Raw genomic sequence first — 57,671 nt, forward strand, 5'->3', positions numbered from 1 at the left:
AAAATACCCCAGCTGCCTAGCCGCTACGCCCACCCCTCAAAAGAAAGGGGGGTGCTATTATGACACAGTCTGGAAAGCGGGAATCCAGGAGAGGGATTAGCGGGTGTAAGTTTCTAATGCAATCGCCCTGGGCCCAGGACCAGGGGACAGGTGGAAATAAGTAGACATAAAACTAAGCAATATGTTAGGTTTATATAAGAACGCAGTGATTAGTCCGGTTCACCTATGAACTGAAAACTTTTACCAACAATTTAAAGGAGGCTCTATGAAATGTGGTAAGTTATTATTTGTATTATTTGTGACCACGATTATTTATGCTGGAATCTCTCAAACAACTGTATACGCAGCAAGCGAGGGAGCTACACTCTATGCACAGTACTGTGCTTCATGTCACGGTGCAACCCCATCAGGGGCGCAAGTCAACGCCTCTGCCGAAAAAATAACCAACGCTATAGCAACCAATTCTGACATGAAAAATAATGCCTCGCTTAAAACCCTGACCTCCGCTCAGATTCAGGCAATCGCCAGCTTTCTGAGTACTTCAAGCGCCACTGGCAGCTCACTCTTTTTGTCGAACTGCATATCATGCCACAACACTATCCCCGCAACCGACCCGCGGCTTGTAGGAGCTACTGCTACGAAAATAACCAACGCTATAGCATCAGTTTCACAGATGAAGGGCAATACAGCGCTTCAAGGTCTGACCTCGACACAGATTCAATCTATCTCCGACTACATAGTCGGCACAGGTCAGTCGTCTAACTGGATAATCGCCGGAGTTGGAGATTTCAACGGCGACGGCAGCGTAGATATATTTTGGCGGGATACGATAAACGGTTATAACTACGTATGGCTGATGAGTGGTACAGGCATAAGCAGCGGGTTATGGCTTCCAACATTTACTGGTAACACATGGCTTGTCGAAGGCGTGGGGGATTTCAACCAGGACGGCTACGCAGACATCTTATTGAGAAACATCTCAACCGGCGAAAATGTAATATGGCTGATGAAGAGCGGGGCAATACAAAGTTCAATCACCCTGCCGACACTAAGCGACAAGAACTGGGTAGCGGCCGCCATAGGGGATCTTAACGGCGACAAGTACCCTGATATCGTCTGGAGACACCTCGTATATGGTTACAATGGCATATGGTACTTTAACGGCACCACAGTCAGCGGCGTTGGGTCTCTGCCACAGTTAGCAGATGCGAGCTGGGTATTATGCGGTGCTGCCGACATGGAAAAAGACGGAAATACTGACCTTGTATGGAGAAATAAGACATCCGGATATAACTATGTATGGAACCTCAGCGGAACAACCGTTGTCAATGCGTATGCAATGCCTCAGATATCGGACACAAGCTGGACAATAGCCGCACTGGGAAAGCCAGATACTAACGGGTATGTCAATGTATTTTGGAGAAATCAAAATGCAGGCAGCACTGTAATCCTGACAATGCACGGTGGAACGATGGTTATGGATACCGTTGTGCTCCCTACATTCGGGCCGTAGCACAGATTAAGAAGAAGGTCTGTCCTCGTTTAAGGGGGCAGACCTTTTTTTTCGGGGTTTTATTTTTCAGGGTTATTGCGGGCGTTCGACACATACCACTTCGGCAGGTTATAGCCTATGCCGATTGTGGTGGGTTCAATCCCCATGAATTTCTTATTCACAACGACAAGGGCATCGGGGACATAGAGAAACAGATACGGGAGTTCATCGGCAAGTATTGCCTGAATCTTATAGTATGCTGCCTTACGCTTATCAATATCGAATGTGCGCCTGCCTGTCTCAAGCAGTGCATCGACTTCAGAGTTTGAGTAGCTTACGAAATTGAATTCCTTATCTTTTGTCTTACTTGAGTGCCAGATGTCGTACTGGTCGCCGTCCATCCCTATACCCCAGCCGAGGATTACGGCGTCGAAGCGCTTTTTATCGATAAATTCATTTAGAAACGTACTCCACTCAAGGGCGCGAATGTTTACCTTTATGCCGACTTGCTTTAATTTCCACTGTATGATGGCGGCGGTTTTCATTCTGAGGGGATTGCCCATATTGGTAAGAATTGTAAACTCAAACGGGACACCGTTCTTTGATAAAATACCACCGGTGTCTATCCAGCCAGCCTCGGCAAGCAGGGCCTTTGCCTTAGCGGGGTTGAAGTCATATTTTTTCACGTTTGGGTTATATGGCCATGTGTTTGGCACATATGGGCCGGTTGACGGTGTAGCAAGACCGTAGAGTACAATGTCTATTATCTCCTGTTTGTCAATAGCGTGGGCGATTGCCTGCCTGACCCTTTTGTCCCCAAAAAATGGATGCCTTAAATTAAAGCCAAGATATGTATAGGAAAAGACTGGATAGCGGTATTTATTAAAATTGGCATTAAAATACTCGGAGTCTGTCTGTCTCTTGAACTGGATAGGAGTAACCCCCATAAGGTCAACCTCCCCTGCCTTCAGCGCCATAAACATTGTGGATTGGTCGGGGATAATCCTGTAAACATATTTATCAATATAGGGGCGGCCTTCAAAATAATCCTGATTCGACGAAAGGGTAAGTTCCTGCCCGCTGACCCATGTATCCAGTTTATATGGCCCCATACCTACTGGTTTTCTGATTAACGGGGTCTTGGTTATGTCAACCCCCTGAAGGAGGTGTTTGGGCAGCACGACAAGGCTTCCCCATGTGTTTAGGGCCGGGGCAAAGGGTTTTCCATATGTCACCCTGAATGTATGGTTGTCCGGGGTCTCTGCGGTCTTTACCTGTAGAAAATCCTCTTTGTATGGTGTGGGGGTCTTGTCGCTGATTATAGTCTGAAAGCCAAACAGGACATCCTCGGCAGTAAAGTCAGCGCCGTCAGTCCAGCGCACCCCCTTTTTAAGATGAAATGTTATGGTGAGACCGTCGGGAGAGATTTCCCAACTCTCTGCAAGGTCACCAACAGTGCTGAGGTCCGGGGCATATTTTACAAGCCCGTTGAATATATTACCTGAGACAGAGTGTGAGGCGCTGTCACCGGCAAGCACAGGGATAAGAACACTTGGTTCAGCAGTCATACCTTCGATCAGCGTACCGCCATAGACGGGTGTGGCATTGGCCTGAGACGGGGTGACGGCCTGATTTCGCCCTGCCCCGCGCGAATCACACGCACTCAGGGCAATGGTCAATACAAATATTTTAACGATTAGCAGGGTCTTCATTTTGCGTTATTTTAAAGATAGCCATTTTATTTTATAAATTATATATAATATCATCAATCTCTTCCTGGAAATGAATGTCTGGTTCGCCAATCATTAATGGCGGGTTGCCAATTTTACTATTAAGATTAATTAGACCACGGTCAAATTTGAGCCAAGCTAAAAAACAACATGAATCCCAATACCTGCGCTCCAAAAGTTACTCTCCCAAGATGCCGCATATTTGTTCAGCAGATGGAATGTCTTCTTTATTCCTAAACAATCTTAACTGACTGACCTGAATACTTATAGGAGTCCCACATTGATCATAGCTAATCATGCCAAATACATATATACGTTCTCCAAACGCCTTAGTCACTACTTCCATTGCCTCCAAACGGAGGTCATCTGGAATATTACATCTGACAGGATCATCGTTTAAACAATCGTAAATTACAAATTTTAGGCCGCCTCTTTCGGAGAATACTTGAAGTTTCCCCTCAACAGAACCTAAACTCTTGTAACGAATACCTAAAACTGTATCGATGTTAGCAGCCATATGAGTTGTCAGGGTATGGAATTCTCCATTTACAGCTAACTTTATCTCAGATAGCTCATCGATTCCTGCACTTGAGACAAACATAAGATTTTGTAGAAGAATTAATGCCTTATCAGAAAAATATTCCGGTCTTTCGGCCTTAATTACTAAACAGCTAATACCACAGCGTATTGCGTCAACTGTCTTTTCAATTATATCGATATTTATTTCATTAACTATAGGGTTCTTAAGAAATATGTGGCTGCCATGTCTTACAGTAACAATCCATTTCCCAGGCCATTTCCCAGGCCATTTCCCAGGCCATTTCCCAGGTTCCCTTGTGCCGGATATCTGTGCCGAGACCTCAGTGACAAAGTCATAAAAGGCGCTGACGCTGTCTCTCAACATTCCTGATGTAACATTTTCACCCTTTAAGTCAAGCGCAATTGTATTGTCCATCAAGGCGGAGGATTTTTCCAGCTTGCTGCCATTTGCCACTGTCACAGTATCCCCTTCATGAGTTTTCACGCTGTTTGCTGCCATGATTATAGAGTAACAATTATGCCGGGGGTTGTCAAGTGCGCAAGTATCTAAAGATAACATATTCCAACGCCGGGGCGATAAAATAAAGCAAGACCGCCGGAATTATTTTCTTATAGAGACCCCAGACATCTGCCTTAAAATAATCCCTCGTCAGAATCAGACACACATGTACCGGTGACAACAACACCCCTGCATAGCCTGCCGCAAAGGCAAAAGAAAATGAATGCGCATCCAGCCCCGGCAGACTCATAAACAGCGGAAAGGCACTCCCCACAAAGGCCAGCGTAAATCCCGTAAGAATCCCTGTCACAAACGGCAGCAAAAACAATATAGGTAACAGCGGTATGTGACTGGCAATAAAATAATTGCTGATATTCGCCACCGCCCCCGAACTGCCAAGCGTGGACTTAAACAACATCACACCAAATATTAACAGCACCACCTCCTTGTTAAACCCATAAATAATTACGCTCCACACTTCCTTTAGGCTGTACCTGAAATAAATCATCAGCCCAAAGACCATCGCAACAAGCGCATAGTGCAGCTTTACACTAAACACAATAACAAGCACAAGCAGTATAATAAAGGGCATAAAACTCCACATCGCCCTGTGAGACCTGCGTTCCACCTTCGGAAATGCCCCGCTGACACCCTTCATGCAAAATAACAGGCCAATTGCCAACATACAAAGCGCATAGGCCAGGTTTAATAACATCATATCCCTCATCCCAATACCGGTAATCAGTGTAGCCAGTATCAGTCCCGGGTAAAGCGGCAGGATTATTTCCCACGGGTGCCTGTACCAGTAATTAGTAAAGGCCTTGTCCTCCTGAGTCAAGTCAAGTTCTTTTGCTGAGGCATCCACCATCGGACACGAAAAATATGCCCCCCCAATTGACGGCAGCATTCCTATCAACAGGGGCATCGAGACAAGCACAAATTTCTTGTTTCTTAATACACCCTTTACCGCGTCTGTCATCATGCTCAGTATGTTTCTCTCCCTGAGAACCATCTCAAGCATCCTGATAAACGTCAGGGCAATCGTAAGTTCAAGCGCTGACTGTGACACTATAGCAGAGTAAACCGTCGAGGCAATCGCCGCTGGTCTCATCATATATATGGCGAAAAGCATCACCGAGGCGGCGCTCAGCACATACCCAACATGCCACTTCATACGAAGAAGCACTATCATCACAGTAAACACAACTGTTATCCCGAGAATGTCGAACATCAGCCCCCCCCCCTCGCGTGCAGAAACTCATCGACAAGGGCAGCGGCCTTTGCCTTTGAGTCTATCTGCCCCTCAAGAGTCTGAAGCTCGATTGCCCCAAGTATCTCACTAAACAACGGCGACGGCGTGAGCTTAAATGTCTCAATTAAATCCCTGCCCGTTATAAAGCGCGGCGCGGTCTTTCGCGGCAGATATTTATTCTCGTAAAAATCCAGAATACCACTGCATATACCGATTGTCTCATCTGTCCCTTCAAGTTTCGCTGCTGAATCAGCAATCCATACGACAACAAGGGCGTAGATTGCATCACCCACAGTGTTAAGAAGCCTGATAAGCGGTCTTTTCATTGTAGAAAGACCAGCGCCCCCTACCCTCTTAAATGCCAAAATCCTCAGGTGATTCTTTACCAGCATGGTTACAAATTCGGTCTCTTTTGTGGATGCCTTAAATCTGGTCATTATGTCGGCAGCAATCGCCGTGCCCTCCTGTTCGTGGCGATAAAACGTGATATGACCGTCCTTTGACTGCCCATAAGTGCGATATTTCCCAACATCATGAAGCAGTATGGCAAGCTTTATCAGTGCGCTTTTGTGTGGGTACATTTCAAACCATGCCCTAAGATTTTCGTGAAACGGCAAAGCCGGTGTAACAGATTCGGCTGCCTCATACGCGGCCATCGTATGGTCAAAGACATCGAGATGGTGCCAGCGGTTTTGCCTTAGACCTCTCAGAGGCTCAAGCTCAGGCAGCAGCTCAAAAAGAAGCCCGGTCTCACACGCTGATTTTATAATTTCTGCGGAGTTATCAGCTTGCAGGAGCATCTTAAACTCTGCCCACACGCGCTCAACGGCAGCCACGGAGATACCCCCCTTAAGGTCGGCGATGGCGGCAAGCGTATCAGTGTCAATAGTAGTAAAACCCAGCTCCGCCGCAACCCTGAATGCCCTTAACAACCTGACAGGGTCTTCGGCCAGATTATCCTTTGATACCATCCTGATTATCCTGTTATTTATGTCACCCAAGCCGCCTGTTACATCTATTATCCCATCAACAGGATTATTAATAGAAACGGCAAGGGCATTGACCGTAAAATCACGGCTCAGAAGGTCGCTTTCTATAGAGCCTCCCCGCAGCGCCGTAAAATCATATACGCAGTCCCCTTTTACAACCCTTGCAGTTGGAAACCTCTCATGCAGCATGACATAGGCGCCGTTTATAGCGTCGGCAAACCACCTTGCAACAGTAAACGGGCTTTCACTTAGGGCAATGTCATAGTCCCGCACCTGCCGGTTTAATATAGAATCCCTGAGCGTACCGCCTACCAAAAAGACCTCGCGGCATGAGCCGGTGAGCTCTCTCAGGATGCCGATATAGGGTATGTTTTCAATCACCGCCGGTGTGTGCCGTTGTCTCTATATGAACGCCCTTGACTGAATTTCTAGTATGCGGGCAGTGGCTGCATCTGATATAGCGGCAGAGTTTGCCTCATCGGTATCAAGGTGCAGCTCAAGCGTATAGTTAGGGTTTACCCTGACAAAGACATCGCTAAAGACTACATCCTTTCTGCCTAAAACTGCTACACTTACGATATCATGGTCTCTGATACCGTAAGAAAGTGCATCAGCCGGGGTCATGTGTATATGTCTTCGGGCGCAGATGACACCGCTTTCAAGTTTTACGCTCCCTGCAGGTCCTTCAAGTGTAATAGAGGCAGAGCCTTCGAGATCACCGGAGACCCTTACAGGGGCATCGATGCCAAGTTTAAACTCCTCAGTGCGGCTTATCTCAACCTGTGTTTCAGTCTTGAGCGGGGCAACGACCCTGACGTTTTCTATTTTTCCAAGCGGGCCGGACAGTGTCAGCGTCTCCTCAGCGACAAATGACAGCTGCTGCCTGAGCTGGTGTTTCTTTGTAAGCGTCTTTCCCTCGCCAAAGAGGGTGGCGAAGTCTTTTTCGCACAAGTGAACATGGTGGCCTGTAATGTAAACAGGAATCTGCCTTTTCGCTTTAACTTCTGGTGCAGCGGCCTCTCTCACCTTCGCGATGTTCAGGGCGTGGAGTGTCTCCCTGGCAATCATTCGCTCTTCGTCTGCGGCAACTACGAGGATTTTGATTTGCGAACCAGCGGCGGATATCTCCTCGATATGTCCCCTTTTTACCTTTGCCTTTTCGTTGGCCTCTTTCGAGATGACAAGGCCAATATTCTCAAGTCCATGGCATACGCGCCCGCGTATAGCGGCAGAGTTTTCACCAATTCCTGCCGTAAAAACCAATGCGTCAATACCACCCAACACAGCGGCATATGCGGCAATATATTTCTTCAGCCTGTAACAAAACAGCGACACCGCTGTTTTTGCCCTGTCGTTACCGCTGTCGGCGGCGTCAAGGATTTCCCTCATATCGTTGCTCAGTCCTGTGAGACCTTTCAGGCCGCTTTCTTTGTTAAGTAAATTATCAACCTCTTTGACACTGAGGCCGGAGTTTAACAAATAAATCAGCGCCCCGGGGTCAATATCACCACAGCGTGTACCCATAGCCAGGCCCTCCAGAGGGGTCATGCCCATACTAGTGTCAACGCTTGTGCCGTGGTCTATGGCGCAGATAGATGCCCCATTGCCAAGATGGCATGAGATGATTCTCAATTCTCTGACACTGCGTTTGAGGTATGTCGCCGCTGTCAATGAGACATAGTTGTGGTTTGTGCCGTGAAACCCGTAGCGGCGAATGTTTTCGCTAACATGGTATATCTGCCCAAGGTCGCGGGATATGGCATATAAATATGCACTTTCAGGCATGTTCTGATGAAAGGCCGTGTCAAAAACCGCAACAGCCCCTTTGCCCGGCAGGTGTTTTCTCATTTCTTCAACTCCGGCAAGGTTATAGGGATTGTGAAGCGGGGCAAGTGGGATGCACTGCCTTATACCCTCAATAACCTCATCTGTTATCACGGCTGAGTTCTTAAACTTATCCCCGCCGTGAACTACCCTGTGCCCAACGGCGTCTATTTCGTCAAAAGCTGCTATTGCACCAATAGTGGAATCGGTCAGTGCGGTCTCCATCTCCAGAAATGCCTTTGGGAAATCAGGGACTGCTGTTTCATTTTTAATCTCTGATTTTTGTGACTTGACCTTGTGATATGACGCATTTGTACCGATTTTCTCTATAAGACCCTCTATTAGAGGGGTGGGATTAGATGTATCAAAGAGCGAGTATTTCAGCGAGGAGCTGCCGCAGTTTATAACCAGAATCTTTGCCGGTTTGAGTGCAGAGGAAAAGTTTAAGTCATAGGGGTCGGGGTTATCCTGTCTTGATGACTTGTACTGGGCTAGCAGGGCCTCGTTTTGTTCTTTCTGAGTCATCCTCTTAGTAATCAGGGCAGCTATTTTATGCAGCGCTGCGGGGTTTCCAACAATCACTTGAGAAAACATATCACGGGGGGCGGCAATGTACTGTGAAGGCTCCACGGCAACCACATCGGCAGCCTCCGGCTCCCCTGTCATAATAGACATCTCACCGAACACATCGCCTGATTTTAAAGTCGCACTGAATAATTTAGCACCCAGAGTATCAGTAAAATTCACCTCAGCCTTGCCTGTTATGAGTACAAAGAGAAACCTGCCCGGCTGTCCGCGCGATACGATTTTTTGTCCAGGTCTGCACTCCTCAACCGTTGATGCCTCTATCAGCGTATTAAGTTCACTGTCTGAAAGGTCTGAAAAATAATGAGTTGACGTAAGAAACGCTTTTAAATCCATATCGCCGCTCTCCTTCATATTTTAGTAATACATTTAATAATCTCACCTAAGTACATCCTGTGATAATCATTCAACTGGTAATTGGACTCAATTGACGGGTCAATAAAATGGCCTGGGTCTATGTCCTGGTAATAAATCTTCCTGCACAAAAAGACCAGACGCGCCTCTTTAAAATATATCGAACTGCTGTCTTCTATAGGGGTAAGGCCAGTTTCGGACATCTTGTCTGTATCTCTGCCGGAGTGCGTGCCGCAGAAAAGGAGAGCCTTTTTGTACTCCTTAGTAAAGAAAGAAAGTGAGAACATATCTGATTTTTCCATAAAACCATAAGTGTGGCGTGTAGGGCGAACTACACACGCGCAAATCTTCTTGGCCCACATGATACCAAACCCGCCCCAGCTTGCCGTCATCGTATTAAACGATTTCATAGTACCTGCTGTAACAAGCATCCACTGGCTGCCAATGACCTTAAACGGGTTATCGGGCAGGTCTTCGGGGTTTACCTCAACGAACTCCTCAGCCATAACTATCTCCTTCGTTATACCTTTGTTATTAGTAGCCAATTAATATAACATAATTCATTGAGAATTGCTGTTATTTTGCCTTATGGTATATATCCCCGGGGATGTTTCGTAGCGCTTTAAGGTCTTTATCACCTCCATGCCCTTAAACGATGGTTCTGGCATCAGCTCGATTGTCATATCACTGGCGCGCTCCGTTGACTGCCATTTCACTCTGGCGAATATACCGAGGCCTTTGAGCGCAATTGAACATGTTGTAATGTTACCTCCCGTAATCATCAGCTTGCCGCTTAGTTCATCAAAATACGCAAGCAGCATATCGGGTATCGTCACCCCTCTAATCTTCGGCTTGTAGTCTTTTACAATAAAATCAATGTGAACTTCTTTTTCCTTAACTGTCAATGTCCCAGAGACACTGCCATCGCCGTAGGTGTCATACAATTCTATCAATTCCACAAGACGCAGGCCGGTAAATTCCCCCGCTACCGTCAGCCTATCAGCATCCGGTAATCTCAGGTTATACATGGCAGTCCCTGTGATAATACCTTTAAATATATCACTTTTATACTCAACAGGTATCTTGCCAGTAAATATATACAGCGGGTTGAAGGCAAGTTCGATATTTTGCAGCACGGCAAGAGTTCGTTTGTCTAAAGTAACGTTTATTGAATTTATTGATGCATTAAAAAACAGCCCCTTTTTAAGCCCGATTACTTCTACAGGTCTTCTTGCAGTTTTCTGAATCTCTGCAACTATTAGTTCCTCTGGCACTGCCACATACCACAGGCAAATTGTGAGCGCTGATATGCAGAGAGCTGCAAGAGAGAATACCTTCAGCGTCTTCACTACTTCCCTTGTTCTTCGGCGGTGGCTACTGAGGCAATATCAACAGTCAGTTCAAATTTGTCCGGGTCTTCAAATCCCTTTTTCAGTTTAAATGCCTTTATCAGCAGGGGATGTGTCCCGTGTTCAATTACATAGAGCAGGTTTATGAGTTCATTAACCGTCAGGTCTTTGAATTTGAACTCGGCAGTCTCCTCGACATACTCCATTGTGTTTCTCTGTCCGGCTGATTTCACTGAGTTTAGACGGCTTTTAAGTGACATTGAAGCGAGGATTTCGTCAATAGTGTTCGCAGTCTGCCTTGAAATCCCTGTGGCGCGCCCTGCCCTTTTTGGTACATAGTATTGGGCTGCGAGATTTTTGAATTCCGCATATCGCACATCGATTTTCCTAAGAGCCGTTGTTACAGCGTAGAGCATGAATGTGAATATCAGCAGGATTAAGATGAGAAGTGCCGCTGTCACAGCCGGAAGGCCGATTTTTATAAGGCGTCCTGCCAGGCCGATTGCTGATATGTCTGACAGTTTCAACGTATAAGCCCCCCGTTAGTTGTATTATCAATCTGATTTGCCCGTATTGAAATAATTGAAATAGTAAACAACACGTTTGTGCCGGTCTTGTCTTCCTCAATGGTCACATCAGGAAAGCTGCGTCTGAGGCGCTCTAATAGGCTGTTTAGCTGCTCATCTGACGCTGCCTCGCCCTTAATCGATGCCTTCGACAGGTTCATATCAACTCCGGTGATGATTATGCCGGTTTGACCCGTGACGGTCTTTAGTATGTCTAACGGGGAGAGCGATGCGAACAGGGCGCTTTCATCATTCGCCCTCTTTAGTTTCGTCCTGAGGGCATAGAGCGGGTCAGGCTGCCTCTTTTCGCCGGGAAACATGCGGCTGTATGTCTCAGACATTTGTGTGGTGATGCCGTCAATTCGCTTGTTGATTATGTGTGTCTTAACTGCCATATAGGTGATAAGTACGATAACAATGGCCCCAAGGAGATATGCTGCAGGGCGCAGGCTCTTTTTTATTTCCTCAGCAGTGCGGCGTGGTAGTCCACTGGCAAAATCAACCAACGGGGACTTAAATTCCTCACAACACAGGGCTGTCAACTTGTCATCAGAAATCGCCCCTGAATCTATTGAATCAAGAAGTCTGTCAATGGGACGATTCTCATAATTATATCTCAACTCGAGGGAGATTACCGCTGTTACCGCCTCTGGCCCGATGCCGTTTTCACGCAGGGCGTTAAACACGCCTGTCAGTATCTCCCGCTCTACATAAACGGCAATTGCCCCGGTGCCGTCTAAAATACAATCGAATACTAATTTCTCAACATCCCCTGTAGTAAGCCCATACAGGGCAAAGGGTATGGTGGAGATGATCTTCTTTTTGTCAGAAAACGGCGTCTCTATTATTCTGCAGTTTAAGGCGCTCACGGGCAGCGATACGTAAAACACATCTGCCCTGCCGGGGATTTTAAAATGCGTAAAGCCATCACTTATATCAAGTGACTCTTTATGTAGAAAAATATAACCCTTTGTTGTTCTGGAAAAATAGAGAATCTCTGGCTGCGGGGTGATATTGATTATGCCAGCCTTCACTAATGTTCCTTCCAATATTTAATTACTGCGCTCTTTGATTCAAACACTGCTGCTGCGTCTATCTCCCTTGTCAGGGCATTATATGAGGAGCGTGCCCGCACCGTAAAGGCGGCGCTTTTCACTGTTATCCTGCCAAGCAGTGTTGTAGTTATCATCTCCATGCCTGCCACTTTTTGAATATCTGCCGTTTGAGTAAACGGGGAACTTTCCCTGTAACGAATTATACGCTCGGCCAGCTCCTTGTCTATGTCTGCCGAGAGCGCTGTCAACACCGGCTCAGGGGCAGTGTTGATATTTATTAAACCATTTCCGTACACGGTTATGAAAGGCAGAAGTTTTTTTATTGCCTCAGGGGTCAGACCATTGATTTGATTGAGAGAGTCTGCTGTGTAGAGGGGATGTTTTTTTGAGGAATTAGGCGCTATACGCGCTGCAATGACAGACGCGGCGGTTTGTTCAATGCCAAGATGTCTGAGCAGCCTCAGAAGGGTATTAAAGGCAGCGTCGTTACGTGAGCCGTTTTCATTGATAATTGTATTGATATTGAACTTCGCGCACTCATCGGCAACAGTAATCGTAACGGCATCGGCTGAATCATTCTTCGACAGCGGAATAGTCAATAATTTCGTGCTGGTATAATTCATTTTAGAAAGATATTCTTTAATATAATCAATGGCTACGTAAACTGCTGAGTCTGCAAGGACAGAAAGTCTCTGACCGTCCCTGTAGTTATACAGGCTATTCGTACCCACATAGACGCTGTAGCTGAACTCCACAATGGCAGCCGTTATAAGGGCTGTCATTAAAAGCGTAATTATCAGTGCTGAACCCCTTTGACACACACATCTTCTCATCACGTTAAAGCCTTGCATTGATTCTTGGGTATACTGTCTCTGACAACGTTAACGGGTTTCCTTTTGCCGGTATGGTAATAGTAATCCTGACATATGAAGGCATTCTTGCCGTTAAGAGCGTGTCCCACGATTTTACGGGCGCGGCTGCTGACATATCCGAAGAAAATACCTCGACAGTAAATGCTGTAATATCGCCAATTAGCTCAACCTCCGCTGCCTTCTCTGGATTAGTCCCCGGATTATTACCAGTGGGCTGCTTTATTTTTTTATAAAGTGATAGTTTCTTTTCAGCTTTTTCCACCACGTAATAGGATACATCTTTGTGCCCAACGCCCGCCCCTGCAAATGTTGTCATTGAGATTGACGAGGTCTGCCGTCCAAGCGTGTCTCTGTCCTGAACCTTAAAGCGTGAGGCACCTGAGTCCTGAGTGTAAAATGATGACTCGATGTCCCTTCTCAAGCTATCAAGGGCCTTCCTGAGTTCATGCATGTCCCACACATTGGGTTGCAGCGTATCTATGGCCTTTTCAGTCAGTTTAAAGGTATTAAATAGCGCCAGCGAGATTATCGTAAGCAGGAAGACAGAGACCAGCGTCTCTATAAGCGTAAAACCCCTCATGGTTTTCTGTAGAGCCTCCTTAAGGAGATCTTCTCATCCCCGTAACGCACGGTCAGTTCCTTTATTTTAATGTCTGAATATGTTGAGGTAATGCTTTTAATCTCATATGTGAAGTCAGTAAATGGAGGGGGAAATTTGCCCTTGTCCTCTGTTATATTCAACCGGTCTGAGTCACGGAGTTTCTCAACTGCAAGCGCCGAGGCTGTGGTTATGACCCTGTGGCGCGATACAATTGCAAGGTGGTGGTTGAGCGTATAAATCGCCGTCATCAAAAGGCCGCCTATTATGGCAATAGAAATGAATACCTCTATGAGGGTAAACCCGCCAGAATCACAATCGCATTTGGAAATTGCCTTAGCGTTCAATGTTCCAGTTTTCTATGTCCTTGTCTTTGCCCTGCCCGCCCTCAACGCCATCGGCGCCGTAGGAGATTATGTCATAGTCACCGTGCATACCGGGGCTTACGTAAATGTAGGGCCTGCCCCAGGGGTCAAGGGGGATTTTCCGGCCCTCGAGATAGCCGCCATCGCGGTAGTTTTTTGGGGTTTTTCCAGTTACGGGTTTGTCGATAAGGGCATCGAGGGTCTGGCCGGTTTCTGGGTAAAAACCGTTGTCAAGTTTGTATAACCTTAGGGCGGTCTCGAAGTTGCGAATCTGCATCTTTGCCTCTGCAACGCGCGCGTCATCTGTCCTTCCCATTATCTTTGGGGCAACAATGGCTGCAAGAAGGCTCAATATGAACACCACTACGATTATCTCCAAAAGCGTAAAGCCGCCAGTATTATTAATAATTATGTTAATCCTTTTGTTTAACATTTCAACTCCTTCCTCTTGTAATTATTTTATAAGCTGGTTTAATTCAAAAACCGGCAGCAGCACGGCAAACACAATGAACCCTACAATCAGCCCCATCATGATAATCAACGCTGGCTCAAGCGCTGAGATAGTCTTCTTTACGCCAAGACGAAATTCATCTTCATACATACGGGCAGCCCTGCCAAGCATCTCAGGCAGTGTGCCGGTCTTCTCTCCGGTCGATACGATTTGCCTTACTATGGGGGGAAACGCAGAGAGCGCCGCTGAAAGAGATATGCCCTCAGCTACATCTTTCTCAGCCGCTTCAACGTGTCCGGCAAGAAATGTGTTTCCAATAGACCTCGACGCCAATCTCAATGCCCTGAGCATGGGCACACCGCTTGAGAGCAAAAACCCGGCCGTCGTTAAAAATCTCGATACATACAGCGCCCTCAGCAGCGGCACACGCATAAGCAATGCACCAAAATACCTGCCATTACTCTTTATAACGCGCCTTAAATAGAGCCACCCGCCCATGACCACTCCCCCTATCAACCACCAGTAGTGCTGAAACACATGGGTTATCTGTATCAGTATTGTTGTAATAAGAGGCAGCTCCGTTGCTGAGTCCTCAAATACCTTTGTCAACTTCGGCACAACAAACGAGAAAATAAAAAACAAGACAATGGCGCCAACACAGACCATCACTGTGGGATATACGGAGGCTGCCCTGACATCGGCCTTAAGCTGCTCCTGCGTCTCAAGGAAATCAGAAAGCCGCTCAAGGACAGTATCAAGACAGCCGCTGCCCTCACCGGCATTGACCATGCTTATATAGAACTCCGGGAATACATCGGGGAAGTCCTCCATTGCCCGTGACAGCCCTGCCCCGGCGCTGATACGTTCCTTCAGCCCTATAAGTACGTATCTGGCGTGCCCTGTGTTTTCCTGTTCGATTAGTGTCCTGACAGACTCTACCATAGGAACCCCCGAAGACAGGAGCACTGAAAACTGCCTTGTCAGTTTTGACAGGGCTGCGGCATCAAGCCTTCTGAACAGAGAAAACCCGGCGCTGTGCTGTGTTTCGCGCATGATTTCATTCGGGTAGATTTGCTTATACTTCAACAGCCTGAGGGCGTCGGCCTTACCATCGGCCTCAATCACACCGCTTGAGGGGGAGCCGTCCTGAGCATAGCCCTTATATTTGAATACCGGCATTAGTCAGCCTCAGTTCTTCCATAATCCTCATATGATCCTCACGTGGCAGATTAATAAAGAATACCTTCATTCTATGAATAATATCAACCAGCTAATCCACCCTGAATTATTTCCCAGGGCAAACGTATTCTATTTTTAACAAGCGCATCAGAGAAAAGCTCGCCACGCAATAAAACAAATATAATAAATAATTAGATATAGCAAAAATAATTGTTGACAAATAATTCTATTTGTGTTATCATTAAAAATGAACTGCTATATTCATAGCAGAATCCTGTCGTAAAACCCAACTATTTTTAAGGAGGATATTTTAATGAAAGGTGATTGTTATCTGAAAGACCCAGAGACGGGGAAGTTTATGGGAAGCAAGCCGGGGTGTTCGCATGGCGGCGGTGAGGTGTCAGATGAGTTATCACAGCGACTGGAAAGGGAAAAAGGTATTACAAAACAGAGAGTTGACGCTGCGGCAGCATTAGGGAATTTGAAGCCGAAAGACAGTGAGCTAAAGAACAAGGCAGAGCGGTTAGCCAGTGAAGTAAGTAAGGGTGACCTGAGTTTTCAAGAGGGGCTTTATCAACTGTCCAAAGGAAACGCACCGTTTAATCGTTATGCAAAGGCAGTCGATCTTTTAGACAGAGACCCCAAGTATTGGAGAGACATTTTCTCAAAGGTCGGCTCAGACGAAGTAGATACGCTGCTAACCAGTTTTACAGGTGTACCAGTACCAGGCGTTTCCGACTATGTAATGAAACTTGCTGACGCTAAATCGGGTGTGCAGCAGATAAATGATCAGAAACCTGGGTTACCGTCAGGCAAAACCCCTGCCCAGGTGAAAGACGAGCATGACAAGTGGCGTGAAGACATCAAGAATGTAGCCCTTGACTATAATAAGGACTATAAGGACAAGTATACTGACGACAAGTACACGAAATACGACAGCAATAAGATGGACACAAATGCTACTTTTTATAATTTACCCAATCGTGCAACAGCGAGCGGAGCTAAATACGATAAGTATGCATTTGCTGGAGCAATGCAGCCAATCGATGTAGGGAAAATTCCTTACAATAAGAAGGATGCGAGCGTATATGTATATGCCAGGGTGACTAACATTGTGATTGGGAAGGATGGGAAGGAAAAGGAGGGAAAAAGTGTTATAATCAAAATCAACGATAGGGGACCATACACACCAATTGTAACCGACAGATACATTGGTAGTGATGGAAAGGAAAAAGTGAAGACAAAAAATATGCCGGATCCAACAAAAGCCGTTGATCTAACAGTTGCGGCATATGCCGCAATTACTGATAAGGATGAGGCAGGTAAATTACATGTTAAGGTTGAGTTTTTGCCTAAATCACAAGGACAGGTTAAATATGAACAACAGATGAAGGAGACCGACAAAAATGAAAATAAGAAAAGGGTAGATAAAATAGCGGCCATCTTTAAGCTGGATTAAAATTGGCAGCCCGCTGCTGTCAAATGTTTACATGATGCAATGACAATGAGAGAAGTATATCCATGCTTCTCTCATTTTGCATTTTATGAAAAAATAAGGGTTGACAATTGCATATACGTACGTTTAACATAAAGAAGTTGCTATTTAATATTATCGGTGGAGTTGAACACATGTCATTTTGTCTGCGACTATTGATTTTGTTAGTTGTCTTGTCAGTTGTGTTCTCAATGAAGAACGAGCTATCGGCAAAATGTAAGGATAAGTTATATGTTATCTCATTAACAGACTCATATCTCAAGAAAAAATATAAGGTTAGAGCATTCTATCTGAATCCAGGCCTTAATTTTTATATCTATGGCATACCCAAAATGCCAAACGGCTGGGTTTATGACTTTCCAGATGAACACGGGTTCGATAAATTGATTGGCACTGCCGACACTGACAAAGAAGCTGTCGATATTGGATATTTTAAGGATTTTTTCACCTTTATTCTATTGAAAGACGATCACCAAAAATCAAAACCAGGTTTAAGAATGACTTTTTTTTGTAATAAACCCGATGGAACCGCTAAATTGATAGAGTTGGGTACCAAAGACTTTAATATTAAAATAATTAACAAATGCCCTAAGTGGTATTAGTAAATCTTTGACTATTGACTTAGTGAATATTAATAATCTATGACACTGATAATTGATAATAAATTGGTGATTTTAGTGATGCTTTTGGTTGTGACATTTACAGATGTTGCTGTTGCAGCCGACTGTGAATATATATATTTTTATGCCTCAATAAAAAATAGAGAGAATTATAAAACAGAACAAGTTAGGGGTATGATTATGACCGTTTACAATGCCTCTATTTATGACCTTCCAAATTTACCATCGTCATGGGTATATAAAATCACAAAAACTAAATATTATAATAGAATGATCTCTCATCTGTCCGCTGTGGCAAAATCAGATAGACATATCCTTAAATATCGGGATTTGGAGAATTTTGTTATTCTTAGACAACCCAAAACCGATAAAATACATATAAAGTTGACGGTATTAGAGATGACGGAAAAAACGACTACCAGAGTAAAAGCCTTTGAGACCGAGAACTTTACTGTACAAATGGTTGACAAATGTTTACCCAAAAAGCCGCGACGACATTAATAATGCTTATTGTAGTATTTTGCGCCGTCTCTGCCGTAGAGGGCGACGACCTGTACTGCGTCTCGTTAAGAAAAGACTTTAAGATCAGCAATAGAATTTTTTACGGTATAATGAGCGCTGATTTTAAAGTAACGAATGCCGAGCTATACAAAGTGCTTCACAAACCAATCGGATGGGTTCTTAGCGTATGGAAAGACAATGAAGGTGAGGGGGGTTTAGCCGGTGGCGCTTTAGTGTTTGCAGGTAGTGTAAGGTTGAACTTTTTCTATGATGATTTCGTAATAATAAAGAAAAAATCAGGGGTTAAATTAAACGATGTCAAATTAACTTTAAAATTAGAAACGGATGAAACCATTAATGATGGAGCTAACGATAATAATTCTAATGCTGACAAAACATATGATTTTACAAACAAGGACTTTAACATACGCCGGTGCAAAGACAAACTGTACTAAGACTATGATTGACAAACACATATACTTTAGTTTAGACTAATTGAGGTATCGGATATTTTAAACGAACGTGGGAGTTAAGTGCATGTTAGTACTTATGAGAATACTAGTCATATTTGTTGTCTCCTCGATTGTGTTCACACCGTCAGCCGTGTTTACGGAAGAACTTAAGAGTAAGTTTTATATTGTTTCATTAAAAGACACATACGCCAACAAAAAATATAAGGTTAGGGCATTTTTTTTAGATCACAGCTCCAATGTTGATATCTACAGCATACCTAAAATGCCTGACGGTTGGCATTATCACTTTAATGATGATCTCTCAACCGAATTTATTGCCGCAGCATATACGGACAAGGAATCCGTTGATATTGGCTTTTTTAAGGATTTTATTAGCTTCATTTTAAGGACATGGCCAAATGAGCAGGACCATGAACTGTATTTTAGTATGACGCTGATTTATTATAAACCAGATGGAACACCTGAAATAATAATTCTTCAAACCCAAGATTTTATTATAAAGGAAATCCACAAAGGTCTGAAGGCGTACTAAAGGACATCATGTGTAATCTTAAATCTGAGACAATGATTAATAAACGAATCAATAGGTTATTAAACTGTATGACGCTGAGCATCAGTAATAGTCTTGCTATTTTGATGATGCTTTTGGCGGTTATACTGTTTGCTGTTACCGATGTTGCTCATGCGACTAAATGTGAAGATACATATTATTATGTTTCGTTAGTTTATGACAGTAATTTTAAATCGAAAAGAGTTAGGGCAATTAGATTTAGTGTTAACAATGCATATATATATGATTTACCCTTTTTGCCTTCCTCTTGGGTATATGATAGTTATAGTTGTGAAACTTCCTGTGGAGCAAAATCAACTATGACCGCTGCGGCAAAGTCTGATAAACATCCCATCACATATAAAGATTTTAAAAGATTTGTTATAATCAGACAACCTAAAAATAAATCCGATAATAAGAGATTAATAGGAATGAGTGTAATATATATGAAGAAAGAAGGCGGTATCGGCATATATTTTAGTGAATTAGACATCTTTGATAATGAAGGTTTTACTTTAGAAAAGATAAACAAATGCTTACCCAAAAAACCGTGAAGACATTAATCATACTGACAATACTGTTGTTCGCCTTTTCTGTTGCCGAAGGGGATGACGACTTGTTCTGCGTGTCGTTGAAGCAACTTCCAAAAAGCAACAAGATATTTCACCGTGTAGTCGGTTTAGAATTTTATTCAAGTAATGCCGAAATATATAGTATATTACATAATCCGCCAGGATTTATCTTCGAGATGGATAAATATATCAAAGGCCGCGGTAGTTATCGCGGCTTTAAGTGGAATGGTCCCGGAGGTTTCTATTTAGAATTTTTCTATGATGATTTTGTGGTAATAAAGACACGGCCAGGCATTAAATTAGACAAAGTCAGTATAAAGTTTAGTTTCACTATAGAACAGTACTCAATCAATGATAAAGGTGTTGAAATAGATGATGGTGAAGTCACATATGATTTTACGAACAAAGATTTAAATATCCGCAAGTGCAAAGGAACGCTGTACTAAAGCAGCGGCATGGCCTTATAGTAAAGATTTGTATATTTTAAATCAATGCAGGAGTTAAGCGCATGTTATTATACTTGAGATTAGTGTCTATGTTAGTTGTCTCGTTGGTGGTGTTCTCACCGGAGTATGTGCTTGCGAAAAAGTGTAAGAAAAAGTTTTATACTATTTCATTAAAAGACTCATACCTTAAGAAGAAATATAAGGTTAGGGCATTCTTTTTAGACGGCGGTTCTGATATCATATCCAAAATACCAAGAGCTTGGCATTATAGCATTGATGTAGAATCAATAAACTGTTTAATCGCAGCGGCTTATACAGACAAAGATGCTGTCGGTATAGACTATTTTAAAGATTTTCTCACCTTTGTTTTAATACCGGGTGAAAAACTTTATATTACTATGAAACTGATTTATCTTAAACCCAATGGAACATCTGAAATCATGGTTCTTCACGCTAAAGACTTTGTTATAAAGGATACTCATAAATGCCTGAAGGCAAACTAATAAACGTTATCAGGCGTGAAATTAAATCAATAAAAATGATTAGACAGCTTGAAAACTTGATTATTAATCTGCTGAATATTAGAAATAGACTGGCTGTTCTGCTGATAGTTTCAGCAGTGATGCTGTTTGCCAACGCCGCTGTGGCGGCTGAATGCAAAGACACATATTATTATGCTTCGTATGGTTATAGTCCTCATTATCTAACACGACGAATTAGGGCCTTTGATCTGTCTGTTTCCAATGCTTATATATATGACCTTCCCAAACTACCATCTTCATGGGTATATGTCCTTGACATTAATGAAGTGGATGTTACTAATATTACTGCAGCGGCTAAGTCAGACAAACATGCTATCAGATATAAAGATTTTGAGAAATTTATTATCCTTAGACAACCTAAATATATGTCTGGAAAGAATATAATGATAGGGTTTAGCTTGATATATATGAAGAAAGAAGGCGGTATAGACACAGAGGTTGACGTATTAGATCCAATACATTATTCTGCAATTACCTTAGAAAAGATAGACAAATGCTTACCCAAAAAACCACTAAGACATTAATCATACTGACAATAGTATTGTTCGCCTTCTCTCATGCAGATGGGGACAGCGGCATATACTGCGTGTCGTTGAAGAGGTTCAGCAAACACAACAAATTATTTAGACGTGTACGCGGCTTTGACTTTCAGGTAAATAATGCAGAGATACACAGCATACCAGGTAATCCATTAATGGGATTAGCTATCGATAACAATAAGAACTACTTCGGAACTTACAACGCATATTGCCCGGGTGGTCCCTGTGGCTGCGATGTAAAATATTTTTATGATAATTTTGTAATAATAAAGAAACGACCAAGCGTGAATTTAGACAAAGTCAGGATAAAGTTTAGTTTCACAGTCGAACAGGAATCAATCAACGATAAAGGCGATGAAATAGATGATGGTGAAGTCACATATGATTTTACAAACAAAGATTTAAACATAAAAAAGTGTAAAGGTAGACCGTACTAAGGCACATGTTAACAGCATCTTTTCGCAGATGAAGACATCTGATTTTTTATTTGACCTCCCTGAGGAGTTAATCGCCCAGTATCCGCCTGATAAGAGGGAGAAGTCCAGGCTCATGGTGCTGACGCGTGGTGACAACCGTATCGAACATAAGACATTTGTGGACATAGTGGATTACTTCAGGGCTGGTGACCTGCTTGTCCTGAACAATACGAAAGTCTGCCCCGCAAGGGTTATGGGAAAGACCGAAGATGGTAAAACAATCGGTCTGCTTATAGCAGAGACGAATGAAACAGGCACATATCGAATCCTCTCAAAGGGTAAATACACAGGCCGGGTATTTATCTCAGAGGATTTCTACGCAGATGTTTCAGATGGGAATGAGGCACGATTCCACTATGAGGGCACACTGGAGGAACAGCTCCAAAAATATGGCCATATGCCCCTGCCCCCGTATATCAAAAGACCAGCTTGCACCCTGGATACAGAGAGATACCAAACCGTCTATGCCGAAAAACCAGGGTCAATCGCCGCCCCTACCGCAGGACTTCACTTTACACACCAGATTTTAGAGGCACTCAGAGACAAAGGCGTAATGCTTGAGACCATCACGCTCCATGTCGGTGAGGGGACATTCAGACCCGTTCACGCCGACTACGTCTCTGACCATAAGATGGACAGCGAACGCTTTGAAATCGATACATCTTTGCTTGAGAAAATAAAGGAGACCAAGATAAACGGCAATAAGGCAGTCTCTGTCGGCACAACAACGACAAGGGCAATTGAGGCAATATCAAGCGGCAGGTATAAATTAATCAAATCAACGGCATCAGACAACGGCTGCCAGAGGATAACCGCCTCTACAGACATTTTTATCTACCCAGGTTATAAGTTTAAGGCAGCCGCTGCGCTTATAACCAACTTCCACCTGCCGCGCTCAACACCGGTGCTGATGGCCTGTGCATTTGCAGGGAAAGACCTCCTTTTGCGTGCTTATGAGTCTGCCGTATCAGCCCGATATAGATTTTTCTCTTACGGTGATGTTATGCTTATAGTATGAAGGGCGGATTGTTTGATAGAATTGGCTATAACTTCATCGAAGGAAAAGGCTTGTTGATTGTTATAGTTGTACTGGTCTCATCTGTCAGCTTTATTTTAGGATTTTTTGCAGGGAAGAAAGTATCGTCTCCAGTTGTCTTACAGGCAAAAAATACTGAACCAGCCATTGCCGAAATGAAACCGGTGATTAAGCCTGCCCCGCCTCAGCCGCCCGTACAAACTGATGCAGCCGCACCTAAACCACATGAAGAAGTTCCGGCAGCAAAAAAATCCTATGAAATCCTCAACACTGCCGAACAACCTGAGCCTGTAAAGCCGCACACACCACAGCCCAAACCCGAACAGGTAAAACCAGAGCCGCCAAAGCTGCAGCCCAAACTGGAACCGGCAGAACTACCCAAGACCCCACTCCCCGCCCAGCCGAAGGCAAAAACATCTAAACACACTGCTGAAGCTAACCCGCAAACAGAGACAAAGACACCCCCGCCCGCCGCTGAAACGACTAAACCAACCCCGGCGGTTAAGGATGTCTTAACCCCTGTAACACCACCCCCACAAACTGCGCAAGGTACATTACAGGCGTCTAAAACCACAGCAAAACAGCAAAAAACGGAGAAGGAAGCACCAGCAGCAAACTCAGGCGACAAGTATTTTATTCAAATAGGGGCATTTAGAAATTTCAGCGATGCCATGAAGCTTCAGGAAGACCTCAAGGCCAAAGGATTTGATGCCAATATCGTAAAGGTTGCTGTTAACGACGGTGTAACACTATATAAAGTAAGGCTTGGAGGTAACTATGTAAAAACTGAGGCATCACAGGTAATGACATCTTTAAATAAAAAAGGGATCAAGGGTTTCATAAAGGAGTCCCAACGATAACCCTTGAAATACCGATAAACAGCTATACGGATTTTCTGAATGCAGGGCTTTCGAAATCCCTGAAGGCAATAGAAGATTCACTGGGGATTACTATCGGTGTCAGGGGCAACAAGGTTATATTAAAAGGCCAGGACGATAAGATAAATATAGCAAAAAGGATGATTCTTGACATATATGATTATAAAAAAGAGGGTAACATGTTAAGGGCAGACGACATCAACAACGCTATAAGCAGCTTTGGCGCTGCCGAAAAAAGCACCGCGTTAAAGGATGTCTTTGATAACTATATCCCCGTACCGTCAAAGGCCAGGTATATTGCCCCAAAAACTGAAACGCAATGGAAATACCTTGAGGCCATAAAGACTCACGATATAGTCATAGGCATCGGACCGGCAGGCACAGGCAAGACCTATCTGGCCATGGCGATGGCCGTTAATGCCTATATGAAAAAACAAGTGAGCAGAATAATCCTTGCCCGCCCGGCTGTTGAGGCCGGTGAAAAACTTGGATTTCTCCCCGGTGATATTTACGAAAAGGTAAACCCATACCTCAGACCGATGTACGATGCCCTGTTTGATATGATAGACGCAGATAAGGCTCAGGTGCTTATTGAAAAAGGTCTCTTAGAGATAGCACCCCTTGCCTACATGCGCGGCAGGACGCTTAAAGACGCCTTTGTCATACTGGATGAGGCACAAAACACTACAGCCGAACAGATGAAAATGTACCTTACAAGGCTTGGTATAGATTCCAAAACAGTCATCACCGGCGATATAACACAGATTGATCTGCCGTCTGACAAGACCTCCGGCCTTGTCGAAATAGAACGTATCTTAAAGGACATCGAAGGGATTAAGACGGTCTATTTTTCAGAAAAAGACGTTGTCAGACATAAACTGGTACAGGAGATAATAAAGGCATATGAAAAACACGAAAAGCATTAAGCCTTTTGATATATTAAAAAACACAATCGACCAAAAGATTATATATTTTGTCCTGATCTGCTCCCTGCTTATCTCTGTGACCATTGTAAGGTCTTTGGATATAGCGAATTTCATAGGGATTTATCTAATCAGTATAATTGCCATTTCCATAATGTTTATGGACATATTCCGGTATAAACCATCGTATTTGAAACAGCAAAAGATGATAATACTCCTTGGACTAATGTTCTTCGGCACATTAGTCTTTGGCCGCCTGATTGAATATATATTTATTAATTTCACCATCGGGCTTGGGCTGCACGAACAAAAGACAATAATCTATGGACTGCCCGTGCAGGCAGGGGCAATGTTAGTAATGCTCCTTTTTGACCCGCACACGGCGATTATTTTCTCATTCATCATAAGCATACTCAGCGGTATATGGCAAAACGATGCCTACTACACATTTTATGTATTTGCAGGGAGCATAATAGCGGCATTTTCCGTCATCAGATGCAAAAAACGCTCTGACATTATCAAAGGAGGCTTGTATGTCAGCATTGCTAACGTTATCTCCGTCATAGTGTTTTCCATGTTCAGCTCAAACCGCACACTTGGAATCATTGTCCCATCACTAATCTTCGCTATGACAAGCGGTATCACCATATCGGCCTTTACTTCAATTATGCTGCCAATACTTGAGTCGATATTTAAGGTAACTACTGATATTACCTTGCTTGAGCTGCTTGACTTAAACCAGCCATTGATGAAAAATCTGATGATAAACGCCCCGGGGACATACCATCACAGCGTAATCGTAGGGAATCTGGTTGAGGCAGCCGCCGAAGATATAGGCGTTAACCCCTTACTGGCAAGGGTCTCGGCCTATTACCACGACATAGGAAAAATAAAGATGCCGGAGTATTTCGTAGAAAACCAGTCTGGCTCGATAAGCAAACACGAGAAACTCACCCCGCACATGAGCAGCATGATTCTGATTTCTCACGTCAAAGAAGGCCTTGAGCTGGCCGACGAATATAAACTGCCGGAACTGGTCAAAGACATAATAACACAACATCACGGTACACACATTATTACATACTTCTATCAAAAGGCAAAAGAAGAACAGTCCGACCCGCCAAAAGAAGAAGACTACAGATACCCTGGCCCTAAACCACAAAACAGGATAGCCGCCATTGTCATGATAGCCGACGCAGTTGAGGCCGCATCAAGGGTTCTCAAAGACTCTACACCGGCACGTGTTTCCGGTCTGGTTGAAAAGATAATCAATACCGTTTTGATAGACGGTCAATTGACTGAATGTGAATTGACACTAAAAGATATACACAAGATTAAAGAACGCTTTACGTTTATTCTAATCGGTATCCTTCATAAAAGAATCGAATATCCAGGCTTTGATTTTAACAAAGGCGCTAAGAAAGAAGGAGAACAACATAAAAACGTCGATAGAGAATCTCAACAAAAAGAAAAAGATAAGCCTGCGCTGGATCAAACACCAGGCGGACTTAGCCCTAACGTTATTAAGTTTACAAAGGGCGGGACTTCCGCTTCGAAGGGCTGAACTGAGCATAGTCCTTGTGGACGACAAGAAAATGCTTGCCCTCAACACTGAACACCGCGGCGTGGACAAGACCACAGACGTACTGTCCTTCCCTATGTATAACACTATGAAGGAATTCCCCAAAGAAGGTGAGTTTCTGCTTGGTGACATTATAATAAATACAGACTGGATTTATTCAGAACTCGACCCGCATGACAGCCCAGAGGCTGTAACAGCCGAAGTAATAAAACACTCAAGAAGACTCCTCATCCACGCCCTCCTGCACCTCCTGGGTTACGACCACGAGATAGACGCCCAGCATGACCGTGCAATGAAAAAAAAAGAAGTAGAACTGCTCAATGCCCTTAAAAAAATGGATTAACAGCACAAACAATGCCATTGAGGGCATATTAACTGCGGCGAAAAACGAACGCCACGTGCGTTATCACCTGTATGCTGCCACACTTGTCCTCCTCTTTAGCTATGCCTCGGGCGTAACTACCGTCGAATTCCTTATAATCTCACTCCTTACTATTATTGTGATAACTGCTGAACTGCTGAATACGGCGATAGAGACCGTTGTTGACATTATCTGTCCACAAATAAGCGAACAAGCCAGAATTGCTAAAGATGTGGCCGCCGGTGCGGTACTTATCTCGGCAGTGGGGGCAGCCATCACTGGATATATTATTTTATTTCCCTATCTCGTAAAATTCTTTAAACGGGGATTGTCTATAACCACTCACGGCAGTAGCGAAATTGCCGTATTGTCCGTGATAATTGTCCTGATCTTAGTCGTACTCATCAAGTCGTTAACCGCTAAAAAGGGACATCCACTCAGAGGAGGAATGCCAAGTGGACATGCTGCGCTGTCTTTTTCAGTGTGGGTTTCAATAACTGTTATAACACATAATCTCATCCTGTCGGTACTGTCGTTTCTTGGTGCTGTGGCTATATCACGCAGCCGCATTGAAACAAATATTCACAGCGTTTGGGAGGTAATTGCAGGCGCCCTCTTAGGCAGCATCGCCACGTATTTGTTGTTTATTATCTTTATGTAAAATAATTATACATATTTTCTTGACAATCCAAATTAAATATGTTAAGGTATCCTCAGAGGGGGGCAGCTTGAAAATTGTTCCCTGCTGGACACCAGCATAGGTGTACAATATAATTCAGCAGTAAAAAGGGAGGTATCTATGTCAAAAAGTAAGAAAGGGAAAATGTTGTTAGCGTCGTTAACTCTGGTCACAGTATTAGCTTTAACAGGGTTTGGATTGGCAGGCACGGTCAATTTCACGTTACCTTATCTGCATTCAAACAATGGGCTGACTACCTACTGCATGGTTTCAAACATGAACCCAGGCACATCTACAGATAACACTACCAGCGATACCACAGCAACGTTTAAGGTAATGGCAACAGAAAAAGGTGCTCCAGCTCAAACCGTTCACACTATACCCACCGAATTTACACCTAAGTCAGGGACGATGCGTATGTTTGTATTCAGACAAAATGCTATATACAACGGCTCTGGCACAAAAATACTAAGTTTCTCAGACGAAATTTCTACTGACGACGGCAACTATCGCTCAGGAGGCAACAACATGCAGGCGTACTCAGGCATGCTTTCTGTAACGGCATCAACTGCAACTTGTCAAACCATAACAATGGCCTGTATGCAGTCCAACCACGGTGATGGATATGGCGCTGGAAAACGCTTCGCTGGCTATACCTGCTCCGACGGTACAAATTTATTAGCATATTAGTAATCAGGAGAGGTGCGGGATTCAGGACTTGCACCTCTCTTTTCTTTTGCACTTATAACGTATATACTATAATTAATAAAGGAATTATACCTTATAACAGCATGAGGCGTGAGGGAAAATGAAACAAAAAAACGCTGCAATAGTGTCTATAGTTTCCAATTCGTCCCTTGTGTTGTTTAAGATAATAGCCGGCATTATTACCGGCAGTGTAAGTATCATATCTGAGGCAATACACAGCTCTATTGACCTTGCCGCTGCTATAATGGCCTTTTTCAGCATAAGGCAGGCCGGTGTGCCGCCAGACTCCCGTCACCCCTACGGACATGGAAAGATAGAAAACCTGAGTGCCGTGGCAGAGGCCATGTTGATAATCCTCGCAGCAGTATTGATTGTCATTGAAGCAGTCGAGAAGATAAAGACAGGGGTTCAATTATCCATGCCCGGCGTGGCAATTGCGGTAATGGGCATCTCGGTTGTGGTTAATTTCTTAGTAGCCCGTTATTTATACAAAGTCGCAAAGGAAACCGACTCCCCCGCGCTTGAGGCAGACGCCAAGCACCTCTCGGCAGATATTTATAGTTCGCTTGCAGTATTGGCGGCTATTGTTTTAGTCGCACTGACAGGGCGTCAGATCCTCGACCCAATCGCGGCTGTTATTATCTCACTGTTTATCTTTTATGAGGGCGTTATGATAACAAAAAAATCTATCGGCTCTCTATTGGACAACTCCCTTCCGGAGGATGAGGTATCATCGATAAGGAAAATCCTTGAATCCGAATCTGGACATATTAAAGACTATCATGAACTGCGAACCCGAAAGGCCGGAAGTGAAAGACATATCGACTTACACCTTACCGTGTGCGCCAGCGAAACTATTAGCAAAACTCATGCTACAATGGATATAATAGAAAACAGAATCTCTATGCAGTTAAACAACTGTAAGGTGGTAATACACCCGGAACCTTGCAACGCTATGACAGATAGGTGCCCGGATGAGTGCAACTGGAATAAGGACAACGGAGGAATAAGGAGTGGATAAACATCTAAGTATTTTGATAGTTATACAACGTGACATCGCAGTCCGTGACGTTACAAAAGGCACGCTGAGGTACATCGGCTATACAAACATTAACACAGTAAATGACCCCAAAAATGTCGTCGAATTCCTGTTACGTGAAAAATGTGATTTGATAATCATAGACTACGACTCCATTGAAAACTCAAAGACAGATGTACTAAGCGCAGTTAGATCTAACCCTGCCCTGACCACTAAGCGCATAGTCCTGCTCTATAAGGATGACCTTGAGGCCGGTGAATTAAAACAGCTCTATAACGACGGTGTAAGCTCAATTTTAAAATTCCCATTTCAGATGACAGACGTCCAAAAGTCTATAGCTGATGCCACAAGGAGTGAGTCCTCTGTGGTGGCCGAAACGTATGCAAAAATAAGACAGTTGGATTTCTTTTCCTTTATGACCGATGAGGACATTGTAAAACTCCTCCGGATGAGTAAACTCAGGCGCTATAAAAAAGATGAGTTTGTATTTGACGAAGGTGAGCCAGGTGACAGGTTTTATGTAATCGTCGATGGCTCTATTTCTATTTATAAGGAATTGGAAGATGGTAATATAGAACGCCTTGCGCAGCTTGACAGGGGAGAGTGTTTTGGAGAGATGGCCCTGCTTGAGGACTCCACACGCTCGGCAAGGGCAGTTGCAAACGAGGAAATTATGCTCTTTGAGCTTGACAAGGCCATTATGAACAGCTACGACGACATAATAACGTTGAAATTGTATAAGAAATTTGCCTATATATTTAGTGAGCGCCTGAGAAGGGCAGACAAAAAAATCAGAGACCTTGCCCTGTATTCATATAAAAGTCCGTAAGGTCTACCGCCCCTTGCCTGATAACTGTTATTTGTCCGTCTGAGACTTCAACGATTGTCGATGCGGGGGCGCCGGTGGTCTTACCGCCGTCGATTATCATGTCAATAGAATCGCCGAAATAGCCGATGACCGTTTGTACATCAGAGGCAGGCGGCTCGTTTGATATATTCGCACTTGTTGCGGTTATGGGAAACTGGACATATCTGGCAAGCCCAAGGGCCGCCGAAGGGCCAGGCATACGCACAGCCACCCTGCCCTCTTTACCAGTGATAAACGACGACAGCCCGGGCCTGGCATTAAAGAGTATCGTCAACGGCCCGGGCCAGTATTTTCCTATCAATGCCAATGCCTCAGGCTCAATCCTGCTGACCAGTGTGTCCAGTTGATTAACATCTGCTGCGATAAGCGGAAATGGTTTATCAGGGGGTCTTCTCTTTAACTCCCAGAGCCGCCTGAGCGCCTCATCGTTATTAAAGGCTACCCCAAGTCCGTAGAATGTCTCAGTAGGATATGCGATTATCTTTCCTGCTTTCAGATAGTCTAATGCGGTCTCAAAGATAACATGTTCAGGGGTTTCGGCAAGTTTTATTAGTATCTTAGCAGGGGACACAACAGGGTTAAACTTCAATGTCCTGGAGTTTTTTGGCCTCGAAATGTGTCGAGAGTGTCTCTATGATCTCTTCCATATCGCCCTCGAGTACCTGTGTAAGCCTGTGCAGCGTAAGTCCTATTCTATGGTCTGTGACCCTGTTTTGAGGAAAGTTATATGTCCTGATGCGTTCGCTTCTGTCGCCTGAGCCTACTTGTGATTTCCTTGAGTCTGCGCGCAGACGCTCCTGTTTCTCTATCTCCATGTCGTAGAGCCGTGATCTGAGGACTTTCATTGCCCGAATCTTGTTTTTTAACTGGGAGCGTTCGTCCTGGCACTGGACGGTAACTCCGGTAGGGATATGAACAATCCTGATAGCCGAGTATGTGGTATTCACGCCTTGTCCACCCGGGCCTGAGGAGCAGAATGTATCTACACGAAGGTCTTTTTCATCTATCCGGAGGTCTATCTCTTCGGCTTCGGGCAGCACGGCAACGGTTGAGGCAGAGGTATGAATACGCCCGGAGGCCTCTGTAACCGGCACACGCTGAACCCTGTGTACACCGCTTTCATATTTCAGCTTGCTGTAGGCCCCGCGCCCTGAGATAGTGGCAGTCATCTCCCTGTTGCCGCCAATGCCCGTAGGATTGGAGTCAATTACTTCTACTTTCCAGTGTTTAAGTTCAGCATATTTCGAGTACATGCGAAATAAGTCAGTGACAAACAGGGCGGCCTCTTCGCCACCCGTACCGGCACGAATTTCTATTACGACGTTTTTGGCGTCGCGCGGGTCTTTTGGAACAAGCATCAGCTTTAGTTCTGTCTCGATTACTGGGATTTTGGCCTTGAGTTCATCTATTTCTTCTTTTGCCATCTCACGGAGTTCTTCGTCTGAGGCATCTTTAATTATCGCCTCTGCCGCCTCTAAGCCATCAAGCATCTTTCTGTAATTTTGTATTTTACCAATAAGAGGCTCAAGGTCGGCGCTTTCTTTTGAGTACCTTAGGTAGTCCTTTTGTGAGGACAGGACGTCAGGGTCTGAGAGTTTTGCTGTTATCTCCTTGTATTTTTCCTCTATTGCGTTTAGTTTTTCAATCATACGCTTTTCTCCATATCGGGCATTACTTCAGGCTTCAGGCCGGGGATGACTTCGGTCAGGGCACGCAGCGCAACCTCAACCTGAGAGTCATCAGGTTCCTTCGTAGTGATGCGCTGAAGCAGCAGACCCGGCTGAATCAGAAATTTTATTACCGGATTAGCGGTAGACTTGGCCGAATATCTTAATATCTCATAAGAAAGCCCGGCAATCATTGGTATCAGGACTACCCTTGATGCAAATTTCCATAAGAAATCCCATTGCTTCGGTATGATAGAAAAAACAAGGATACTCATCAGCATGACGATAAAGAGAAAGCTCGTGCCGCATCGCGGGTGGTAGGTGCCAAATTTTTGTATAGTTGCAAGCTCCATATCTGTCCCTGCTTCAAATGCAAATATGACCTTGTGCTCTGCCCCGTGATACTCAAATATCCTTCGCATGTCCTTCCACAAGCTTATAACAAAGACATATACGATAAAAAACACTACCCTGAGAATTCCATCAACGATATTAAAAAGAAATGAACTCTCGGCAACTGGCCTGAACCCCAGCGCTATGAGCTTTGTAAGATAAAGCGGCAAAAACAAGAAAATCCCTATAGCCATGACAAAGGCAAAGAGCATCGTCATCGTAATTGCTGCTGAACTCATGGGTTTCCCTTCGTCTTCGTCAAGTGCCTTTGAAGCCGAGTAATTGATAGCCTGAACACCTAGGGCCAAAGACTGATAAAGCGCGTAAATACCCCTGATAAACGGGGTCTTCAGAAACTTTGGCAGCGGACGCAACTGCTCCTTTTTAACGTGTATTACGCCCTTTGGGTCTCGCACGGCTACAGACCATAAGTCTTTCGACTTCATCATAACGCCTTCGATGACGGCCTGCCCGCCTACTTTCACGTCCGGGGCTGCTACTTCTTCGTACCTGCATACTTCTTATTAAACTTCTCTACGCGGCCTTCGGCGTCAACAATCTTCTGCTTCCCTGTATAAAAGGGATGGCATTTTGAGCAAATGTCCACGCTAATAGCTGGTTTTGTAGACTTGGTCTCAAACACTACACCACAGGCGCACGACGCCTTTGCCTCAATATATTTCGGATGTATTCCTTCTTTCAACGGCTGCCTCCTTAATCATATCAAATATAGAATGTTCATTATAACATATTTAGAGCGATTTTAAAAGCCTTAATTTACGCACAAAAAAATTGTGTAAATCCGTTGTATAGACAACCCAGCAGGCCTGATGGTAAAATACTGTTATGGAAATGCCAGACATACTTGAAGAGGACTTAACGGAGATTATAAACGGGGTTGAAGTGCTGACTCATCTACCTATATGTGGAACATTAGAACGAGACCTGGACTTAACAGAGATAATTAACGGGGAGGTTGTTGTGGGGCCAAGTCCATTTAGTAAACATCAGGGCATTGTTTTTAATTTGGCTGATATTATACGCCGCCACGTCAAGTCGAATCAGGCGTTAGGTAAGGTCTATTTATCCCCCCTCGATGTAATTTTTGAAGAAGGGATAAATCGGGTTCAACCAGACATACTGTATATCAGAAAAGAGAACATTGCTATCATACAGGATTGGATAAGGGGCGTACCTGATATGGTTTGTGAAATAGTCTCACCGTGGAGCTACGGCAGAGATACCGAAATTAAGAAGGCCCTATACGAAAAATACAGAGTGCCGGAGTACTGGATAGTCCTGCCTGAACTACAGACAATTCAGATTTTAACCATTGAAAACGATAATTATATATCACATTCCTTTGCAGCTGAAACCGGCACAGTTACTTCTAAGGTCATCGAGGGGCTGCAGGTCAATATCAATGATGTATTTGAGGGGTGAAAATATTCGCTCACGCCTATCACAAGGGCGTAACTATTCTTATATAAAGGGCGTAACTATTCTTATATAATCCTACCACCTCATCACATTCCGCACACTGATTTATCAGGTTTCTGCATCACAAAATATACTACCTTAAAACCATTATTTATTTCAATAATAAGTGAATAAAGAAATTGTTACAATCATAAGCGGATTTATAAATTATACTTATCTGATATTTCTGTTTTGGTAAGAACGGGATATTTTTACTTTGGCCTGACAGGTTGAAAACGACATCTTGACATTTCCGGCTTAAACTTCGTAGTATATGTATATTATAATTAATATTCACTTTGGAAGGTGATACAATGTCTAAGCTGATGATAGCTGCGTTTGGCGACAGCCTTACTGTTGGGTTTCAATCTCCGACGAGAGAAGAACCATGGTATCGTGAGACGCCTTATACGGACTTTCTTATGGAGAAAATGGATGGCAAGGCTGATTTTGTCGTCAAAGGGGTAAGCGGCGAATTAACCGAAGATATGCTCAGGCGTTATGACAGAGACATCCTGTCTGTTAAACCTGACTACGTGATAATACTTGGAGGCACGAACGATTTGGGCTGGTCTGTGGAGATAAGCGCCATAGTTTCTAATTTATACTATATGTATACGAGGGCGCTTAACGCTGGGATTATTCCCGTAGCCGTCAGCGTGCCTTCTCTAAGGGGATATGACCCTCTTATTGCGCCCAGGGTTGTCCTTAATAATATGATAAAAGAAAATGCGAAGGGGCTGAATATCCCATTTGCAGATTACTTTACAGCATCGAGCGAAACTCCGGTTCAACGCCTTGCCATTGAGTACTCTAACGACGGACTTCACCTCTCGACAAAGGGCTATGAACTGCTTGCCGATGTAATATACGACGAAGTTTTCTCAAAAATAACACCCCAAAATAACACTATTTAAGGAGGTATAAGACCAATGATGAAGACATCAAACCCTGCACTAAGGGTAAAAAGATCGACAGTGGCTTATGGAGCTGAAGGGGCAATGACAATAAACGGGGCAATCAATAAAACGGCCTTCATGCTGCTGCTCCTGCTGTTCAGTGCGTCGTGGACATGGAAGACATACTTCAATGAGGGATTGGCGGCAGTCACCCCATGGATGGTTATAGGTCTGGTTGGAGGATTAATCACAGCGCTGGTAACGATATTTGTAAACAAGTGGTCGCCAATAACAGCGCCGATATATGCACTGTTTGAGGGATTGTTCTTAGGCGGTATAACGGCGGTGTTCGAGCAAAAATACTCGGGGCTTGCATTTCAGGCCGTGGCGCTGACATTTGGTACACTCTTCATGCTGTTATCGGCATACAAGGCCGGAATAGTGCGGGCAACGGATAAGTTCAAGGCCGGTATCGTAGCGGCAACAGGCGGGATATTCATCGTCTATTTAGCGTCCTTTGTGTTGAGGTTATTCGGCGTGCAAATGCCGTTCATCTATGGAAGCGGTGTAATAGGCATAGGGTTCAGCGTTGTGGTAGTAGTAATTGCGGCCTTGAATCTGGTGCTGGATTTCGATTTTATTGACACTGCGGCAAGGGAACGCGCCCCGAAATATTTTGAATGGTACGGCGGGTTTGCCATAATGGTTACGCTTGTGTGGCTCTACATCGAGATACTGAACCTGCTTGCAAAATTAAGGGATAGATAATCAACGTAAAGGGCTGCGCTTGTGAGAGGGACGGCATTACGCGCAGCCCTGTTAGTTGGCCTTATTCTTTATTAACCAACTTTAAATCAGCTTCATTTTTCTTAATGCTGCCGTCAATTCTTCTTCGAGATGTTGAAATGCCGATAATTTCCTTAACGGTGAGAAATCTTCTATATTTTCTGCAACTTTGAATGCCTTTTCTGAAATGTCACGTTTGAATTGCTTTAACTTCCGCCCTCTGGTGTTTCCACTTGCAACTATTAGGAGTTTTTCCAACACATCCGTTAGATTTGGCTTGTCTTCTATTGTTTTCAAATATGGTAAATCAAGAACTACGCGATCATTTTTATTACCGGCAGCAAGACGTATCGCCGTTTCATCGAATAAAAGCCATGCCTCAGTCATTCTTACAGGAACAACACATACGGTTTGACGCCCTTTATATTTGGCAGAAATGTTTTTTATATCTTTGCGAATCTCAGATACTCGGTTATCATATGTATCGCCTTCAGCGTCGCGGTGAATGAAGAGAATCATGCTGGGATAGTTTACCATTGCCATTTCTATTTTCTTACCTAAGTCTTTTTGCTTTGGCATATTCCTGAAATCCGCATATTTCGCTTCAACTGCCTTATCGGGACAGTGCTGGTGAAGCAGCCATGTAAGGATTGGAATGAGCCTTCTGTCGGCGGTGCCATCTGACAGCAATGTATAAGTAATCTCGTTCATTGTTAATCCTCTGGATAAGACGGTAGGTATTCCTTTATATCTTTTCTATCGATGACCCGATTGTCGTTGATCTCGGATTCATAGGGCACTGGATTTAAATATGAAAGTATTGTCCCTTTGCACACAGGTTCGATTAGGGGCTGATTTGTTGCCCTCCATGTATCGGGCAACCAGCCAAAGCGTGCGGCTTTAAAACGCTTCTTATCCCTGATAATCTCTCTGAGTTCTGCAATCAGAAGGCTGTCATCGGGAACTTGAGCAACAACCGCCGGTGAGTGTGTATTAATTATGACCTGGCGCAGCGGGTTGCCCTCCTCTACTGGCAATGTCGCATCTGTGGCTATATATTTAAGGAGCTTTATCATTGCTGGTATTCGTGCAGGGTGAATACCATTTTCAGGCTCTTCAAAACATATAAGCCCTCCCATCTGCTCATCTGCCTCAATCACAGCAGCCGCCAAAAATCGCAGCGTTCCATCTGATAAATCGCGCGCAGTATATTTTGTACCACTACGGTCAGTCAGCTCAAGCGTCATTAGTTCACGTTTGTCGTCTCTGTCAACGCTTATTTCAGATACATCGTCTATGAGTTCTGACAGCCGATTGGCTATCTCCTGATAAACACGTGATTCGTTGTTATTTTTTGCTGCTGCTATGCGGTATAAAGTTGATGGAAGATAAGAGCCATAGTCCCCTAATTGTGTTGGGGCACCAATTTTATCAGGCTCGCGAAGGAGCAATGGATTTAGGAGCATCAATCTCCACGATTGCATTTCTTTTTTCGCCATTATCGTCGTGTATCTTTGAGCAGCATCCATTAAGGTTGAAAGCACAGTCCTTGGTAATGTCTTGGCAGGGATACCATTAACAAGAGTTCCACTGGCAGAAAATCCAGTGGCAGGCATCTGTGGCATTTCTCTATCAAATCCTTTACAATCCTCAACATGAGCTAATATATGATAACCATGTTCATTTTCTTCAGTTGAAATCAATGGTTTTTCTCTATTACCTATTAGTATTGAATCACGCCATACACTTTCATGAGGAAAAAGGAGGCGCTTAGAAACATCATCAAGTTTTATAGGGACAAGTTCTTCCTTTAATAATTCTATACCACCTTTACTTTCGTTAAATATAAGTTCAAGTGAATATTTAAGAAGAGTATTACTCGTCTTTATTTCCTGCCCTAATTCGTCTATTCCTTCTTTCGGGACAATCATCTCCGCTTCAAATGTCATTTTATTGCCGGTGTGTTCCCCATGCCTGTGGAATAGACTTTTTATTGCCGAAGGTGTGCCGTTATTATCGCGTACCGACATTGCGGCTTCTCTGAATGGTTTCTCTGCTAATGCGCTTAAGAATTGGATTGCGTCAAACAGGTTGGATTTCCCTACACCGTTTGCCCCGGCTATGCACGTAAACGGGCCGAAACTTATGTCTACATCTACCAGATTCTTAAAGCCTGATACCTTTAGTCTTGTCAGCACTTTTGTTTTCCCCTATTGTCTGTCACTTTAGCAACACATAGACCGCCCCAAGGCCGCCGTCACATCCTCTGGCAGTTGCAAATGCCTTGATGTGTTTTCTCATTCGCCCTGTCAGCCATTTTATCAGGGCGTCTTTCAGCACCGGACCGGACGGTGAACGCAGCCCCCTGCCGTGGATTATTTTCACGCATCGAAATCTGCGTCTCACAGATTCCACGATGAACTCTACTGTGATTATCTCCGCCTCCTCTAACGTATAGCCGTGTAAATCTACGTAATCCTGTACAGAAAACACACCACGGTGGAGGCGGTTTAACAGGTCTTTCCTTGCGGCGGGATTGCATCCTTCCCCCCTACCCGTTTCGGCCCACTCGACATACTCCTGCGTGTTTCGTATCTCAATCGGACTTTTGCCCGCTATGATTTTTACCAGCGTCTCCTGAGCCTCCAAATCGTTTGACGGACTCTGAGCCTGTGCAGTTACAGATGGGACTGAATAAGGGATTTCTCTGAACTCCCTTATCTCCCTGACACGCTCCATCGCCGCTGCGAAATAGTCTATATCGGTCAACTCTGGTTCAGGATTTGTTTTCTCTTCTTCGATGGTAATTTTTACAAGCGACTCAAACGGACGATATGTAAGTCTTCCTGACATAAATACCTCCCGATATATATATCTCTGAATTATAACAGCTTATCTATAAACCCGTCTATTACCCGAAAACCACCGTGCCAAAATCTGGAATCTGTTATATCAATACCGGCCTCATTCAATATATGCTGCGGCGAGGCCGAACCACCGTAAGATAATATCTTCAATAACTTATCAACAAACCCCCTGCCCTCTTCTTTGTACATGTTATACAGAGAGAGCGACAACAGCTCACCAAAACTGTAGGCATAGCAGTAAAACGGCGTATGAAATATGTGGGGAATCGCCATCCACTCGTGCTGAAAATCATCAGTAAGCTCCACTGAATCACCGAATTGTCTCCTCATCAGATTCAGATAGAGCGTGTTCAGCTCACCTGGGTTTGCTCCATCAGCAAGCAGCCCGTGTGCCTCGCGCTCAAACAAGACAAAATACGCCTGACGCAGCACCGTAGCATATATATCATCAAGGGCAGAGCAGACAAGGGCAGTCCTTGCCTCCTGGGTGCCTTCCTCCTGAAGCATTCGCTCAGTAAGCAGCATCTCCGAAAACACCGAAGCCGTCTCAGCAAGCGGCAGCGGGGCATGAAACGTCAACACCGAATGTTGCGCCGCGGCAAGGGCATGAACCGCATGTCCAAGCTCATGTGCCAGTGTGGCTACCTGGCGCGGTTTCCCCGTGTAGTTCATCAACACCCACGGCGTCATATTCGGCAGCACCCCGTAACAAAACGCCCCTGTCCTCTTATTTGGCCTGTCCTCAGCATCTATGCGTGCCTCATCAAACACCCTCTTTGCCAATGCCCCAAACTTCGGGGAAAATTTATTAAAACTGTCCAACACCGTCTCTACCGCAGTGTTGTATGGAATTATATGCTCATCGCCTCGTCTTACAGAGGCATATATATCATAGCGCCTGAGTTTTGGCAGACCCAGCAGCCTGCTCTTTATGTTGAAGTATCTCTGAAATACGTGGGATTCCTCCACGCATACTGGCAGCAGGGTGTCAACCACTGAGTTTGGTATATCATTGGCAAGATTGCGGACACTGATTGCCGAGTCGTGATTTCTAATCCTGACATGCTCCGATGCCCAATCGCGTACCCTGTAGGCGTACAGTTGTGACAGGAGTATTTCGTCGTTGCAGTAGACCCTGAAGAGTTCCTTATAGGCCGCCTCACGCAACACAGGGTTTGAATGATGCACATATGACATGAGGGCGTCGCGCGTAAGGGGTCTTATCATCTGCCCGTCCACCTCTATCCCGAATTCGTATTTGCTTGTGAGCATGTCATAGATTGTAATGACGGCGTTTATACCGTTTACGTCTTTGAGGTTTATGATTTTCTCTTCTGGTTCTGTTAAAGTGTGTTTTTTAAACGCACGTTCCCGCTCCAGATAATACCGTAAATCACCGGCGTGGCCCATCAGCCGCTGCGCGTCTTCATCCCCTATGGACTTCCACCACAGCCCCCAGAACAGTGTCTCATTATACATATCCGTCAACAGTTGCTCAATACGCCCCATAAACGTAAGCGCTGACTGACTTTGCGTATCCTCAGAAAACCACAACTGGCTGTACGCAGTCAGACGATTTGACTCAACTGCAAATTTCTCTATCAAACGAAGAAATGCCGTAAAGTCATCGCCAGACATGTCCTCAATAAGTGCATCTCTGCGCGAGACAATCTCTGAAACGAGTGATTTTAACCCACTGAGTATCTCCTCTGTCTCTGGCGCCTCAGGCGACACAAGAAGGTCTGTCAGCGCCCATTTAGTCTTTTCGTATGTGGCTGCGGCCTTGCTGTTATCCATATAATTCAGGACAGCTCCAGATAATCGCCATCAGCCTTTACGCTGTATGTTTTAAGGTCCTTAGCCCAGCCTAAATATTTTGATACCATTGCAAGGTCTTTTGACATACTTGCAACCCATGACAACATCCTGCCTGTTGTTACATCAAAAGACGCCCCGTGACATGGACATGTCACCGTGCTGCCCTTAAGCGTGCCCTTCTGAAGATGGCATCTCATATGCGGACATATGCCGCCAACAGCATAATAACTGCCGCCAACATTTGCTATTAAGACAGGTGTTTTCCCCTCCAAAACCTCTACCATAGTACCTTCTTTAATGCCGCCTCTATTGACTTTCATATTTGCCTCCCGTTATCATGTCCTTAAATCTCCTGAATAAATAGTTGGAATCGTTTGGCCCTGGTGCCGCCTCCGGGTGATACTGAACCGAAAATATGGGCAGTTCCGCGTGCCTTATTCCCTCGGCAGTGCCGTCATATAAGTTTTTGTGCGTCAGGACGGCCTGTCCTTTCAGGGATTCGACATCCACACAGTAATTGTGATTCTGTGAGGTTATCTCCACTTTTCCTGTTGCTAAGTCTTTTACGGGGTGATTGCCGCCGTGATGACCAAATTTTAGCTTATACGTCCGCCCTCCAAGCGCTAATCCGAGGATTTGATGCCCCAGACAAATACCAAAAATAGGTTTTTTCCCTATGAGCGCCTTCACGTTTCGAATCCCATAGGACACAGCCTCAGGGTCCCCGGGACCGTTACTCAATAATATCCCATCAGGACTCATCTCAAGCACCTCGGCGCTGCTTGTCTCAGCAGGCACTACGGTTAAGTCAAATCCCTCAGCAGCAAGATTTCTTAATATATTGAGCTTAACCCCAAAATCATAAACTACTACTTTAATGGTCTCATGATGAAGCGGCCTCACATTTGAGCTGCTGCCCTCATATCCCCAGACCTTTTCATGCCACTTATAAGATTTGTCCGTCGTCACCTCTTTGACTAAATCAATCCCGCCAATCCCTGAATGATCTCTGATTCTCTCAAACAGAGCCGCCGGTGTGTGGCGGGCATCCGTAGAGATTATCCCCATCATAGAACCACAGTCTCTCAAGCATGACGTAAGGGCACGCGTGTCTATCCCCTGAATTCCAACAATGCCGTGTTTAATGAGATAATGCCCAAGCGCCCCGTCAGACCGCCAATTGCTTGGGTAATCCAGATACTCCTTTACTATAAACCCCTCCACCTTTGGTGCGTCTTTTGATTCGATATCCTCATGATTGATTCCGTAATTCCCAATCTGCGTATACGTCATTGCCACTATCTGCCCCTTGTACGAAGGATCGGTCAATATCTCCTGATAACCCGCCATCGATGTATTAAACACCACCTCGCCTTCAGTCTCTCCCTCAGCGCCAAATGACTCCCCCTCAAAGACCAGACCGTTTGATAATACCAACAAGGCCCTTTTCTTCATATACCTTCCGCCATTAAACTATTATTAAGGTGATACTTCACCTTACCTTTACATATGGTTATAACTGGCATCCCGCTGAGACGCCAACCGTTGAATGGTGTATTTTTTCCTTTAGATACAAACTGTTCAGGGTCAACTATAAAGTCTTTGTTTAAATCTGCTATAACAATATCAGCCTCCACACCTTCTCTTAAACTGCCCTTACTAAGTCCCAATATCTGTGCCGGCCTTATGGTCATTTTTTCGATTAATTGGTTCAACGTCAGAAGCCCCCCTTTAACCAGCGCAAGGCTCAGAGAAAATGCAGTCTCAAACCCAGATATTCCAAATGCCGCCCTGTCGAACTCGCAAAGTTTATCATCTCTGTGGTGAGGCGCATGGTCTGTAGCGATGACATCTATGGTGCCGTCTATGAGACCCTCTCTAACGGCCTCTACGTCTTTTTTGGTTCTCAGCGGTGGATTCACCTTCGCGGCAGTATTATATCCGCCGGTCTCTGCCTCAGTTAAATGAAAATAATGAGGGCATGTCTCTGCCGTAACATAAATACCATCTCTTTTTGCCTCTCTGATGGCCCTTACCCCGCCTGCTGTTGAGCAATGGGCAATGTGCAGCCGACCGCCCGTCAGCGCGGCAAGCTCTATATCCCTTTTTATCGCTATTACCTCCGATGCCGCCGGTATTCCCCTCAGGCCAAGCGTTGTCGATAGATACCCCTCGTTCATAACACCGTTGTTTGAAAGTGATAAATCCTCGGCATGTGATATTATCGGCGATGAAAACACCTTCGAGTACTCAAGCGCACGGCGCATCAACAACGAATCAGTTACCGGTCTGCCGTCATCTGAAAATGCCACGCAGCCAGCGTCTTTCATCATGCCCATCTCGGCAAGCTCCACGCCTTCCTGTCTCTTTGTTATCGCCCCTATTGGAAACACGTTACAAAAACCCTCGGACAGCGCCTTCTTCACTATGAACTCCGCCACTGTCTCGTTGTCGTTTACCGGCTTTGTGTTTGGCATACAACAGACACTTGTAAAGCCGCCCTTAACGGCAGCCGATGTGCCGCTTTTTATGGTTTCCTTGTACTCAAACCCCGGCTCCCGTAAGTGCGCGTGCATGTCAACAAGCCCTGGAAAGACGTAAAGGCCGGAGGCGTCTAATACCCTTGTGATTCCCGGCTCGACTGTCGTGCCGGTATTCTCTATTTTTACTATCAAACCGTTTTCAATATATATGCTGCCTATGAAGTCTATACCCTGTGAAGGATCAACGATATGGCCTCTTCTAATAATTAAATCCATTGGTTATACCTCATATTTCAAGTGACTGTTTAGACTTGTCATTTGCGCGGTCTCGCACTGTCCAAAAGATACAAGACTGCCATTCTGACGGCAAGGCCGTTAGTAACCTGTGTGTTGATTACTGAGTGCCTGCTGTCGGCTACTTCAGAGGCTATCTCCACGCCGCGATTCATCGGGCCGGGGTGCATGACGATTACATCAGGTCTGGCCTTGCCAAGCCTTTTGAGTGTTAGCCCCCAGAACTTAAAGTACTCATCGGTCGATGAGAAAAAGCCGCCCGACTGTCTCTCCTGTTGTATTCGCAGCGTCATGATCACGTCTATGTCGGCAATCCCTGATTCGATGTCATGGTAAATCTCTGTCACATCATTTTCTATACCGGTTGGAATTAGTGTATGCGGCGCGATTAATCTTATATCTGCCCCAAGTTTTTTCAGACAGTATATATTGGACTTTGCCACCCTGCTGTGTGAAATATCTCCTACGATTGCTATTTTAAGCCCTGCAATAGTTCCCTTTTGTTCTTTAATCGTGAAGGCGTCAAGCAGCGCCTGTGTAGGGTGTTCGTTTATGCCGTCTCCGGCGTTGATTACGGAGGCCTTTGAAATACGTGATATAAAATGTGGTACGCCTGAAAACTGATGCCTGATGATTATAAAATCTATGCCATAGGACTCGATAGTCTTAATCGTATCGTACAGTGTCTCTCCTTTGGCAACAGAACTCGACGGCACTACAAAGTTGATTACGTCGGTACTCAGTCTTTTTTCTGCCAGCTCGAAAGATGTCTTTGTCCTCGTAGACGGCTCAAAAAACAGGTTCACCGCTGTCTTACCCCGAAGAGTGGGGACTTTCTTAATATCCCTCGATAAGACATCCTTAAAAGATGAGGCCGTATTGAGTATCAGCTCAATATCAGCCGTAGCAGCGCTTTTAATATCTAACAGGTCTTTATCCATGAATCCTTAAAGTTGTTTCTCAGACATCAGGGTCATCTCTGATGACTAAGACCATGTCGTGGTCTGCATCTTCTTTAAGTAACACTTTAATATTTTCTGACCTTGATGTAGGAATATTTTTTCCTACATAGTCAGCCCGAATCGGCAGCTCCCTGTGTCCCCTGTCTATAAGCACGGCAAGTTGTATCTGAGCAGGCCGTCCAAAGTCATTCAGGGCGTCCATAGCAGCCCTGATAGTCCTGCCGGTGTAGAGGACATCGTCGACAAGGATAATTTTTTTATCGTTTATATCTATCGGCATCTCAGTCTTTCTTACGATAGGATGATTTTTCCTGCGGTTGAGGTCATCCCTGTAAAATGAAATATCCAGGGAGGCAACGGCAATAGTAACACCCTCTATGAGCCGTATTTTCTCAGACAAGCGCCGTGCAATATAGACCCCTGCACGGTGAATCCCTACAATACAGACATTCTCACACCCCTCGTTCCTCTCAATTATTTCGTGTGCCATACGGGATAGCATTCGGGCAATGTCGCTTTCGTTGAGGAGTTCTCTGGTTAACACTGTTCAGTTTCCAGCCGCACACAGCAGTGTTCAATTTCTAACTGCACACAAGCGCTAATGTCCCAACAGGCGGCTCTCACAGAGATTACAGCGGCAGACAGTTTCACATTATTCTCCTTACAGTCTCACCGGACTGCCATTAAAGGTAATCTATTTAACCATAACTCCAAAATGCTTGTCAAATCTCTCTGTGTAATTTTTGGGCATAATTTTTGGCACATACTATAGCATCGGGGCAAATATAAAAAATTTTCTGACATATATTAAATTACGATATAAATATGTTAGTATATGCAGCGTCGAATAAATTGTATCGTAAAGGAGTGTGTGCTATGCCAATATACGAATACACTTGTATGGACTGTAAAAAGCAATTTACACTCTTACAGAAAATGGGTACCAGTGAAGCTGCCTGCCCATGGTGTAATTCAGCAAACACAGCGAAGCTATTGTCAAAGTTTAGCTGTACGCCAGCCCACGATAGCTCGACGGCTGGTTCCGGTCACTTTGGCGGTACGTGAGGTGTTTCGTCTTGTTGAATCGTGGATTCAACAGTTACACAAACAGAACCGTGGATTCAACAGTTACACAAACAGAACCGTGGATTCAACAGTTACACAAACAGAATCGTGGATTCAACAGTTACACAAATAGAACCGTGGGTTCAACAGTTATAATAAATAGAACCGTGGGTTCAACAGTTATAATAAAGAAGAGTCTCTTGATTATTTGTATAAATGTGAATAAAATATATATAAAGAGGTAAGAAATGCCTAAGAGACTATTATTAGCGGACGACAGTATCACGATACAAAAGGTGGTGGAGCTGATCCTATCGGAGGAAGACTTCCAGATCATTTCCGTCAACGACGGTCAGGAGGCACTTGACAAAATAAACAAATTCAATCCTTCCATAGTGCTTGCCGACATTGAGATGCCGAAAGTAAACGGTTACGAGCTTTGCAAACAGATTAAAGCAAACGAAAAAACAAAACATATCCCTGTTATACTCCTGGTCGGGGCATTTGAGCCGTTAAATGAACGCAGCTTTAAGGACTGCGGTGCCTCGGACCATCTAATTAAGCCATTTGAGTCTCAGGAATTTTTGAATAAGATTAACGCGGTGTTAGGCCCGTCTTCGTCATCAGACGGCGAAGTTACCACTTTCGACGAAGCTGGAAAAGGAGAAGAACCGGTAGACCTGGGTGATTCATTAATGGGAGACGACGACATCGAAGAGCTGTTGGGGAAAAGCGATATAGACGATACGGGGGTCTTTGAAGAGGGTCAGTCTATCTCTGAAGACAGCGGTGAATTTCAGAGTATGTCAGACAGCGATTTAACTACAAGGGAACTCAAGGATGTGCTTGATAGTTTATCTGGAGGAACTGATGAGAGAGACAGCAGCGACGCAAAGGTCCCAGACTCCAAAGGGTCGACAGTTATGGACGAAAACGACATAGAGGCCCTGCTTGCCGGGACAATGGCAGAGGAATCTTCTGACATCGACAACAGCGACGCTCAGAAGACAGTCGTTATAGCCGAGGAACTGCCCATAGAAACAAGTGCGGCTGAGACTCCGGCACACCATGAGCCAAGCTGGAACGAACAGACGCAGGATGTTGAAACCTCTTTTGCTAATGAGGATATATTACTGGGTATGTCGCAGCCCCCGGAGATAAGCCCCGTCAAAAAAGAGCCTGAGATAGCGGAAAAACCTCAACCGGTTATTCAAACGCCTCAAGCGCCTCGCGCCCCCGAACCACAGGTTAGCGCTCCTCCACGTGAACCGGTCAGACCGCAGGCTGCCGCTACACCTCCTCCGTTTGCTGAACCTCAGAGCGGGTACTCTGCGCCATCTTCACACGCGGGAAATGTTTTATTGACAACAGGAGATGTGACTTATATTTTGCAGCGCAGCCTTGAACAAAAAGTGACGCAGGTTATTGACGAAGGCACGATTTTATCAACTTTCAGAGAATCAGTAGACGGTTACATAAACAATAGTTTTAAGGATGTGTCTGTAGGCTTAAACGATATGGTCTCAGAAGCGATAAATAAGAAGATCAGCGATGTTATTGGGACGATAAACCTTGAGGTCATAGTTAATCAGGTAATTTCCTCGACAATTAAAGGGATATTGGCAACACTGCCCGCAGAGATTTTCAAGATGACACGTGATGTAACCGAAAGAGTTATTACCGGAGTATTGCAGGACAATATTCCGGCAATAAAACGTGATGTCGAAAAGGTTATTTGGGAGGCAGTCCCAGGTGTTGCCGAGCGTCTTATTAATCATGAGATAGAGCAAATAAAATCGGAGTTTATGTAAGCGGTTTGGTCATAAACATTTTGGACATAGAATGAACACCCAGGTCAAAGAGATAGCAAAGTCTTATGAGCCTAAGGATGTTGAAGAGAAGTGGTATTCCTACTGGATGGAAAACGGCTTTTTTCAGCCGTCCCCCGGTAAATTAAATGGTAAATTAAATGATAAATCAAAGCAGAGCTACTCAATAGTCATCCCTCCACCAAACGTTACCGGCTCACTGCACATGGGGCATGCCCTTAACGTTACACTTCAGGATATCCTGTCGCGTTGGAAGCGGATGAAAGGGTACACGGTGTTGTGGGTGCCGGGGACAGACCACGCCGGAATCGCTACGCAGAATGTCGTAGAAAAGCAGCTTGCCGCAGAAGGTCTCAGCCGTGAGGCATTAGGAAGGGCTGCCTTTACAGAGAGGGTCTGGCAGTGGAAGGCCCTCAACGGCGGCCAAATCATCCATCAACTGAAAAAACTCGGAGCCTCGTGTGATTGGTCTCGTGAGAGGTTTACACTGGACGAGGGGCTATCGCGGGCTGTGCGCGAGGTATTTGTATCCTTGTTTGAGGATGGCCTGATATACCGCTCAACAAGATTGATAAACTGGTGTCCGCGCTGCTCGACCGCCCTTTCAGACCTTGAGGCGGAGCATGAAGAATATGAAGGCAAACTGACATATATACGTTACCCGCTCCTTGATGAGCATAATTATATTATTGTAGCTACGACACGCCCGGAGACAATGCTTGGCGATACTGCCGTTGCTGTTAATCCAGATGATGAAAGATATAATGGGTACATTGGAAAATTATTAAGGCTGCCGCTTGCCGGAAGGACAATCCCGATAATTGCTGATAAGGAAGTTGACCCATCCTTTGGCACTGGTGCAGTGAAAGTGACACCGGCGCATGATTTCAACGACGAGGCTATAGCAAAACGTCAGTCACCTCACCTTCCCTTCATAGCCGTAATCGGGCAGGACGGTAAAATGACAGAAAACGCCGGAGACAAATACGCAGGCCTTGACCGTTACGACTGCAGAAAGGCCGTCATCGAAGACCTGAAAGAAAAAGGACTGCTCATAAAAGAAGACAAGCACACGCACTCAATAGCCCATTGCTACAGATGCAGGACAATAATCGAACCCCTGCCAACAGCCCAGTGGTATGTCGATGTAGAATCTATGGCAAAAGACGCCATTGATTTGGTCAGTGGCGGTAAGATTAATATTATACCAGAAGGATGGAAGAACAGTTATTTCTCATGGATGGAAAACATAAAAGACTGGTGCATCTCCAGACAGATATGGTGGGGACACAGGATACCGGTATGGTACTGCGCCGATTGTGCCACTGACTCAGGGCATTCACAGGGGCAGTTCATTCATGTGAAATTACTTAAGGAAATAAATGGCATTGCCGAAGGCACATACGCGGAGCTAAAGGCCTTTGGGTTCAGCCACGCTGAGATTATCTCAAATGCAAAGACCATTACCGTAGGTATTCAGGTAAGACCGTTTTCAGACCGTCAGGACTTAAACAAATGCCCGCAGTGTGGCAGCGCCGCCATAGTCAAAGACCCCGATGTGCTTGACACATGGTTTTCCTCTGCCCTATGGCCATTCAGTACGCTTGGATGGCCGGACAACACAGATGACCTAAAGACATTTTATCCAACAAGCGTACTTGTTACTGGTTTTGATATATTGTTTTTCTGGGTAGCCAGGATGATCATGATGGGACAGAAGTTTATGAAGGATGTCCCGTTTCACGATGTTTATATCCACGCCCTTGTCAGGGATGAAAAAGGCCAGAAGATGAGCAAATCAAAGGGCAACGTGGTTGACCCGCTTACGATTATAGATAACTACGGGACAGATTCTTTCAGGTTCTCGCTTGCTGCCTTTGCCGCTCAGGGAAGGGATATAAAGTTTGCCGAGGAGCGTGTAGAAGGCTACCGCCGCTTCGCTAATAAACTCTGGAATGCGTCAAGGTTTATCAAGCTTAACATCGACAAGATAGAACCGGCGGGGATTAGTACCATCGGTGAAATCAGCGAAGAGATTCAGGCTCTCAATAAGGGGTCTCTTACACTGCCAGATAAATGGATACTCTACAGGCTTTCTGAGGCCGCCTCAGACATTGACAAGGCCCTGGCAGATTACAGGTTTAACGATGCCTCAAGCGCCGTATATCAGTTTGTTTGGCATGAACTGTGTGACTGGTATATCGAACTTGCCAAGACTTCATTCGAGAGAAACTATCCCAATGCCTCACTAACATTAAAGTGCCTGATCTATGTATTTGACAATTCTCTGAGACTGCTTCATCCATTTATGCCGTTTATTACTGAGGAATTATGGAAATCTTTTCCTCAAACCGGACAAACAATCTCCCTTGCGCCCTACCCCGCTGCGGACATGTTCCGTGCGTATGCTAACGCCAACGATGAGATGTCCTTTGTAATAGACGCCATAAGCGGGATAAGAAGTATTCGCGGTGAGTTTAATATCTCTCCATCGAAAAAACTAAAGGTTTCAGTAAAGACCTCCGGTAAGATACGAAAAATGCTCATTGATAACTCTGACTTTATCGTCGATCTCGCAAAGCTGGAAACGCTTGAGACAGGCAGCAATATAGAGAAAAAACCCTCTACAATGACAGCGGTTAAGACCGGCATGGAGATATACGTATCTGTAAGCGGCCTGTTTGACGTTGCAGCCGAATTTCAACGCCTGGGTAAAGAGCTAAAGAAGCTCGACACTGCCATAAGGGATATTGAGGTGAAACTCTCAAACATGGACTACAGAGACCGTGCGCCAAAGGCGATCGTAGAAAAAGATAAATTGAAATATTCAGAGCTGATAGAAAAAAGAGACCGTATTCAAAGCAACATAGATAAGTTAAAAAAACTGGATAAATGACCCCTCTACATCCGGCAGAAATTCCACCCGCCGTAATGGACTCGATAAGAAACGCCCTGATTGAAGACATTGGTCACGGCGACATGACCACTATGCTGACAATAGATACCTCATCGCGCTCTGAAGCGGTACTGACTGCCAAGGAAGCGACAGTAGTTGCAGGGCTTCTCTTTTTTGAGGCCGTATTTTATATCGTTGACCCCGGCGTAGAGATAAAGGCATTGGCCGTTGACGGGCAGCTTATAAATAAAGGCGGTCAAATCGCATCATTACGCGGCAGCACAAGGTCGATACTGACGGCAGAGCGGGTTGCCCTTAACATAATGCAGCGCCTTTGTGGAGTTGCCACCCTGACACGGCAATTCGTTTCGGCAGTCTCCGGTCTGCCCGTAAAAGTCGTTGACACAAGAAAAACCACACCCAATATGAGATACATGGAGAAATACGCAGTAAGGGCCGGTGGAGGAGACAACCACAGGTTCGGATTATACGATGGGGTTTTAATAAAGGACAATCACATAGCGGCCTGCGGAGGGATCAAAAATGCAGTGGAAAAAGTAAAAAAGACACCGCTGCTTACGAAGATAGAGGTCGAGGTAAAAGACCTCAGCGAACTCAACGAGGCGCTATCGACAAATGTTGATGTCATAATGCTCGACAACATGGACACAGCAACAATGAAACAGGCCGTAGGCATTGCGCGGGCAGCACGAACTGATGTTCTGCTTGAGGCATCAGGGAATGTCACGCTTCAAAACATCATGGAAATCGCAGAAACCGGCATCGATATAATCTCAACAGGCTATATCACCCACTCGGCAAGGGCAGCCGACATCAGTTTGAAAATCATCTACACGAACTTGACAGAACACCTCCCTTCATAATATCATGTGTATGACGTACTGCGACAGTGAATGTTTAGAAACTGAATTGATTAAATCTCAGAGACAAATTACATGAACTTTCGAAAGATATTATTGTTTTCAGGAATACTTATAGTCGCTGCTATCTTAGCTGCGCTCTATCTCCAGTACAGTAAATTATCAGACAAGTATATCATTAATAAAACTGAGGGAACTGTTACCTTACAAAAGCAGGGAAATCAGGAAGTACCAGCAAAAAAATATGACGAAGTAAAACCCGGGGATGTAATAACCACTCAGAACAACTCAAAGGCAGATGTGATATTTAAAAAGTCTGCTACTTCAAGGCTTAAAGGAAACACCGCCCTCGAAGTCGATAAAGACAGCCCTGAAGGTACCCCGCGCACTAAATTGGCAAAAGGCGCTGTATTGTCAGACGTCAATAAAAAACTCACAGAAAATCTGAAAGCTAAAACGAAAGTATTTTCTGTACAAACCCCTCAGGTTGTTGCCGGCGTAAGAGGCACGTCTTTTTTAGTAAAGTATGTCGATGAACTACCTGAGTGTCTTGTAAAATCTGAATATGCCACAAAGACTGCCGTGCTTGAGGGAACGGTAAATGTTCTTGTTACAAAAACTTCGGTTGAGATGGATGTGACCAATGGTGAAAAGGCAGTGGTGTGTCCAAATACAGGAAAGCCGAAACTATCCCCTCTATCCGGTGAGGACAAGAAAGAGTTGGAGGAGATAGCCCAGATTTCAAAGTTGTCGTTTCCTGATTTTGCCTCTCATTCTATTGCAGATACATTAGACGCACTCTGGTGTTACGTGATTTACAATATCTCACAAAACGAACTCGGCAACATATTGTCTGCAATGGATATTTATGCAGTCGGGCACGATGGCAAAGTCCCTGATAAGTTTACTAACCTTCAAATGACTGCATCAGAATTCAAAGACACCTGCGGCATTCCATATTTATATAAAAAGCTCAGCCCATACAAGGCAGAGATAAGGTCGGCAGGCCCCGACAGAGAATACTTTACTAAAGATGATATCGTGAGGGTTTTTTCAATCCGCGATGACAACCAGAATGATGCAGTATCCAAATAGTCAAACCACTTCTGCTTAACTAAAGATTCGCACAATATAGGCGGCATAAAATATCCCGCCTATCAACAAAGTCCAGCCCGGGAGCGTCTTCTTTACTTTTATCGTAATTAATATCAATGAGGCCATCGTAATGGCTATGACAATGTTTAAAAGCTCTGTATTTCCCAAAGTCCAACTGGTAAACAGTAAGCCAACCGAAATGGGTATTGTGGATTGAAATATCATCGCCCCTGTAATATTTCCCATTGCAAGCGTATCCTTGCCTTGTACTGTCCATGTGATGGAATTGTATTTCTCGGGAAGCTCCGTTGCAAGAGGGGCAATAATTAATGCAAGAACCAGGGAGGATACCCCTGATTTAATTGAAAATATCGTAATATAATCAATAAATATATGTGCCCCGGCGATGATAAACAGCAGCCCGACAAGTATTTGAAGTACGATATTTGCAAATGCCTTTGAGCATCCAAGGTAACAGTTTAAATATAATTTCCCATCATACTCTTCCCCAGCTTCAGCCTCATGGCTTAACGTTACCTTACAAAACGCCACATAAACTATGACCAATCCTATCGCCCCAAGGTATTTTACAATAGTGTTTCCCCATAAGCTGATAATAAGGATAAATACCATTGTCGGAACATAAAACACCAGGTCTGTCTCCAAAGCCTTGATACTGACATTAAACAAAGGTTTTTCCCTGTCTTTTTTTAGCCATAAGATAAAGACAGTCACACCAAGAAAAAACATAGCCAATGTAGTCAACATAAAAGGCGCCCCTAAAATCGAGCCAACGGCAATCCCTTCACCATGTTGTTCCGAGCCGAAGATTATGGCAAAAATCGGGACAAGTGTCTCAGGGAGGGCTGTCCCCACGGCTGCTAAAATGCCTCCAGCTGCTGCATGGGATAAATTCATATGCCGTCCCAGGTTCTCTACACCGTTTGCAAATAACTCACATCCGCCTAGTATAATTGCCATCGACAGAATAAGTACGGCAACTATCACAAGATATGATAACTCATCTGGGGTATGTGAGTGAGATACATGTCTCAGAAAAAAGAATATACTGGCAAGGAGAGCTACAACGGCGGCAATCCCTAAAATTTGTTTCATAAACCGTACTCCTGCCAGCGCTTATCTACAAGGGCAGTGATCTCTGGCGACATCGATATGTCATCCGGCCAATTACGTGTAAACCCCTCGGAGGCAAGTTTTTTTGTCGCATCTATACCAATCTTGCCGCCATAGGCCGGTATTGCCGAGGCATGTTCAAGCACGTCAAGCGGGCCTTCCACAACAACGGTGTCTCTCTTTGGGTCTACGTTGTTTCCTATCCTCCAGACTACCTCTGAGGGGTTTTGAACGTCAACCCATTTGTCCACAATTACAATCATCTTGGTAAAGCTCATCTGCCCCATACCCCAGAGGGCATACATCACCTTTCTGGCGTGCCCGGGGTAGCGCTTATCTATCGATATAAGGGCGATGTTATGAAACACACCCTCAAGCGGCAGATTCATATCCACAATTTCAGGGAGCTGCTTTTTTAAAAGCGGCAGGAATATCCTCTCCGTCGCCTTCGCAATAAAACAGTCCTCCATCGGAGGCTTCCCCACTATTGTGGCAGGGTAAATGGCATTTTTTCTGTGCGTAATACACGTAATATGAAACACTGGAAACTCGTCCTCTAAGGAATAATAGCCGGTATGGTCGCCAAACGGCCCCTCTGTCCGCCGTTCAAACGGCTCAACATAGCCCTCAAGGACGAACTCGGCATTAGCCGGTACCTCAAGTGCCACTGTCTCACATTTAATAAGCTCTACAGGGGATTTCCTTAAAAACCCCGCAAAGAGCATCTCATCTATGCCCTCGGGAAGCGGCGCTGTCGCAGTATAAAGCGTTGCAGGGTCAGCGCCGACAACGACTGCAACATCAAGGCGCCTTCCCAGTTTCTCAGCCTTTTTATAGTGCCTTGCGCCGTCTTTGTGCATATGCCAGTGCATCCCAGTTGTGGTGTCGTCATACACCTGCATCCTGTACATGCCGCAGTTTCTCTCTCCGGTCTCTGGGTCTTTGGTGAACACCATGGGCAGCGTAATAAATCTACCACCGTCCTCTGGCCATGTCTTTAATATCGGCAGGGCAAACAGCGAAGGGTTGTTTTTTATTATCACGTCCTTACAGGCCCCATGCTTGACGTATGAAGGAAAGAAATCGGCAAGGCGTTTTAACATCGGCAGTGCCCTTAGCTTATCAATAAAATTAGTAGGAATCTCAGGCTCTAAAAACTCTATTATCTCTTTTCCTATCGAATCAATGGACTCTACACCAAGGGCAAGACACATCCTCTCATATGAACCAAACAGGTTCACAGCACACGAAAAGTCAGACCCCTTACAGCGCTCAAACAACAGCGCCGGGCCGCCTTGCTTGACAATGCGGTCATTAATCTCCGGTATCTCAAGTACAGGGTCAACCTCTGCCTTCACGCGCTTTAGCAGCGCCCTCTTTTCCAGCGTCTTTATGAAATCACCAAGGTCTTTATATGCCATTTGCTCAACTCATAACAACAGGCTTCATTATAACACAAAAGTCTTGTCTAAAAAAACTATAATACTCCCCAAAAACTGGGCAAAGGGATAAGGTGGATGATACATCACAATGAGGTGTATTTCGGCGAAAACATAACTAACAGTAGACAGACTGATAATTTAATCCAGAGACTAATTTCTTGTCTTGACAATGGGGATGGGTATAGTACAATGTTACGGCAGCAATTAAATTCCCCTAACAGACACCAGAGCCTTTTGCAGCCTTTTTATTGTCCGCTCTTTTCCCACTAGCTCTATGACCTCAAATATACCAGGACTTACTGTGTTTCCCGTTAGGGCTACCCTTGTCGGCTGGGCTATCTTGCCAAGCTGGATGTTATATTCAGTCATCAGCCCCGTAAACACGGACTCTATCTCCTTCGCTGTAAAGCCGCTGTCTGATATCGCACTGAGCCTTTCTATTAATGCCATAATGTACGGCTTTGTCTCTGAGGTCAGAAACTTCTTTCCCGCCTTTTCATCTATTACTACTGTCTCTTCAATATAGTATTGCAGTGAATTTGCCAGCTCTATTATGGTTCTTGAGCGCTCCTGAAGGGTTGCTATCGCCCTGGCAAGCCACGCCTTATCCAAACCAGTGGTGTCAAGCGTCAACAGCGGGATCAATTCATCGGGCGGCTTCGCCTTAATGTATTCACTGTTCATCCACAACAGCTTCTCCGGATTGAAAACGGCGGCAGAGGAGCCGACATGCTCTAATGAAAATTTCTCTATCAGTTCGGCCTTCGAGAATATCTCCTGGTCAGCGTGTGACCAGCCAAGCCGTACAAGGTAATTCAACAGCGCCTCCGGCAGATAACCCATCTCACGATAGGCCTGCACAGACGTTGCCCCATGACGCTTACTCAGACGCGCCTTGTCAGAGCCAAGTATCATCGGCAGGTGCGCAAACTTCGGCGGCGTCTTCCCAAATGCCTCATATATGTGTATCTGCTTCGGCGTGTTATTTAAATGGTCATCCCCTCTGATTATGTGCGTTATGCCCATCTCTATGTCATCCACTACGACTACGAAATTATACGTTGGCGTGTCGTCTGAACGCATTATTATAAAATCGTCAAATACAGTGTTTTCATAAACTATCTTGCCTTTTATTAAATCATCAACCAGGGTGCTGCCATACAGGGGCATCTTAAACCTGACAGTTGGTTTTATCTCCGCGATGGGGTTTTTCAAATCCCTGCATGTGCCGTCATATCTGGGCGGCTTACCGGCTGCGGCGGCAAGTTTTCTCTTTGATTCCAACTCCTCTGCAGAACAATAGCAATAATACGCCCTATCCTCTTTAAGCAGGCGGGTTACATACTGACGGTACAGCTCCGTGCGGTCGGTCTGTCTGAAAGGTCCCTCATCGTGGTCAAGGTTCAGCCATTTCATGCCGTCTATGATTGCCTCTATGTATTCGTCCGTTGAGCGGCTCCTGTCAGTGTCCTCTATGCGTAGAATAAATTTTCCATTGTGATGTCTGGCAAATAAATAATTAAAAAGGGCAGTCCTCGCCCCGCCTATGTGAAGATACCCCGTAGGGCTTGGCGCAAACCGTACTCTTATATCCTCTGACACACACATCCTCCTTTTTACTGCAACGCCCTATTCTAACATATGTGATTGCAAAAATCGCAACGCCCTACTATAATAACTATGGTTATGGTTGATAAAAAATATATTCGCATAGGCAATCAGACGGCCTTCTCATCACCGCAGGGTCGGCTGCCGTTTGATTTTGCTATAAATAACGGCTTTGATGCCTTTGAGTGGTTCTCTGACAAAAAATCATGGGGCCAGGGCTGGGATATTGAAGATGCCACCAGACAGGACAGACAACTCATAAAAGAACAGTCCACCAGACACAATATAGCCCTGTCTGTGCATGTCCCCGCCGAGGCCAATCCATTATTCGACAATTTCTCGGACATTTTTAACAAGCATGTAGAGTTCGCCTGCGACGTCGGGGCGTCAAATATAAATATTCACCTCTTTACAGAACATGGAATCGAGAGCTATATGAAATCCCTGATTCCATTAATCAACATTACTGCCAATGCCCGGATTCAACTGTCCATCGAGAACACTACTATTACAGGCCCTGATGACTTTAACCGGTTATTTTCTATGCTTCCCATCCAAAATGCCAGGCATGTAGGCATGTGCCTTGATATCGGCCACGCCAATATTTTCCATGAAACCAGAAACGATTTTCTCAGATATATCGACAGGCTTGACGTGCCAATAGTTCATATCCACGCCCACGAGAACTTCGGAGACCGCGACAGCCACATGACACTCTTCACCGGCCCATCACAATCAAACAGCCTTGGGCTGAGGGGATTTTCATCAATAATGAAAAACCGCAGTTTTAACGGCATGATTATCATGGAACAATGGCCGTCCCCGCCGGAACTCCTTATAAACGCCCGGCTTGGGCTTCTGGATTTTTTTGGGGTACAGTAAATGTAGTGGCGGTGACTAATGACCATGAGATTAGGCATGTGTTATTTACGGCAGCAGGAAAAAGCCGATTTGCGTCTCTTCATATTCACCAAGGTCTATGAACTTTAGCCCCAGGGTTATAGTCTTGTCTGTCTCCTCAATAGTACGCACAACTTCACAAGATACCTTGATTGACTCTTTCCTCGGCGGCAATGCAAGTTTCAACAACATAACACCGCCTGTCTTTTTATGAATAGGCTCGATTTTATGACACTTGAGGCTCAGTCCCATGCGGGACATATCTAATATCTCACACTTTTTTGCCGGACTTTTCGTTCCCTTCATCTGATAATAAGCCTCAAGATGAATGTCTTTACGATAGAACAAACGAGTATTAATATTAATTGTGATATGCTTTTTGCAGTTAGGGCAAATTATGGTAAATTTCTTTTCCGGCGGGTACTCCCTTTTTATTTTACCTTTGACCTTACAGTATGGACATTCAATAGGTATTACAGTAGATGGGTAGACAGTGATAGCCCTCTGGTCAGTGTTATTTTCCATCTTACTCCTTTCCTCCTAGTATAATTACAGAGTATAATTACAGATAACTACAGTATAATTACACAGTCAGACCCCATATTTTATTATACAATATTCACATCGATTTTAACCGCAGTCTATGGATTGAATTAAATATTGTATTTTTGTTACACTACTGCAGTAGGTGATGGAAGGCTATCAGTCTTCGTTATCAGTGGAGAGAGGCTTGATTAATTGGATAAAAAGGATATATGATATTATGGTGAAGCGTTTGAGAGATATAAAAGGTTTTTCGTTAGTTGAACTTATGGTAGTTATAGCGATAATCAGCCTGTTGACCGCTATAGCGGTACCTGCCTTTTTGGGGCAGAGAGAAAAGGCCCGGGTTAGGGCAACAGAGTCAAACGCAAGGAGTGCAGTTACCGATTTACAAGGATATCTCGATTTGTACGTAGCCGGTGAGCCATATATAATCATCACCAATACATCAGGCTCACAAGGATGCATTCAGGTTGCAACCCCAGTCACAGCAAATCAGACGTGTGAAGCTGCTTTAAATCAAGCCAGCGTCGCCACATACCCGGCATATCCTGGCGGCCTGACCTCAGTTCTCTCACACTTTATCTCCCATCATACCTTTAAGGGAGACGCGAGTGTATTTTCCGGTAATCCATTATTTGT

Annotated in this window: 61 protein-coding genes (1 of these 61 running past the window's edge); 30 read left to right on the forward strand and 31 right to left on the reverse strand. The window is 44.7% G+C overall.

Annotated elements, in window-relative coordinates; translation table 11 throughout:
- The first annotated feature begins 265 nt into the window (after positions 1-265).
- Positions 266-1,513, forward strand: a complete 1,248-nt coding sequence (locus ASN18_RS02460; RefSeq protein WP_085051019.1) for an FG-GAP-like repeat-containing protein — start codon at positions 266-268, stop codon at positions 1,511-1,513.
- A 59-nt stretch (positions 1,514-1,572) separates the two neighbouring features.
- Here the strand turns inward: ASN18_RS02460 and ASN18_RS02465 are convergent, their stop codons facing one another.
- The 14 genes from ASN18_RS02465 to ASN18_RS02530 all read right to left on the reverse strand — a co-directional run bounded on the left by ASN18_RS02465 (position 1,573) and on the right by ASN18_RS02530 (position 15,700).
- Positions 1,573-3,204 (reverse strand): peptide-binding protein, encoded by a 1,632-nt coding sequence (locus ASN18_RS02465; protein WP_085051020.1) that lies wholly within the window; start codon positions 3,202-3,204, stop codon positions 1,573-1,575.
- 196 nt (positions 3,205-3,400) lie between these two features.
- Positions 3,401-4,261, reverse strand: a complete 861-nt coding sequence (locus ASN18_RS02470; protein ID WP_157072793.1) for a hypothetical protein — start codon at positions 4,259-4,261, stop codon at positions 3,401-3,403.
- A 31-nt stretch (positions 4,262-4,292) separates the two neighbouring features.
- Positions 4,293-5,492: a DUF401 family protein gene (locus ASN18_RS02475; protein WP_085051022.1), complete on the reverse strand. Its 1,200-nt coding sequence runs from the start codon at positions 5,490-5,492 to the stop codon at positions 4,293-4,295.
- Positions 5,492-6,883 carry a CCA tRNA nucleotidyltransferase gene (locus ASN18_RS02480; RefSeq protein ID WP_085051023.1) on the reverse strand — a complete coding sequence of 464 codons (1,392 nt, stop codon included), beginning with the start codon at positions 6,881-6,883 and terminating at the stop codon, positions 5,492-5,494. Before ASN18_RS02480 ends, ASN18_RS02475 begins: the two co-directional genes overlap by 1 nt.
- Positions 6,884-6,904: 21 nt before the next feature.
- Entirely contained in the window at positions 6,905-9,247 is a 2,343-nt protein-coding gene (locus tag ASN18_RS02485; RefSeq protein WP_236861453.1) for an acetate/propionate family kinase, read from the reverse strand.
- 14 nt (positions 9,248-9,261) lie between these two features.
- Positions 9,262-9,771 (reverse strand): flavin reductase, encoded by a 510-nt coding sequence (locus tag ASN18_RS02490; protein WP_085051025.1) that lies wholly within the window; start codon positions 9,769-9,771, stop codon positions 9,262-9,264.
- 54 nt (positions 9,772-9,825) lie between these two features.
- Positions 9,826-10,614, reverse strand: a complete 789-nt coding sequence (locus ASN18_RS02495) for a hypothetical protein (protein WP_085051026.1) — start codon at positions 10,612-10,614, stop codon at positions 9,826-9,828.
- Complete coding sequence (locus ASN18_RS02500; RefSeq protein ID WP_085051027.1) at positions 10,614-11,141, reverse strand: hypothetical protein; 528 nt, start codon at positions 11,139-11,141, stop codon at positions 10,614-10,616. Before ASN18_RS02500 ends, ASN18_RS02495 begins: the two co-directional genes overlap by 1 nt.
- Positions 11,138-12,214 (reverse strand): GspL/Epsl periplasmic domain-containing protein, encoded by a 1,077-nt coding sequence (locus ASN18_RS02505; RefSeq protein WP_236861454.1) that lies wholly within the window; start codon positions 12,212-12,214, stop codon positions 11,138-11,140. The genes ASN18_RS02500 and ASN18_RS02505 overlap by 4 nt, the downstream gene beginning before the upstream one ends.
- The gene (gene gspK, locus ASN18_RS02510; RefSeq protein WP_236861455.1) at positions 12,214-13,068 is read right to left on the reverse strand and encodes a type II secretion system minor pseudopilin GspK; all 855 of its coding nucleotides are present in this window, start codon (positions 13,066-13,068) and stop codon (positions 12,214-12,216) included. Before gspK ends, ASN18_RS02505 begins: the two co-directional genes overlap by 1 nt.
- Before the next feature lie 4 nt (positions 13,069-13,072).
- On the reverse strand, positions 13,073-13,687 hold the full coding sequence (locus ASN18_RS02515; RefSeq protein ID WP_085051030.1) for a PulJ/GspJ family protein: 615 nt from the start codon (positions 13,685-13,687) through the stop codon (positions 13,073-13,075).
- On the reverse strand, positions 13,684-14,052 hold the full coding sequence (locus ASN18_RS02520; protein ID WP_085051031.1) for a pilus assembly FimT family protein: 369 nt from the start codon (positions 14,050-14,052) through the stop codon (positions 13,684-13,686). The genes ASN18_RS02515 and ASN18_RS02520 overlap by 4 nt, the downstream gene beginning before the upstream one ends.
- On the reverse strand, positions 14,042-14,503 hold the full coding sequence (gene gspG / locus ASN18_RS02525) for a type II secretion system major pseudopilin GspG (RefSeq protein ID WP_085051032.1): 462 nt from the start codon (positions 14,501-14,503) through the stop codon (positions 14,042-14,044). The genes ASN18_RS02520 and gspG overlap by 11 nt, the downstream gene beginning before the upstream one ends.
- A gap of 21 nt (positions 14,504-14,524) precedes the next feature.
- Positions 14,525-15,700, reverse strand: a complete 1,176-nt coding sequence (locus tag ASN18_RS02530) for a type II secretion system F family protein (RefSeq protein WP_085051033.1) — start codon at positions 15,698-15,700, stop codon at positions 14,525-14,527.
- Positions 15,701-16,013: 313 nt separating this feature from the next.
- Here ASN18_RS02530 and ASN18_RS02535 point away from each other — a divergent pair, with 313 nt between their 5' ends.
- The 19 genes from ASN18_RS02535 (at position 16,014) to ASN18_RS02625 (ending at position 29,949) form a co-directional block, all read left to right on the forward strand.
- Complete coding sequence (locus tag ASN18_RS02535; protein WP_085051034.1) at positions 16,014-17,159, forward strand: RlpA-like double-psi beta-barrel domain-containing protein; 1,146 nt, start codon at positions 16,014-16,016, stop codon at positions 17,157-17,159.
- Between the two features lie 227 nt (positions 17,160-17,386).
- Positions 17,387-17,797, forward strand: coding sequence for a hypothetical protein (locus tag ASN18_RS02540; protein WP_157072794.1), 411 nt, complete (start codon positions 17,387-17,389; stop codon positions 17,795-17,797).
- A 90-nt stretch (positions 17,798-17,887) separates the two neighbouring features.
- Positions 17,888-18,316 (forward strand): hypothetical protein, encoded by a 429-nt coding sequence (locus tag ASN18_RS02545; protein ID WP_157072795.1) that lies wholly within the window; start codon positions 17,888-17,890, stop codon positions 18,314-18,316.
- On the forward strand, positions 18,286-18,771 hold the full coding sequence (locus ASN18_RS02550; protein ID WP_157072796.1) for a hypothetical protein: 486 nt from the start codon (positions 18,286-18,288) through the stop codon (positions 18,769-18,771). Before ASN18_RS02545 ends, ASN18_RS02550 begins: the two co-directional genes overlap by 31 nt.
- An 82-nt stretch (positions 18,772-18,853) precedes the next feature.
- Positions 18,854-19,321 carry a hypothetical protein gene (locus ASN18_RS02555; protein WP_085051038.1) on the forward strand — a complete coding sequence of 156 codons (468 nt, stop codon included), beginning with the start codon at positions 18,854-18,856 and terminating at the stop codon, positions 19,319-19,321.
- Between the two features lie 68 nt (positions 19,322-19,389).
- Positions 19,390-19,893, forward strand: a complete 504-nt coding sequence (locus tag ASN18_RS17025) for a hypothetical protein (protein WP_157072797.1) — start codon at positions 19,390-19,392, stop codon at positions 19,891-19,893.
- Positions 19,872-20,357 (forward strand): hypothetical protein, encoded by a 486-nt coding sequence (locus tag ASN18_RS02565; RefSeq protein ID WP_085051040.1) that lies wholly within the window; start codon positions 19,872-19,874, stop codon positions 20,355-20,357. Before ASN18_RS17025 ends, ASN18_RS02565 begins: the two co-directional genes overlap by 22 nt.
- 62 nt (positions 20,358-20,419) lie before the next feature.
- Positions 20,420-20,860: a hypothetical protein gene (locus ASN18_RS02570; RefSeq protein ID WP_157072798.1), complete on the forward strand. Its 441-nt coding sequence runs from the start codon at positions 20,420-20,422 to the stop codon at positions 20,858-20,860.
- Positions 20,842-21,423 carry a hypothetical protein gene (locus ASN18_RS02575; protein WP_085051042.1) on the forward strand — a complete coding sequence of 194 codons (582 nt, stop codon included), beginning with the start codon at positions 20,842-20,844 and terminating at the stop codon, positions 21,421-21,423. Before ASN18_RS02570 ends, ASN18_RS02575 begins: the two co-directional genes overlap by 19 nt.
- Positions 21,393-21,875: a hypothetical protein gene (locus tag ASN18_RS02580; RefSeq protein WP_085051043.1), complete on the forward strand. Its 483-nt coding sequence runs from the start codon at positions 21,393-21,395 to the stop codon at positions 21,873-21,875. Before ASN18_RS02575 ends, ASN18_RS02580 begins: the two co-directional genes overlap by 31 nt.
- Positions 21,876-21,903: 28 nt before the next feature.
- On the forward strand, positions 21,904-22,932 hold the full coding sequence (gene queA / locus ASN18_RS02585; protein WP_085051044.1) for a tRNA preQ1(34) S-adenosylmethionine ribosyltransferase-isomerase QueA: 1,029 nt from the start codon (positions 21,904-21,906) through the stop codon (positions 22,930-22,932).
- Complete coding sequence (locus ASN18_RS02590) at positions 22,929-23,810, forward strand: SPOR domain-containing protein (RefSeq protein WP_085051045.1); 882 nt, start codon at positions 22,929-22,931, stop codon at positions 23,808-23,810. The genes queA and ASN18_RS02590 overlap by 4 nt, the downstream gene beginning before the upstream one ends.
- Before the next feature lie 197 nt (positions 23,811-24,007).
- Positions 24,008-24,754 carry a PhoH family protein gene (locus ASN18_RS02595; protein WP_236861456.1) on the forward strand — a complete coding sequence of 249 codons (747 nt, stop codon included), beginning with the start codon at positions 24,008-24,010 and terminating at the stop codon, positions 24,752-24,754.
- Positions 24,732-26,315 (forward strand): HD family phosphohydrolase, encoded by a 1,584-nt coding sequence (locus tag ASN18_RS02600; RefSeq protein ID WP_085051047.1) that lies wholly within the window; start codon positions 24,732-24,734, stop codon positions 26,313-26,315. Before ASN18_RS02595 ends, ASN18_RS02600 begins: the two co-directional genes overlap by 23 nt.
- Positions 26,242-26,676, forward strand: coding sequence for an rRNA maturation RNase YbeY (gene ybeY, locus ASN18_RS02605; RefSeq protein WP_085051082.1), 435 nt, complete (start codon positions 26,242-26,244; stop codon positions 26,674-26,676). The genes ASN18_RS02600 and ybeY overlap by 74 nt, the downstream gene beginning before the upstream one ends.
- Positions 26,654-27,355, forward strand: a complete 702-nt coding sequence (locus ASN18_RS02610) for a diacylglycerol kinase (protein ID WP_085051048.1) — start codon at positions 26,654-26,656, stop codon at positions 27,353-27,355. The genes ybeY and ASN18_RS02610 overlap by 23 nt, the downstream gene beginning before the upstream one ends.
- Before the next feature lie 138 nt (positions 27,356-27,493).
- Positions 27,494-28,063, forward strand: a complete 570-nt coding sequence (locus ASN18_RS02615) for a hypothetical protein (protein WP_085051049.1) — start codon at positions 27,494-27,496, stop codon at positions 28,061-28,063.
- Between the two features lie 118 nt (positions 28,064-28,181).
- On the forward strand, positions 28,182-29,102 hold the full coding sequence (locus tag ASN18_RS02620) for a cation diffusion facilitator family transporter (RefSeq protein WP_085051050.1): 921 nt from the start codon (positions 28,182-28,184) through the stop codon (positions 29,100-29,102).
- The gene (locus ASN18_RS02625; RefSeq protein WP_085051051.1) at positions 29,095-29,949 is read left to right on the forward strand and encodes a cyclic nucleotide-binding domain-containing protein; all 855 of its coding nucleotides are present in this window, start codon (positions 29,095-29,097) and stop codon (positions 29,947-29,949) included. Before ASN18_RS02620 ends, ASN18_RS02625 begins: the two co-directional genes overlap by 8 nt.
- Here ASN18_RS02625 and ASN18_RS02630 read toward each other — a convergent pair.
- The 4 genes from ASN18_RS02630 to rpmE are packed head-to-tail and all read right to left on the reverse strand — an operon-like array spanning position 29,912 to position 32,751.
- On the reverse strand, positions 29,912-30,577 hold the full coding sequence (locus tag ASN18_RS02630) for an L-threonylcarbamoyladenylate synthase (RefSeq protein ID WP_236861458.1): 666 nt from the start codon (positions 30,575-30,577) through the stop codon (positions 29,912-29,914). The two genes, ASN18_RS02625 and ASN18_RS02630, sit on opposite strands and share 38 nt — an antisense overlap.
- On the reverse strand, positions 30,567-31,637 hold the full coding sequence (prfA, locus tag ASN18_RS02635) for a peptide chain release factor 1 (protein ID WP_085051053.1): 1,071 nt from the start codon (positions 31,635-31,637) through the stop codon (positions 30,567-30,569). The genes ASN18_RS02630 and prfA overlap by 11 nt, the downstream gene beginning before the upstream one ends.
- Positions 31,634-32,533, reverse strand: a complete 900-nt coding sequence (locus ASN18_RS02640) for a DUF1385 domain-containing protein (RefSeq protein ID WP_236861459.1) — start codon at positions 32,531-32,533, stop codon at positions 31,634-31,636. The genes prfA and ASN18_RS02640 overlap by 4 nt, the downstream gene beginning before the upstream one ends.
- Before the next feature lie 11 nt (positions 32,534-32,544).
- A complete protein-coding gene (gene rpmE, locus ASN18_RS02645; protein WP_085051054.1) occupies positions 32,545-32,751 on the reverse strand; it encodes a 50S ribosomal protein L31 in 207 nt (68 codons plus the stop codon).
- Between the two features lie 143 nt (positions 32,752-32,894).
- On the opposite strand from rpmE, the gene ASN18_RS02650 reads away from it, so the two are divergent.
- The 3 genes from ASN18_RS02650 (at position 32,895) to ASN18_RS02660 (ending at position 35,194) form a co-directional block, all read left to right on the forward strand.
- Positions 32,895-33,491 (forward strand): Uma2 family endonuclease, encoded by a 597-nt coding sequence (locus ASN18_RS02650; protein WP_085051055.1) that lies wholly within the window; start codon positions 32,895-32,897, stop codon positions 33,489-33,491.
- A 350-nt stretch (positions 33,492-33,841) separates the two neighbouring features.
- A complete protein-coding gene (locus tag ASN18_RS02655) occupies positions 33,842-34,444 on the forward strand; it encodes a GDSL-type esterase/lipase family protein (RefSeq protein ID WP_085051056.1) in 603 nt (200 codons plus the stop codon).
- A gap of 18 nt (positions 34,445-34,462) precedes the next feature.
- Positions 34,463-35,194 (forward strand): Bax inhibitor-1/YccA family protein, encoded by a 732-nt coding sequence (locus ASN18_RS02660; protein ID WP_085051084.1) that lies wholly within the window; start codon positions 34,463-34,465, stop codon positions 35,192-35,194.
- 81 nt (positions 35,195-35,275) lie between these two features.
- On the opposite strand, the gene ASN18_RS02665 is transcribed toward ASN18_RS02660, so the two are convergent.
- The 9 genes from ASN18_RS02665 to pyrR are packed head-to-tail and all read right to left on the reverse strand — an operon-like array spanning position 35,276 to position 44,180.
- Positions 35,276-35,923: a DUF4276 family protein gene (locus ASN18_RS02665; protein ID WP_085051057.1), complete on the reverse strand. Its 648-nt coding sequence runs from the start codon at positions 35,921-35,923 to the stop codon at positions 35,276-35,278.
- Between the two features lie 2 nt (positions 35,924-35,925).
- Positions 35,926-37,410, reverse strand: coding sequence for an AAA family ATPase (locus tag ASN18_RS02670; RefSeq protein ID WP_085051058.1), 1,485 nt, complete (start codon positions 37,408-37,410; stop codon positions 35,926-35,928).
- Positions 37,411-37,432: 22 nt separating this feature from the next.
- Positions 37,433-38,065 carry a Smr/MutS family protein gene (locus ASN18_RS02675; RefSeq protein WP_085051059.1) on the reverse strand — a complete coding sequence of 211 codons (633 nt, stop codon included), beginning with the start codon at positions 38,063-38,065 and terminating at the stop codon, positions 37,433-37,435.
- 29 nt (positions 38,066-38,094) lie between these two features.
- Positions 38,095-39,876: a M3 family oligoendopeptidase gene (locus ASN18_RS02680; RefSeq protein WP_085051060.1), complete on the reverse strand. Its 1,782-nt coding sequence runs from the start codon at positions 39,874-39,876 to the stop codon at positions 38,095-38,097.
- Between the two features lie 5 nt (positions 39,877-39,881).
- Complete coding sequence (locus ASN18_RS02685; RefSeq protein WP_085051061.1) at positions 39,882-40,217, reverse strand: Rieske (2Fe-2S) protein; 336 nt, start codon at positions 40,215-40,217, stop codon at positions 39,882-39,884.
- Positions 40,204-41,352 (reverse strand): glutamine-hydrolyzing carbamoyl-phosphate synthase small subunit, encoded by a 1,149-nt coding sequence (gene carA / locus ASN18_RS02690; protein WP_085051062.1) that lies wholly within the window; start codon positions 41,350-41,352, stop codon positions 40,204-40,206. The genes ASN18_RS02685 and carA overlap by 14 nt, the downstream gene beginning before the upstream one ends.
- Positions 41,349-42,656 carry a dihydroorotase gene (locus ASN18_RS02695; protein ID WP_085051063.1) on the reverse strand — a complete coding sequence of 436 codons (1,308 nt, stop codon included), beginning with the start codon at positions 42,654-42,656 and terminating at the stop codon, positions 41,349-41,351. Before ASN18_RS02695 ends, carA begins: the two co-directional genes overlap by 4 nt.
- Before the next feature lie 38 nt (positions 42,657-42,694).
- Complete coding sequence (locus ASN18_RS02700) at positions 42,695-43,615, reverse strand: aspartate carbamoyltransferase catalytic subunit (protein WP_085051064.1); 921 nt, start codon at positions 43,613-43,615, stop codon at positions 42,695-42,697.
- Positions 43,616-43,634: 19 nt separating this feature from the next.
- On the reverse strand, positions 43,635-44,180 hold the full coding sequence (gene pyrR, locus ASN18_RS02705; protein WP_085051065.1) for a bifunctional pyr operon transcriptional regulator/uracil phosphoribosyltransferase PyrR: 546 nt from the start codon (positions 44,178-44,180) through the stop codon (positions 43,635-43,637).
- A gap of 332 nt (positions 44,181-44,512) precedes the next feature.
- Here pyrR and ASN18_RS17890 point away from each other — a divergent pair, with 332 nt between their 5' ends.
- The 5 genes from ASN18_RS17890 (at position 44,513) to ASN18_RS02730 (ending at position 51,402) form a co-directional block, all read left to right on the forward strand.
- Positions 44,513-44,701 carry an FmdB family zinc ribbon protein gene (locus tag ASN18_RS17890; RefSeq protein ID WP_353740361.1) on the forward strand — a complete coding sequence of 63 codons (189 nt, stop codon included), beginning with the start codon at positions 44,513-44,515 and terminating at the stop codon, positions 44,699-44,701.
- A gap of 248 nt (positions 44,702-44,949) precedes the next feature.
- A complete protein-coding gene (locus ASN18_RS02715; RefSeq protein WP_085051067.1) occupies positions 44,950-46,512 on the forward strand; it encodes a response regulator in 1,563 nt (520 codons plus the stop codon).
- A 31-nt stretch (positions 46,513-46,543) separates the two neighbouring features.
- Positions 46,544-49,426 (forward strand): valine--tRNA ligase, encoded by a 2,883-nt coding sequence (locus ASN18_RS02720; protein WP_085051068.1) that lies wholly within the window; start codon positions 46,544-46,546, stop codon positions 49,424-49,426.
- Positions 49,423-50,310 (forward strand): carboxylating nicotinate-nucleotide diphosphorylase, encoded by an 888-nt coding sequence (gene nadC, locus ASN18_RS02725; protein WP_085051069.1) that lies wholly within the window; start codon positions 49,423-49,425, stop codon positions 50,308-50,310. Before ASN18_RS02720 ends, nadC begins: the two co-directional genes overlap by 4 nt.
- 72 nt (positions 50,311-50,382) lie before the next feature.
- A complete protein-coding gene (locus ASN18_RS02730) occupies positions 50,383-51,402 on the forward strand; it encodes a FecR family protein (protein ID WP_085051070.1) in 1,020 nt (339 codons plus the stop codon).
- Positions 51,403-51,417: 15 nt separating this feature from the next.
- Here the strand turns inward: ASN18_RS02730 and ASN18_RS02735 are convergent, their stop codons facing one another.
- From ASN18_RS02735 to gltX, 3 genes are all read right to left on the reverse strand, one after another.
- The gene (locus tag ASN18_RS02735; RefSeq protein ID WP_085051071.1) at positions 51,418-52,518 is read right to left on the reverse strand and encodes a sodium:calcium antiporter; all 1,101 of its coding nucleotides are present in this window, start codon (positions 52,516-52,518) and stop codon (positions 51,418-51,420) included.
- Positions 52,515-53,957, reverse strand: a complete 1,443-nt coding sequence (locus ASN18_RS02740) for a menaquinone biosynthesis decarboxylase (RefSeq protein WP_085051072.1) — start codon at positions 53,955-53,957, stop codon at positions 52,515-52,517. Before ASN18_RS02740 ends, ASN18_RS02735 begins: the two co-directional genes overlap by 4 nt.
- 225 nt (positions 53,958-54,182) lie before the next feature.
- Positions 54,183-55,580: a glutamate--tRNA ligase gene (gene gltX, locus ASN18_RS02745; protein WP_236861461.1), complete on the reverse strand. Its 1,398-nt coding sequence runs from the start codon at positions 55,578-55,580 to the stop codon at positions 54,183-54,185.
- An 84-nt stretch (positions 55,581-55,664) separates the two neighbouring features.
- On the opposite strand from gltX, the gene ASN18_RS02750 reads away from it, so the two are divergent.
- Positions 55,665-56,468 (forward strand): sugar phosphate isomerase/epimerase family protein, encoded by an 804-nt coding sequence (locus tag ASN18_RS02750; protein WP_236861462.1) that lies wholly within the window; start codon positions 55,665-55,667, stop codon positions 56,466-56,468.
- Between the two features lie 45 nt (positions 56,469-56,513).
- Here the strand turns inward: ASN18_RS02750 and ASN18_RS02755 are convergent, their stop codons facing one another.
- The gene (locus ASN18_RS02755; protein WP_085051075.1) at positions 56,514-57,011 is read right to left on the reverse strand and encodes a PilZ domain-containing protein; all 498 of its coding nucleotides are present in this window, start codon (positions 57,009-57,011) and stop codon (positions 56,514-56,516) included.
- A gap of 238 nt (positions 57,012-57,249) precedes the next feature.
- Here ASN18_RS02755 and ASN18_RS02760 point away from each other — a divergent pair, with 238 nt between their 5' ends.
- A protein-coding gene (locus tag ASN18_RS02760; RefSeq protein ID WP_236861463.1) for a type II secretion system protein crosses the window boundary here: on the forward strand, positions 57,250-57,671 show its 5' portion. The gene runs 130 nt beyond the window's last position; the window shows 422 of its 552 coding nt (coding positions 1-422); the start codon lies at positions 57,250-57,252; its stop codon lies off the right edge, out of view.

The sequence above is a fragment of the Candidatus Magnetominusculus xianensis genome (assembly GCA_001541255.1).
Classification (GTDB): domain Bacteria; phylum Nitrospirota; class Thermodesulfovibrionia; order Thermodesulfovibrionales; family Magnetobacteriaceae; genus Magnetominusculus; species Magnetominusculus xianensis.

Bases quoted from the DNA above. Each gene is read 5' to 3' on its own strand.
- ASN18_RS02460 (WP_085051019.1), top strand. From the start codon at position 266: ATGAAATGTGGTAAGTTATTATTTGTATTATTTGTGACCACGATTATT.
- ASN18_RS02465 (WP_085051020.1), bottom strand. From the start codon at position 3,204: ATGAAGACCCTGCTAATCGTTAAAATATTTGTATTGACCATTGCCCTG.
- ASN18_RS02470 (WP_157072793.1), bottom strand. From the start codon at position 4,261: ATGGCAGCAAACAGCGTGAAAACTCATGAAGGGGATACTGTGACAGTG.
- ASN18_RS02475 (WP_085051022.1), bottom strand. From the start codon at position 5,492: ATGTTCGACATTCTCGGGATAACAGTTGTGTTTACTGTGATGATAGTG.
- ASN18_RS02485 (WP_236861453.1), bottom strand. From the start codon at position 9,247: ATGGATTTAAAAGCGTTTCTTACGTCAACTCATTATTTTTCAGACCTT.
- ASN18_RS02490 (WP_085051025.1), bottom strand. From the start codon at position 9,771: ATGGCTGAGGAGTTCGTTGAGGTAAACCCCGAAGACCTGCCCGATAAC.
- gspK (WP_236861455.1), bottom strand. From the start codon at position 13,068: ATGAGAAGATGTGTGTGTCAAAGGGGTTCAGCACTGATAATTACGCTT.
- ASN18_RS02515 (WP_085051030.1), bottom strand. From the start codon at position 13,687: ATGAGGGGTTTTACGCTTATAGAGACGCTGGTCTCTGTCTTCCTGCTT.
- gspG (WP_085051032.1), bottom strand. From the start codon at position 14,503: ATGTTAAACAAAAGGATTAACATAATTATTAATAATACTGGCGGCTTT.
- ASN18_RS02530 (WP_085051033.1), bottom strand. From the start codon at position 15,700: ATGCCGGTATTCAAATATAAGGGCTATGCTCAGGACGGCTCCCCCTCA.
- ASN18_RS02535 (WP_085051034.1), top strand. From the start codon at position 16,014: ATGAAAGGTGATTGTTATCTGAAAGACCCAGAGACGGGGAAGTTTATG.
- ASN18_RS02540 (WP_157072794.1), top strand. From the start codon at position 17,387: ATGAAGAACGAGCTATCGGCAAAATGTAAGGATAAGTTATATGTTATC.
- ASN18_RS02550 (WP_157072796.1), top strand. From the start codon at position 18,286: ATGTTTACCCAAAAAGCCGCGACGACATTAATAATGCTTATTGTAGTA.
- ASN18_RS02555 (WP_085051038.1), top strand. From the start codon at position 18,854: ATGTTAGTACTTATGAGAATACTAGTCATATTTGTTGTCTCCTCGATT.
- ASN18_RS17025 (WP_157072797.1), top strand. From the start codon at position 19,390: ATGACGCTGAGCATCAGTAATAGTCTTGCTATTTTGATGATGCTTTTG.
- ASN18_RS02565 (WP_085051040.1), top strand. From the start codon at position 19,872: ATGCTTACCCAAAAAACCGTGAAGACATTAATCATACTGACAATACTG.
- ASN18_RS02570 (WP_157072798.1), top strand. From the start codon at position 20,420: ATGTTATTATACTTGAGATTAGTGTCTATGTTAGTTGTCTCGTTGGTG.
- ASN18_RS02575 (WP_085051042.1), top strand. From the start codon at position 20,842: ATGCCTGAAGGCAAACTAATAAACGTTATCAGGCGTGAAATTAAATCA.
- ASN18_RS02580 (WP_085051043.1), top strand. From the start codon at position 21,393: ATGCTTACCCAAAAAACCACTAAGACATTAATCATACTGACAATAGTA.
- queA (WP_085051044.1), top strand. From the start codon at position 21,904: ATGAAGACATCTGATTTTTTATTTGACCTCCCTGAGGAGTTAATCGCC.
- ASN18_RS02590 (WP_085051045.1), top strand. From the start codon at position 22,929: ATGAAGGGCGGATTGTTTGATAGAATTGGCTATAACTTCATCGAAGGA.
- ASN18_RS02595 (WP_236861456.1), top strand. From the start codon at position 24,008: ATGTTAAGGGCAGACGACATCAACAACGCTATAAGCAGCTTTGGCGCT.
- ASN18_RS02600 (WP_085051047.1), top strand. From the start codon at position 24,732: ATGAAAAACACGAAAAGCATTAAGCCTTTTGATATATTAAAAAACACA.
- ASN18_RS02610 (WP_085051048.1), top strand. From the start codon at position 26,654: ATGCCCTTAAAAAAATGGATTAACAGCACAAACAATGCCATTGAGGGC.
- ASN18_RS02615 (WP_085051049.1), top strand. From the start codon at position 27,494: ATGTCAAAAAGTAAGAAAGGGAAAATGTTGTTAGCGTCGTTAACTCTG.
- ASN18_RS02620 (WP_085051050.1), top strand. From the start codon at position 28,182: ATGAAACAAAAAAACGCTGCAATAGTGTCTATAGTTTCCAATTCGTCC.
- prfA (WP_085051053.1), bottom strand. From the start codon at position 31,637: ATGATTGAAAAACTAAACGCAATAGAGGAAAAATACAAGGAGATAACA.
- ASN18_RS02650 (WP_085051055.1), top strand. From the start codon at position 32,895: ATGGAAATGCCAGACATACTTGAAGAGGACTTAACGGAGATTATAAAC.
- ASN18_RS02655 (WP_085051056.1), top strand. From the start codon at position 33,842: ATGTCTAAGCTGATGATAGCTGCGTTTGGCGACAGCCTTACTGTTGGG.
- ASN18_RS02660 (WP_085051084.1), top strand. From the start codon at position 34,463: ATGAAGACATCAAACCCTGCACTAAGGGTAAAAAGATCGACAGTGGCT.
- ASN18_RS02665 (WP_085051057.1), bottom strand. From the start codon at position 35,923: ATGAACGAGATTACTTATACATTGCTGTCAGATGGCACCGCCGACAGA.
- ASN18_RS02675 (WP_085051059.1), bottom strand. From the start codon at position 38,065: ATGTCAGGAAGACTTACATATCGTCCGTTTGAGTCGCTTGTAAAAATT.
- ASN18_RS02680 (WP_085051060.1), bottom strand. From the start codon at position 39,876: ATGGATAACAGCAAGGCCGCAGCCACATACGAAAAGACTAAATGGGCG.
- ASN18_RS02685 (WP_085051061.1), bottom strand. From the start codon at position 40,217: ATGAAAGTCAATAGAGGCGGCATTAAAGAAGGTACTATGGTAGAGGTT.
- carA (WP_085051062.1), bottom strand. From the start codon at position 41,352: ATGAAGAAAAGGGCCTTGTTGGTATTATCAAACGGTCTGGTCTTTGAG.
- ASN18_RS02695 (WP_085051063.1), bottom strand. From the start codon at position 42,656: ATGGATTTAATTATTAGAAGAGGCCATATCGTTGATCCTTCACAGGGT.
- ASN18_RS02700 (WP_085051064.1), bottom strand. From the start codon at position 43,615: ATGGATAAAGACCTGTTAGATATTAAAAGCGCTGCTACGGCTGATATT.
- ASN18_RS17890 (WP_353740361.1), top strand. From the start codon at position 44,513: ATGCCAATATACGAATACACTTGTATGGACTGTAAAAAGCAATTTACA.
- ASN18_RS02715 (WP_085051067.1), top strand. From the start codon at position 44,950: ATGCCTAAGAGACTATTATTAGCGGACGACAGTATCACGATACAAAAG.
- ASN18_RS02720 (WP_085051068.1), top strand. From the start codon at position 46,544: ATGAACACCCAGGTCAAAGAGATAGCAAAGTCTTATGAGCCTAAGGAT.
- nadC (WP_085051069.1), top strand. From the start codon at position 49,423: ATGACCCCTCTACATCCGGCAGAAATTCCACCCGCCGTAATGGACTCG.
- ASN18_RS02730 (WP_085051070.1), top strand. From the start codon at position 50,383: ATGAACTTTCGAAAGATATTATTGTTTTCAGGAATACTTATAGTCGCT.
- ASN18_RS02735 (WP_085051071.1), bottom strand. From the start codon at position 52,518: ATGAAACAAATTTTAGGGATTGCCGCCGTTGTAGCTCTCCTTGCCAGT.
- ASN18_RS02740 (WP_085051072.1), bottom strand. From the start codon at position 53,957: ATGGCATATAAAGACCTTGGTGATTTCATAAAGACGCTGGAAAAGAGG.
- ASN18_RS02750 (WP_236861462.1), top strand. From the start codon at position 55,665: ATGGTTGATAAAAAATATATTCGCATAGGCAATCAGACGGCCTTCTCA.
- ASN18_RS02755 (WP_085051075.1), bottom strand. From the start codon at position 57,011: ATGGAAAATAACACTGACCAGAGGGCTATCACTGTCTACCCATCTACT.